This window comes from Aeromonas sp. 600948 (assembly GCF_049174875.1).
Classification (GTDB): domain Bacteria; phylum Pseudomonadota; class Gammaproteobacteria; order Enterobacterales; family Aeromonadaceae; genus Aeromonas; species Aeromonas veronii_A.
This window is the reverse complement of the sequence record NZ_JAAKTY010000017.1, coordinates 1-57,671: the sequence shown is the minus strand read 5'-3', so window position 1 is coordinate 57,671 and position 57,671 is coordinate 1. Positions and strand designations below refer to the sequence as shown.

Annotated in this window: 53 protein-coding genes (1 of these 53 running past the window's edge); 26 read left to right on the top strand and 27 right to left on the bottom strand. The window is 59.6% G+C overall.

Annotated elements, in window-relative coordinates:
• The 4 genes in view from glmM to rlmE are tightly spaced (at most 59 nt apart) and all read right to left on the bottom strand, a layout consistent with a single transcriptional unit that may run on beyond the window.
• Positions 1-1,083, bottom strand: partial view of a phosphoglucosamine mutase gene (gene glmM, locus G5182_RS14610; protein ID WP_139434790.1) — the 5' portion only. Its footprint begins 252 nt before the window's first position; only the first 1,083 of its 1,335 coding nucleotides appear in the window; it begins with the start codon at positions 1,081-1,083; its stop codon lies beyond the left edge, outside the window.
• Positions 1,084-1,098: 15 nt separating this feature from the next.
• Complete coding sequence (folP, locus tag G5182_RS14605) at positions 1,099-1,944, bottom strand: dihydropteroate synthase (RefSeq protein WP_421172950.1); 846 nt, start codon at positions 1,942-1,944, stop codon at positions 1,099-1,101.
• A gap of 59 nt (positions 1,945-2,003) precedes the next feature.
• Complete coding sequence (gene ftsH, locus G5182_RS14600; RefSeq protein WP_216951949.1) at positions 2,004-3,950, bottom strand: ATP-dependent zinc metalloprotease FtsH; 1,947 nt, start codon at positions 3,948-3,950, stop codon at positions 2,004-2,006.
• Positions 3,951-3,995: 45 nt separating this feature from the next.
• The gene (gene rlmE, locus G5182_RS14595) at positions 3,996-4,625 is read right to left on the bottom strand and encodes a 23S rRNA (uridine(2552)-2'-O)-methyltransferase RlmE (RefSeq protein ID WP_216951950.1); all 630 of its coding nucleotides are present in this window, start codon (positions 4,623-4,625) and stop codon (positions 3,996-3,998) included.
• 97 nt (positions 4,626-4,722) lie between these two features.
• On the opposite strand from rlmE, the gene yhbY reads away from it, so the two are divergent.
• A complete protein-coding gene (yhbY, locus tag G5182_RS14590) occupies positions 4,723-5,019 on the top strand; it encodes a ribosome assembly RNA-binding protein YhbY (protein WP_033114153.1) in 297 nt (98 codons plus the stop codon).
• A gap of 103 nt (positions 5,020-5,122) precedes the next feature.
• A complete protein-coding gene (locus G5182_RS14585; RefSeq protein WP_421172949.1) occupies positions 5,123-5,707 on the top strand; it encodes a PilZ domain-containing protein in 585 nt (194 codons plus the stop codon).
• 54 nt (positions 5,708-5,761) lie between these two features.
• Here G5182_RS14585 and greA read toward each other — a convergent pair whose 3' ends face one another.
• The 3 genes from greA to pomA form a co-directional block, all read right to left on the bottom strand.
• On the bottom strand, positions 5,762-6,238 hold the full coding sequence (gene greA / locus G5182_RS14580) for a transcription elongation factor GreA (RefSeq protein ID WP_216951952.1): 477 nt from the start codon (positions 6,236-6,238) through the stop codon (positions 5,762-5,764).
• A 155-nt stretch (positions 6,239-6,393) separates the two neighbouring features.
• Positions 6,394-7,287 carry a flagellar motor protein MotB gene (locus tag G5182_RS14575; RefSeq protein WP_216951953.1) on the bottom strand — a complete coding sequence of 298 codons (894 nt, stop codon included), beginning with the start codon at positions 7,285-7,287 and terminating at the stop codon, positions 6,394-6,396.
• 8 nt (positions 7,288-7,295) lie between these two features.
• A complete protein-coding gene (gene pomA, locus G5182_RS14570) occupies positions 7,296-8,054 on the bottom strand; it encodes a flagellar motor protein PomA (protein ID WP_216951954.1) in 759 nt (252 codons plus the stop codon).
• Between the two features lie 211 nt (positions 8,055-8,265).
• On the opposite strand from pomA, the gene xseB reads away from it, so the two are divergent.
• Genes xseB through dxs form a run of 3 tightly spaced genes read left to right on the top strand, consistent with a single transcriptional unit; the run spans position 8,266 to position 11,298 of the window.
• The gene (gene xseB, locus G5182_RS14565) at positions 8,266-8,517 is read left to right on the top strand and encodes an exodeoxyribonuclease VII small subunit (RefSeq protein ID WP_005338838.1); all 252 of its coding nucleotides are present in this window, start codon (positions 8,266-8,268) and stop codon (positions 8,515-8,517) included.
• Positions 8,518-9,408 (top strand): (2E,6E)-farnesyl diphosphate synthase, encoded by an 891-nt coding sequence (gene ispA / locus G5182_RS14560; RefSeq protein WP_421172947.1) that lies wholly within the window; start codon positions 8,518-8,520, stop codon positions 9,406-9,408.
• Between the two features lie 21 nt (positions 9,409-9,429).
• Positions 9,430-11,298 (top strand): 1-deoxy-D-xylulose-5-phosphate synthase, encoded by a 1,869-nt coding sequence (dxs, locus tag G5182_RS14555; RefSeq protein ID WP_421254463.1) that lies wholly within the window; start codon positions 9,430-9,432, stop codon positions 11,296-11,298.
• Positions 11,299-11,372: 74 nt separating this feature from the next.
• Here dxs and G5182_RS14550 read toward each other — a convergent pair whose 3' ends face one another.
• The 13 genes from G5182_RS14550 to glyA form a co-directional block, all read right to left on the bottom strand.
• Positions 11,373-12,314 carry an ABC transporter permease gene (locus tag G5182_RS14550; protein WP_040068611.1) on the bottom strand — a complete coding sequence of 314 codons (942 nt, stop codon included), beginning with the start codon at positions 12,312-12,314 and terminating at the stop codon, positions 11,373-11,375.
• A gap of 2 nt (positions 12,315-12,316) precedes the next feature.
• The gene (locus G5182_RS14545; protein WP_005349514.1) at positions 12,317-13,291 is read right to left on the bottom strand and encodes an ABC transporter permease; all 975 of its coding nucleotides are present in this window, start codon (positions 13,289-13,291) and stop codon (positions 12,317-12,319) included.
• A gap of 99 nt (positions 13,292-13,390) precedes the next feature.
• Complete coding sequence (locus G5182_RS14540) at positions 13,391-14,947, bottom strand: ABC transporter substrate-binding protein (RefSeq protein ID WP_164536188.1); 1,557 nt, start codon at positions 14,945-14,947, stop codon at positions 13,391-13,393.
• Between the two features lie 70 nt (positions 14,948-15,017).
• Positions 15,018-16,742, bottom strand: a complete 1,725-nt coding sequence (locus tag G5182_RS14535; protein WP_203119592.1) for a dipeptide ABC transporter ATP-binding protein — start codon at positions 16,740-16,742, stop codon at positions 15,018-15,020.
• A 487-nt stretch (positions 16,743-17,229) separates the two neighbouring features.
• On the bottom strand, positions 17,230-17,724 hold the full coding sequence (locus tag G5182_RS14530; protein WP_368226847.1) for a phosphatidylglycerophosphatase A: 495 nt from the start codon (positions 17,722-17,724) through the stop codon (positions 17,230-17,232).
• A complete protein-coding gene (gene thiL / locus G5182_RS14525; RefSeq protein WP_026034998.1) occupies positions 17,721-18,680 on the bottom strand; it encodes a thiamine-phosphate kinase in 960 nt (319 codons plus the stop codon). Before thiL ends, G5182_RS14530 begins: the two co-directional genes overlap by 4 nt.
• A gap of 57 nt (positions 18,681-18,737) precedes the next feature.
• Positions 18,738-19,151, bottom strand: coding sequence for a transcription antitermination factor NusB (gene nusB / locus G5182_RS14520; RefSeq protein ID WP_005343514.1), 414 nt, complete (start codon positions 19,149-19,151; stop codon positions 18,738-18,740).
• Positions 19,152-19,165: 14 nt separating this feature from the next.
• Positions 19,166-19,636: a 6,7-dimethyl-8-ribityllumazine synthase gene (ribE, locus tag G5182_RS14515; protein ID WP_005338866.1), complete on the bottom strand. Its 471-nt coding sequence runs from the start codon at positions 19,634-19,636 to the stop codon at positions 19,166-19,168.
• Positions 19,637-19,912: 276 nt separating this feature from the next.
• Positions 19,913-21,022, bottom strand: a complete 1,110-nt coding sequence (gene ribBA / locus G5182_RS14510; protein ID WP_108613925.1) for a bifunctional 3,4-dihydroxy-2-butanone-4-phosphate synthase/GTP cyclohydrolase II — start codon at positions 21,020-21,022, stop codon at positions 19,913-19,915.
• Between the two features lie 149 nt (positions 21,023-21,171).
• Positions 21,172-21,825 carry a riboflavin synthase gene (locus G5182_RS14505; protein ID WP_005349507.1) on the bottom strand — a complete coding sequence of 218 codons (654 nt, stop codon included), beginning with the start codon at positions 21,823-21,825 and terminating at the stop codon, positions 21,172-21,174.
• A gap of 55 nt (positions 21,826-21,880) precedes the next feature.
• Positions 21,881-22,990 carry a bifunctional diaminohydroxyphosphoribosylaminopyrimidine deaminase/5-amino-6-(5-phosphoribosylamino)uracil reductase RibD gene (gene ribD, locus G5182_RS14500; protein WP_421254462.1) on the bottom strand — a complete coding sequence of 370 codons (1,110 nt, stop codon included), beginning with the start codon at positions 22,988-22,990 and terminating at the stop codon, positions 21,881-21,883.
• A gap of 301 nt (positions 22,991-23,291) precedes the next feature.
• The gene (gene nrdR, locus G5182_RS14495; protein WP_005338880.1) at positions 23,292-23,741 is read right to left on the bottom strand and encodes a transcriptional regulator NrdR; all 450 of its coding nucleotides are present in this window, start codon (positions 23,739-23,741) and stop codon (positions 23,292-23,294) included.
• A gap of 150 nt (positions 23,742-23,891) precedes the next feature.
• Positions 23,892-25,145 carry a serine hydroxymethyltransferase gene (glyA, locus tag G5182_RS14490; RefSeq protein WP_005338884.1) on the bottom strand — a complete coding sequence of 418 codons (1,254 nt, stop codon included), beginning with the start codon at positions 25,143-25,145 and terminating at the stop codon, positions 23,892-23,894.
• A 324-nt stretch (positions 25,146-25,469) separates the two neighbouring features.
• Here glyA and G5182_RS14485 point away from each other — a divergent pair, with 324 nt between their 5' ends.
• Positions 25,470-25,754 carry a hypothetical protein gene (locus tag G5182_RS14485; protein ID WP_005358446.1) on the top strand — a complete coding sequence of 95 codons (285 nt, stop codon included), beginning with the start codon at positions 25,470-25,472 and terminating at the stop codon, positions 25,752-25,754.
• Between the two features lie 51 nt (positions 25,755-25,805).
• Here G5182_RS14485 and torS read toward each other — a convergent pair whose 3' ends face one another.
• Positions 25,806-28,631: a TMAO reductase system sensor histidine kinase/response regulator TorS gene (torS, locus tag G5182_RS14480; RefSeq protein WP_421254461.1), complete on the bottom strand. Its 2,826-nt coding sequence runs from the start codon at positions 28,629-28,631 to the stop codon at positions 25,806-25,808.
• Positions 28,632-28,701: 70 nt separating this feature from the next.
• Between torS and torT the strand changes: the two genes are divergently transcribed.
• A complete protein-coding gene (gene torT / locus G5182_RS14475) occupies positions 28,702-29,748 on the top strand; it encodes a TMAO reductase system periplasmic protein TorT (RefSeq protein ID WP_421254460.1) in 1,047 nt (348 codons plus the stop codon).
• 37 nt (positions 29,749-29,785) lie between these two features.
• Positions 29,786-30,190 carry a GFA family protein gene (locus G5182_RS14470; protein ID WP_005338893.1) on the top strand — a complete coding sequence of 135 codons (405 nt, stop codon included), beginning with the start codon at positions 29,786-29,788 and terminating at the stop codon, positions 30,188-30,190.
• A gap of 36 nt (positions 30,191-30,226) precedes the next feature.
• Here G5182_RS14470 and torR read toward each other — a convergent pair whose 3' ends face one another.
• Positions 30,227-30,940 (bottom strand): two-component system response regulator TorR, encoded by a 714-nt coding sequence (torR, locus tag G5182_RS14465; RefSeq protein WP_042080622.1) that lies wholly within the window; start codon positions 30,938-30,940, stop codon positions 30,227-30,229.
• 145 nt (positions 30,941-31,085) lie between these two features.
• Here torR and torC point away from each other — a divergent pair, with 145 nt between their 5' ends.
• The 6 genes from torC (at position 31,086) to G5182_RS14435 (ending at position 37,839) form a co-directional block, all read left to right on the top strand.
• The gene (torC, locus tag G5182_RS14460) at positions 31,086-32,252 is read left to right on the top strand and encodes a pentaheme c-type cytochrome TorC (protein WP_421252028.1); all 1,167 of its coding nucleotides are present in this window, start codon (positions 31,086-31,088) and stop codon (positions 32,250-32,252) included.
• A 27-nt stretch (positions 32,253-32,279) separates the two neighbouring features.
• Positions 32,280-34,772: a trimethylamine-N-oxide reductase TorA gene (gene torA, locus G5182_RS14455; protein WP_421231521.1), complete on the top strand. Its 2,493-nt coding sequence runs from the start codon at positions 32,280-32,282 to the stop codon at positions 34,770-34,772.
• Positions 34,773-34,871: 99 nt separating this feature from the next.
• On the top strand, positions 34,872-35,540 hold the full coding sequence (torD, locus tag G5182_RS14450) for a molecular chaperone TorD (RefSeq protein ID WP_201905699.1): 669 nt from the start codon (positions 34,872-34,874) through the stop codon (positions 35,538-35,540).
• Between the two features lie 7 nt (positions 35,541-35,547).
• Complete coding sequence (locus G5182_RS14445) at positions 35,548-35,916, top strand: hypothetical protein (RefSeq protein WP_227341296.1); 369 nt, start codon at positions 35,548-35,550, stop codon at positions 35,914-35,916.
• Positions 35,917-36,086: 170 nt separating this feature from the next.
• Complete coding sequence (locus tag G5182_RS14440) at positions 36,087-37,226, top strand: hypothetical protein (protein WP_421172940.1); 1,140 nt, start codon at positions 36,087-36,089, stop codon at positions 37,224-37,226.
• The gene (locus tag G5182_RS14435; RefSeq protein WP_421172939.1) at positions 37,216-37,839 is read left to right on the top strand and encodes a hypothetical protein; all 624 of its coding nucleotides are present in this window, start codon (positions 37,216-37,218) and stop codon (positions 37,837-37,839) included. Before G5182_RS14440 ends, G5182_RS14435 begins: the two co-directional genes overlap by 11 nt.
• On the opposite strand, the gene G5182_RS14430 is transcribed toward G5182_RS14435, so the two are convergent.
• Together G5182_RS14430 and G5182_RS14425 are read right to left on the bottom strand one after the other, a co-directional pair.
• Positions 37,829-38,062 carry a hypothetical protein gene (locus G5182_RS14430; protein ID WP_216951968.1) on the bottom strand — a complete coding sequence of 78 codons (234 nt, stop codon included), beginning with the start codon at positions 38,060-38,062 and terminating at the stop codon, positions 37,829-37,831. The genes G5182_RS14435 and G5182_RS14430 overlap by 11 nt on opposite strands.
• A gap of 277 nt (positions 38,063-38,339) precedes the next feature.
• Positions 38,340-38,618, bottom strand: a complete 279-nt coding sequence (locus G5182_RS14425) for a hypothetical protein (protein WP_266134183.1) — start codon at positions 38,616-38,618, stop codon at positions 38,340-38,342.
• Positions 38,619-38,787: 169 nt separating this feature from the next.
• Between G5182_RS14425 and acs the strand changes: the two genes are divergently transcribed.
• From acs to G5182_RS14390, 7 genes are all read left to right on the top strand, one after another.
• On the top strand, positions 38,788-40,734 hold the full coding sequence (gene acs, locus G5182_RS14420) for an acetate--CoA ligase (RefSeq protein WP_421172938.1): 1,947 nt from the start codon (positions 38,788-38,790) through the stop codon (positions 40,732-40,734).
• Positions 40,735-41,022: 288 nt separating this feature from the next.
• On the top strand, positions 41,023-41,472 hold the full coding sequence (aroQ, locus tag G5182_RS14415; protein WP_139743401.1) for a type II 3-dehydroquinate dehydratase: 450 nt from the start codon (positions 41,023-41,025) through the stop codon (positions 41,470-41,472).
• Between the two features lie 36 nt (positions 41,473-41,508).
• Entirely contained in the window at positions 41,509-41,964 is a 456-nt protein-coding gene (gene accB, locus G5182_RS14410; protein ID WP_216979391.1) for an acetyl-CoA carboxylase biotin carboxyl carrier protein, read from the top strand.
• A 15-nt stretch (positions 41,965-41,979) separates the two neighbouring features.
• On the top strand, positions 41,980-43,320 hold the full coding sequence (gene accC / locus G5182_RS14405) for an acetyl-CoA carboxylase biotin carboxylase subunit (protein WP_216951972.1): 1,341 nt from the start codon (positions 41,980-41,982) through the stop codon (positions 43,318-43,320).
• Positions 43,321-43,527: 207 nt separating this feature from the next.
• Positions 43,528-43,791, top strand: a complete 264-nt coding sequence (locus G5182_RS14400) for a DUF997 family protein (protein WP_254204220.1) — start codon at positions 43,528-43,530, stop codon at positions 43,789-43,791.
• On the top strand, positions 43,781-45,238 hold the full coding sequence (gene panF, locus G5182_RS14395) for a sodium/pantothenate symporter (protein ID WP_421172937.1): 1,458 nt from the start codon (positions 43,781-43,783) through the stop codon (positions 45,236-45,238). The genes G5182_RS14400 and panF overlap by 11 nt, the downstream gene beginning before the upstream one ends.
• A gap of 89 nt (positions 45,239-45,327) precedes the next feature.
• Complete coding sequence (locus G5182_RS14390; RefSeq protein ID WP_042080616.1) at positions 45,328-46,755, top strand: PTS transporter subunit EIIC; 1,428 nt, start codon at positions 45,328-45,330, stop codon at positions 46,753-46,755.
• A 1-nt stretch (position 46,756) separates the two neighbouring features.
• Here G5182_RS14390 and G5182_RS14385 read toward each other — a convergent pair whose 3' ends face one another.
• Complete coding sequence (locus G5182_RS14385; RefSeq protein ID WP_421172936.1) at positions 46,757-47,629, bottom strand: LysR family transcriptional regulator; 873 nt, start codon at positions 47,627-47,629, stop codon at positions 46,757-46,759.
• A 100-nt stretch (positions 47,630-47,729) separates the two neighbouring features.
• On the opposite strand from G5182_RS14385, the gene G5182_RS14380 reads away from it, so the two are divergent.
• The 4 genes from G5182_RS14380 (at position 47,730) to G5182_RS14365 (ending at position 51,962) form a co-directional block, all read left to right on the top strand.
• A complete protein-coding gene (locus G5182_RS14380) occupies positions 47,730-48,746 on the top strand; it encodes a zinc-binding alcohol dehydrogenase family protein (protein ID WP_421172935.1) in 1,017 nt (338 codons plus the stop codon).
• 537 nt (positions 48,747-49,283) lie between these two features.
• Entirely contained in the window at positions 49,284-50,162 is an 879-nt protein-coding gene (gene prmA / locus G5182_RS14375) for a 50S ribosomal protein L11 methyltransferase (RefSeq protein ID WP_042080614.1), read from the top strand.
• Positions 50,163-50,363: 201 nt separating this feature from the next.
• Positions 50,364-51,341, top strand: coding sequence for a D-2-hydroxyacid dehydrogenase family protein (locus G5182_RS14370; protein WP_421172934.1), 978 nt, complete (start codon positions 50,364-50,366; stop codon positions 51,339-51,341).
• 66 nt (positions 51,342-51,407) lie between these two features.
• Positions 51,408-51,962: a sugar O-acetyltransferase gene (locus G5182_RS14365; protein ID WP_421172933.1), complete on the top strand. Its 555-nt coding sequence runs from the start codon at positions 51,408-51,410 to the stop codon at positions 51,960-51,962.
• A gap of 382 nt (positions 51,963-52,344) precedes the next feature.
• On the opposite strand, the gene G5182_RS14360 is transcribed toward G5182_RS14365, so the two are convergent.
• Together G5182_RS14360 and G5182_RS14355 are read right to left on the bottom strand one after the other, a co-directional pair.
• A complete protein-coding gene (locus G5182_RS14360) occupies positions 52,345-52,893 on the bottom strand; it encodes an NAD(P)H nitroreductase (RefSeq protein ID WP_421172932.1) in 549 nt (182 codons plus the stop codon).
• Positions 52,894-53,008: 115 nt separating this feature from the next.
• Positions 53,009-55,048 carry an FAD-dependent oxidoreductase gene (locus tag G5182_RS14355; RefSeq protein WP_421254459.1) on the bottom strand — a complete coding sequence of 680 codons (2,040 nt, stop codon included), beginning with the start codon at positions 55,046-55,048 and terminating at the stop codon, positions 53,009-53,011.
• 318 nt (positions 55,049-55,366) lie between these two features.
• Here G5182_RS14355 and sppA point away from each other — a divergent pair, with 318 nt between their 5' ends.
• Positions 55,367-57,211 (top strand): signal peptide peptidase SppA, encoded by a 1,845-nt coding sequence (sppA, locus tag G5182_RS14350; protein WP_421172930.1) that lies wholly within the window; start codon positions 55,367-55,369, stop codon positions 57,209-57,211.
• Positions 57,212-57,671: the final 460 nt, after the last annotated feature.

Genomic DNA, 57,671 nt, shown 5'->3' with positions numbered 1-57,671 from the left:
CAGCTTGGCAAGCGGCATCTCGGCACTGCGCATGGCAGTGAGCACCTGCAAAGCGGCTACGATGCCATCACCCGTAGTGGTTTGATCAAGACAGATAATGTGGCCGGAGTTCTCGCCACCGATGCGCCAGCCCTTCTCTTCCATCATCTCCAGCACATAGCGGTCACCCACCTTGGCACGGGCAAACGGAATGCCCAGGGTTTGCAGCGCCAGCTCCAGACCCATGTTGGCCATCAGAGTGCCGACGACACCGCCTTTGAGGCGACCATTGCGCAGAGCATCGCGCGCGATGATATAGAGCACTTCATCACCGTCGATGAGATAGCCGGTATGGTCGACCATGATCAGACGGTCACCATCGCCATCAAAGGCAACCCCCAGATCGGCCTTGCACTCCAGCACCTTGGCAACCAGTGCGTCAGGCGCAGTCGAGCCGACACCATCGTTGATGTTGAGACCATCCGGGGCACAGCCCATTGTGATCACTTCAGCACCCAGCTCGCGGAAAACCGACGGCGCAATGTGGTAAGTAGCGCCGTGGCCACAGTCGACCACCATTTTCACCCCATCCAGATTCATGTGGGAGGGGAAGGTGCTCTTGCAAAATTCGATATAGCGACCGGCAGCATCATCAATGCGCACCGCTTTGCCAAGTTCGGCAGACTCGACACACTTGAGCTCGTGATCCAGCTCGGCTTCGATAGCCAGCTCGACATCATCGGGCAGCTTGGTGCCATCGGCGGAGAAGAACTTGATGCCGTTGTCGTAGAAGGGGTTGTGGGAAGCGCTGATGACGATGCCGGCCTCGGCACGGAAAGTGCGAGTCAGGTAGGCAACCGCCGGCGTGGGCATGGGCCCCATCAGAATGGCTTTAAGGCCTGCCGCGGAGAGCCCCGCTTCCAGCGCGGATTCCAGCATGTAACCGGAGATGCGGGTATCTTTGCCAATCAGCACCTTTTTGGTGCCCTTCTTGGAGAGCACTTTGCCGGCAGCCCAACCCAATTTCATTACAAAATCAGGGGTGATCGGGTATTCGCCAACCTTGCCGCGCACACCATCGGTACCGAAATACTTTCTTGCCATTGTCTGTTCTCTTTATTATTTGGAAATAAAATCTTGTCCCGTCATTGCCAGCCAACCGACGCGCAATGCGTCCATGGTCTCCCGTACATCGTGTACCCTGATGATGCGGGCCCCATGCTGCATGCCGATAAGGGCGCATGCCAGACTGCCCGCCAGACGCTCATCCACCGGACGGCCCAGCAGGTTGCCTATCATAGACTTTCGCGACATCCCCACCAATAGCGGCAAGCCATAATCAAGCAGTTCCTTTTGAGCCGCCAACAGCTGATAGTTGTGTGCAAGGGTCTTGCCAAAGCCATATCCAGGATCCAGCAACAGCTCTTCACGACGGATCCCGACCGCCAGACAAGCCGCAATACGCTCATCAAAGAAGGCGCGAACCTCCCCGATCAGGTCCTCATAGTGCGGCTCGACCTGCATGGTTCTCGGCTGCCCCTGCATATGCATCAGACAGACCGGAACCCGAGCTTCGGCCGCGGCTTGCAGTGCTCCAGGTTCTTGCAGTGCCCGCACATCGTTGATCAGATGGGCACCCACCTTGCAACCCTCCCGCATCACAGCCGCTTTGGAGGTATCGAGGGAGATCATCACATCCAGCTCACGGGCCATCTGCTCCACGACAGGAATGACCCTGTCCAGCTCCTCCTGCTCGCTCACATCGGGCGCACCAGGGCGGGTTGACTCGCCACCGATGTCGATGAGGGTCGCACCGTCAGAGACCATCTGGCGCGCATGGGCCATTGCCCGTTCAAACTGGTTGAAATTACCGCCATCGGAGAAGGAGTCGGGCGTCACATTGAGGATCCCCATCACATGGGGACGATCGAGGGAGAGGCTGAGCCCCTTGCTGGTTAACTGCATTTTCATGTCCATCTGATAAAGAAAAACCCCGGGCAAGCCCGGGGTTTGGAGAGTCACGATTATTTGGCCGGCGCGTCGTTGGCTTTGTCGATAGTGACATCCGCCACCGGTGCAGCCTCATCGGCCGGCTTGGCCTCGGCAGCCACGGTGGAACCGCCTTGCGGGGTATCACCGTGCTCGTCATGCCAGTTGCTCGGAGCACGAACCTCGCGACGCGCCATCAGATCATCGATCTGTTTGGCGTCGATGGTTTCATACTTCATCAACGCATCTTTCATGCTGTGCAGTACATCCATGTTATCCAGCAGGATCTGCTTGGCGCGGTCGTAGTTGCGATCAATGACCTGCTTCACCTCGGCATCGATGATGCGCGCAGTGTCGTCGGACATGTGCTTGGCCTTGGCCATGCTGCGGCCGAGGAACACTTCACCATCTTCTTCCGCATAAAGCATCGGGCCGAGACGCTCGGACATACCCCACTGGGTCACCATCTTGCGTGCGATATCGGTAGCTCGCTCGATGTCGTTGGACGCGCCGGTCGAGACCTTCTCGGCACCGTAGATCAACTCTTCCGCCAGACGACCGCCATACAGGCTGGAGATCATCGACTCCAGATGCTGCTTGGAGTGGCTCCAGCGATCCTGCTCAGGCAGGTACATGGTCACACCCAGCGCACGGCCACGCGGAATAATGGAGACCTTGTAAACGGGATCATGATCCGGAACCACGCGACCAATAATGGCGTGACCGGCTTCATGATACGCAGTCATCTCTTTTTCAGACTCTTTCATCACCATGGAGCGACGTTCCGCCCCCATCATGATCTTGTCCTTGGCCTTTTCGAACTCAGCCATGGAGACCACTCGGCGGCTTTCGCGAGCAGAGAAGAGGGCAGCTTCGTTGACCAGGTTGGCCAAATCCGCACCGGAGAAACCGGGTGTACCACGGGCAATCAGCGCCGGATTGACGTCATCCGCCAACGGAACTTTGCGCATGTGCACTTTCAGGATCTGCTCGCGACCACGGACATCCGGCAGACCGACCACAACCTGACGGTCGAAACGGCCCGGACGCAGTAGTGCCGGATCCAGTACATCAGGACGGTTGGTGGCAGCGATGACGATGATCCCTTCATTGCCTTCAAAGCCATCCATCTCGACCAGCATCTGGTTAAGGGTCTGCTCACGCTCATCGTGACCACCGCCCAGACCGGCGCCACGCTGGCGACCGACCGCATCAATTTCATCGATGAAGATGATGCAGGGGGAGGATTTCTTGGCCTGCTCGAACATGTCACGTACCCGGGAGGCACCGACACCCACGAACATCTCCACGAAATCAGAACCTGAGATGGTGAAGAAGGGCACCTTGGCCTCACCCGCAATGGCCTTGGCCAGCAGGGTTTTACCGGTACCGGGAGGACCTACCAGCAGTACGCCAGTCGGGATCTTGCCACCCAGTTTCTGGAATTTGCTCGGGTCGCGCAGATAGTCGACCAGCTCCTTCACCTCTTCCTTGGCTTCATCGCAACCAGCTACATCGGCAAAGGTAGTCTTGATCTGATCTTCACTCATCAGGCGAGCCTTGCTCTTGCCAAACGACATGGCGCCTTTGCCACCGCCGCCCTGCATCTGACGCATGAAGAAGACCCAGACACCGATCAGCAGCAACATCGGGAACCAGGAGATGAAGATAGAGGTCAGCAAAGACGGCTCTTCCGGCTTCTCGCCCATCACCTTGACGTTGTGATTGAGCATATCGTTGAGCAGCTGGGGATCCGGCGCCGGGATGATGGTGGTGAATCGTTCACCAGTACGCTTGACGCCATTAATGACCTTACCGTCCATCCGCACTTCACGGATCTGATCTTGGGTCACCTCTTTAACGAAGCTGGAATAGTCCAGCTGGCGACTGGTGGTATCGCTGGGGCTGAAGCTATTGAACACCGACATCAATACGACGGCGATGACCAGCCACAGGATTAAGTTTTTCGCCATGTCACTCAAATCAGTAACCTCGCAGACTGACAGTTAACGATGAAGGTTAGGGTACTACAGTTTAAAACCGGTAGCCACAATGTAGACTTCCCGTGATCTGGCGCGGGATGAGTCTGGTTTACGAATTTTAACGGCGGAGAAAAGTTTCCGAATTTCATTCAGATAGGCATCAAAGCCCTCCCCCTGAAACACCTTCACCACAAAACTGCCGTCACTGCGCAATACCTGATGACACATGTCCAGAGCCAACTCGACCAGATACATGGCACGAGCCTGATCCACCTGCTGGGTGCCGCTCATGTTGGGGGCCATGTCGGACATCACGACATCGACCTTGTCGGGTCCGACTCGCTCCAGCAAGGCACCGAGTACAGTTTCCTCCCGAAAGTCCCCCTGCAGGAAATCGACACCGGCAATGGGATCCATAGGCAGAATATCGCAGGCGATGACCCGACCCGATTCGCCAACCTGCTCGACCGCGAATTGGGACCAGCCGCCGGGGGCAGCCCCCAAATCCACTACCGTCATGCCATTTTTCAACAGGCGGTCTTTGCCCTGGATCTCGTCGATCTTGAAAACAGCACGGGAACGCAGCCCCAATTTCTGGGCTTTTTTGACGTATTGATCGTCGAAATGTTCTTTTAACCAGCGGGTGGAGCTGGCGGAACGTTTTTTCTGGGTCATGATAATCGGCTTTAAAAAACCACAAGGGTTATTAGTATTAAGGGCTAAGTGGGGGTAGAATACGCCCCTTTCAACCCTGACTTATGAAGAAATTGCGATGATTCTCAACAATAAACAGAAACAGTACCTCAAGGGCCTTGCCCACAGCCTCAAGCCTGTCGTCCTGCTGGGTCAGCACGGTCTGACCGAAGGTGTACTGGCGGAGATCGATCTGGCGCTGAACCATCACGAGCTGATCAAGGTTAAGGTTGCCTCTGAAGATCGCGAGATGAAACAACTGGTTATGGATGCCATCGTCCGTGAAACAGGCTCTGTAAAAGTACAGAGCATGGGTCATGTGCTGACCATCTATCGTCAGGCCAACGAACCCAAAATCCAGCTGCCTCGCAAGTAAAAGGAAAGAGCATTGCTCTTTCCTTATTTCACTTCTTCCCAAGTCGCTTGCCACAGTAGTCGCCAAGCCCTTAACCTGCGATGAATAGTTTCGGACACGCGCCATGGCTCACCATCCTATTCTGACCGACGATGAACTGACCATGTTGCGGGAGCTGGGATGCTCGGAGGCGACCCACCTTCTGAGCGGACATCTCGACAACCCCATGCTTGGCTTGCTGCAAAAAGCCGAACAGCTGGTATTGGAAGCCCGCTATGCAGGCCATCAGTTGCGATTCCCCCTCACCTTTATCCAGAGAGAAGATGGCTTTGTCGAGCCTCGGCTCGCTGCGCCAGTGATCCGGGAGCTGGGGTTTGCCCAGCCAAGAGCTTGGAGACTTGCCCAGAAAGCGACACTGCAAACAGCTCATGGAGTACTCCAAGTGCTGAGCCTTTCGCTCAATGGCCTCATCGTGGAAGATCTGCCCACAGATATGATGGCGGATACTACCTTGCAGGGAACTCTGCAGATCGCCCCAGAGGCGCCATTTCCCTTGCAGGCCAGGCTGGTGAGACGGGTCAAATCTAATGCAGACCGTGCAACCTGGGCACTCAGTTTCCAGATGAGCGAGGCAAACATAGAGCGACTTCGTCACTGGCTGTTTCAGCGCCATCAGGACACCTTCAACGACGCTTACCAACCAGCCTGAAGCGCAACAAACAGGGGAGCAAGTGCTCCCCCGTCTCATCCCGCATTAACTACATCAGATGTAGGCAACGTCCAAGATTTCGTACTCCACATCACCTGCGGGCGTCTTGACGAGCGCCACATCGTCCACTTCCTTGCCAATCAGAGCGCGGGCAATCGGAGAGTTGACAGAGATAAGGTTCTGCTTGATGTCAGCCTCATCGTCACCCACGATGCGGTAGATAACCTCTTCCTCTGTTTCGCTCTTGAGCAGGGTCACGGTGGCACCAAAGATGATGCGACCATTGTTGGTCATCTTGGTGACATCGATCACCTGGGCATTGGAGAGCTTGGCTTCAATTTCCTGAATGCGGCCTTCACAGAACCCCTGCTGCTCACGGGCGGCATGGTATTCGGCGTTTTCCTTCAGATCGCCGTGCTCACGGGCTTCAGCAATCGCTTCGATAATCTGGGGACGAAGCTCGGTCTTGAGATATTCGAGCTCTTCGCGCAGCTTCTCAGCGCCGCGAACAGTCATCGGAGTATGATTCATAGTCGAAACCTGGGTTGCTTGAAAATAGAAGCTGCGGCTATCTGTCAGGACGCCGCAGCACTCGGTTCGGATGGCGCATCTTAATATGAAGCCAACACAAAATCCATGTCGGCCCCCTGATGCAGATCCCGCTTTATCTGTTGCTCCAAGAAATATTACTTTCCTTCCGGTACCGAAATAGGAGAGGAAATGGTCGGTTTGCCCTGCATGATAGCGATCTCTACCCGTCGGTTCATCCGGCGATTCTCGGGAGTATTGTTGGGCACCAATGGTTGGGAATCGGCCATCCCCTGCACGATCAAGCGTCCCTGATCAAATCCTGGGACCTTGATCATCTGGTGTGCCACCGCCACCGCCCGTTGCGACGACAACTCCCAGTTGGACTGGAACAGTTCATCTTCGGTCGCCACGTTGTCGGTGTGACCGGATATGGTGATTTCACCCGGTACATCCTTGAGCAGGGTCGCGACCTTGCGAATAACCGGCCAGAACTGGGGTTGCAGAAACGCCGAGCCAGCCGGGAAGGAGGCTTTTTCCCTGATCCGGATGATGATCTGCTGTCCCAACGCCTCGATTTCGATGGCACCATCCTGGATCTGATCTTTCATCTGCTCGGCCAGCGCCTTTGCCAGGGTATTGGACTGCTGCTGCGCCTTCTGAGCATCCTGAGCTGTGTCCCCCCCCGTCTGCTTGCCATCACTCTTGTCCTGACCACCTGCCTGCTCGGCCTCACCGGGCAAAAAATCCAGCTCGGTCTGGGTCATGTCCATGGTCTGCTGCATCACGGTATCAATCGGGGTTGGCTCTGGGCGGCCAGGACGGAACTCCTGGGCAATGACAGAAGTTCCCTTCGGAATATCTTTCACCTCAAGGATATTCTGGACCCCGAATGCCTTCTCCATGGACCCCGCAATCTGCTTGAACTTCTGCACATCCATCTCGGCAAAGGAGAGCAACAACACGAAAAAGCACATCAGCAGAGACATGAGGTCGGCGAAGGTCCCCATATAACCGGGCAGGCCGGGAGGCGGGCATTTGCAATCAGACATAGGGCTCCCTACTCACTGCCGTTGTTGCGTTTGGACTGGTTCAGATAGTTCTGCAGCATGGACTGGATCACCCGCGGGTTTTGGCCATCCTGGATCCCCATGATGGCATCGAGGATCAGCGAACGGCTAAGGCGCTCTTCGCCGCTGCGCAGTTCCAGCTTGTCGGCTATCGGGATGGCCAGCATGTTGGCTTCGATCGCACCATACAGAGTGGTCAAGAGGGCTACAGCCATGGCAGGACCGATAGATTTGGGATCACTCATATTGGCCAACATGGCCACCAGACCCACCAGCGTACCGATCATCCCCATCGCCGGGCCAAGATCCCCAAGGGTACGGAACACCTTGATCGCAATGACGTGACGTTCGGCAGTCAACTCGATATCCTTTTCCATCACTGCGCGCACTACATCGGCATCATGGCCATCCACCAGCATATCGATCCCTTTTTTCATGAAGGGATTGGGAATCTCGGCCGCTTCAAGCGCCAGAAATCCGCCTTTACGGGCGGCATCGGCAAGCTCAACGGCTTTAACTATGAGGTCTTCCAGCTTGTCGCCCTTGTACATAAAAGCTTTACCAGCGACCTTAAATGCCATCAGAAACTGGCCTAGGTTGAACTTCATCATGGCGATGAAGATGGAGCCCAATACGGTGATGTAGACCGATGGCATGTCGACGTACATGCTCATGGGGCCCCCCAGCAGCATGCCGTACACCACCACCCCGAAACCCAGCACTATCCCTATCAGACTGCCTAGATCCACGTCCCTACTCCTGTCACCGGTTCTTATTCCCAATTATAGTTTGTTGAATTTTCTGCTATTGCGACCCAAGCGGCAAGCATGCATCCACTGAGAATCATGGTTCATTATCGGCCAGTTTATCGAGAGTTTGAGGAGGCAGCGTTTTTCTGCCTCCCCCCTGTGGACGGTCGATGTTAATATAAGCCGTTTTTTTCAATCCCCGAGGATGGACATGGCCAGTAAAAAAATCGACCGCCTGAGTTTTGATGCCACTCTCGAAGAGCTGGAAACCATCGTTCATCAGCTGGAACAAGGTTCCCTACCCCTGGAAGAGGCGCTCAAACAGTTCGAGCAAGGCGTTCATCTGGTACGGGCCGGTCAGCAGAAGCTGGAACTGGCCGAACAGAAGATCCAGATCCTGCTCAGTCAAGCCGATGGCAGCGACCAGCTCGCCCCCTTCCAGCCAGAACAAGGAGAGGAGTGAGTGGCGCTGGACCATTTTTCCCGTCTGCATCGTCAGCGAATTGACGACTGTCTGTCAGCACAACTTGAATCCTTGCCCGCCATGGCGCCACGCCTGCGCGATGCCATGAGTTACGGCCTGCTGCTGGGCGGCAAGCGGGTGCGCCCCTTCCTGGTCTACGCCGTCGGCGAGATGCTGGGCGTAAAGAGCGAGCTGCTGGATGGCCCAGCCGCAGCGGTGGAGTGCATCCACGCCTACTCCCTGCTGCACGATGACCTGCCAGCCATGGATGACGACGATCTGCGTCGCGGCCAACCAACCGTCCACAAGGCGTTTGATGAGGGCACCGCCATTCTGGCCGGTGATGCGCTGCAGACCCTGGCGTTCTCCATTCTGGCCGATCACCCCATGCCCGATACTTTGATGGCCAACCGGGTGCGGATGCTGAGTACCCTCGCCCGCGCCTCCGGCTATCTTGGTATGTGTGGCGGTCAAGCGCTGGATCTGCAGGCCGAAGGTCGCCAGATCTCACTGGCCGAGCTGGAACAGGTACACCGCCACAAGACCGGTGCACTGATTGAATGTGCCGTGGCGCTCGGCGCCCTGTGCAAAGCCGATGTCGATGACGCCACGCTGGCTGCCCTGCAAACCTATGCCGCCGCAATTGGCCTCGCCTTTCAGGTGCAGGATGACATCCTTGACATCACAGGTGATACCGCCACCTTGGGCAAGCCACAAGGTTCTGACCTGGCGCTGGAGAAGAGTACCTATCCGGCCCTGCTCGGACTCGAAAATGCCCGTGAGCTGGCTCGCGAACTGCATGGGAAAGCCTTAACAGCCCTGCAATCCTTGCCCTACAATACCGACATTCTGGAAGCGTTTGCCGATTACATCATCGAGCGAACCCACTAAACGCTGGATAACAGTAACAATATGAGCGTTGATATTAGCAATTTCCCCAACCTGGCCCTCGCGGACACTCCGGTCGAGCTGCGTTCCTTGCCCAAAGATCGGCTGCCGGTGCTGTGCAACGAGCTGCGCGAATATCTGCTGCGCTCTGTCAGCCGCTCCAGCGGACACTTTGCCTCCGGTCTCGGCACGGTCGAACTGACCGTGGCCCTGCACTACGTCTACAACACCCCGTTCGATCGGCTGATCTGGGATGTGGGCCATCAGGCCTATCCCCACAAGATCCTGACCGGGCGCCGTGACCAGATCCACACCATCCGGCAGAAAGATGGCCTGCACCCCTTCCCCTGGCGCGGCGAGAGCGAGTACGACGTGCTCTCCGTCGGCCACTCCAGCACCTCCATTGGTGCGGCGCTCGGTATGGCGGTCGCCGCCGAGAGTGAAGGGCTGGGTCGCAAGGTGGTAGCGGTAATTGGTGATGGTGCCATTACCGCAGGGATGGCCTTTGAAGCGCTCAACCACGCCGGCGATGTCCATAAAGACATGCTGGTGATCCTCAACGACAACGAGATGTCCATCTCCGAGAATGTCGGGGCGCTCAACAACCATCTGGCCCGGGTCATGTCCGGCAAGCTCTACACCACCATCCGCGAAGGTGGCAAGAAGGTGCTGGCCGGTCTGCCACCGGTCAAGGAGCTGGCCAAGCGGGCCGAAGAGCACCTCAAGGGGATGGTGGTGCCCGGCACCCTGTTCGAGGAGTTCGGCTTCAACTATATCGGCCCCATCGACGGTCACGATATCGAGGCGCTGGTCGAGACCCTGCGCAACATGCGCAATCTCAAGGGCCCACAGCTGCTGCATGTCAAGACCAAGAAGGGCAAGGGTTACGAGCCGGCGGAGAAAGACCCCATCGGTTATCACGCTGTGCCCAAGTTCAATCCTGACGAGTGTTCCCTGCCGAAAGCGAGCGCCGCCAAACCAACCTTCTCCGCCATCTTTGGCCAATGGCTGTGCGACATGGCCGCCAGAGACGAGAAGCTGGTCGGTATCACCCCCGCCATGCGTGAAGGCTCGGGGCTGGTGAAATTCAGCCAGCAATATCCTGATCGTTACTTCGACGTGGCGATTGCCGAGCAACATGCGGTCACGTTCGCCGCAGGTCTCGCCATCGCCGACAAGAAGCCGGTGGTCGCCATCTATTCGAGCTTCCTGCAGCGTGCCTACGATCAGGTGATCCACGATGTGGCGCTGCAAGATCTGCCGGTGCTGTTCGCCATCGACCGGGCCGGTCTGGTGGGGGCCGATGGTCCGACCCATCAGGGGGCGTTCGACATCAGCTTCCTGCGCACCGTGCCCAACATGGTGGTGATGACGCCATCTGACGAGAACGAGTGCCGCCAGATGCTCTATACCGGCTATCTCCATCAGAGCCCTGCCGCAGTGCGCTATCCGCGCGGCAGCAGCCTGAGCGACGCCCCCATCTCGTCAGAAATGCAGGCACTGGAGCTCGGCAAGGGACGAATCCTGCGAGAGGGCAAGGGCACTGCCATTCTGGCGTTTGGCACCTTGCTGCACCACGCGAAAGCGGCGGCCGAAGCGCTCGATGCCACCTTGGTGGACATGCGCTTCGTCAAACCGATGGATGAGGCGCTGGTGCTGTCGCTGGCGGCCAGCCACGATCACTTCGTCACCATCGAAGATAATGCCATCATGGGTGGCGCCGGTTCGGCGGTGAACGAGTTGCTGATGCGCAATAAACAGTGCAAGCCGGTGCTCAACCTCGGCCTGCCGGATCGCTTCGTCGAACAGGGCACCCAGCAGGAGATCTATGCCCTGCTCGGTCTGGACGATGCAGGCATCCAGCGCAGCATCGAAAGCTGGCTGCAAGCCTGATAACGCTTGAAGCTATCAAACAAAAGAAGGGCGCCTCATTGGCGCCCTTCTTATTTTTGCGTTTCTGACCCAGATTACCCTTTATAGATCTTGGGGTTAAACACATCCCGCAGCCAGTCACCCAGCAGGTTGATGACCAGCACCAGCACCACCAGACAGATACCCGGGAAGGCGGTGATCCACCAGGAGCCGGAGAAGATGTAGTTGAAGCCAACGCTGATAAGCGAACCGAGCGAGGGCTGATCAACCGGCATCCCCAGACCGAGGAAGGAGAGCGCCGCTTCACTCATGATGGCGTTGGCCACCTGCACGGTGGAGATGACCAGAATGGGCGACAGGCAGTTGGGCAGAATGTGGCGGAACATGATGCGCGGGGCGCGGAACCCCATCACCTTGGCCGCTTCCACATACTCCTTCTTCTTCTCCGCCAGCACAGAGGCGCGCACGGTACGGGCGTACTGCGGCCACTCGGCGATCCCGATGATCACCACCAGCATCATGATGGCAAACTTCGAGTAGAACTCGGAGCCAAAGGTTGCCTGAAAGATGGCGGAGATGATGATCGCCACCATCATGGTGGAGAACGACAGCTGCACATCGGCAAAGCGCATCAGCAGGTTGTCGATGCGGCCACCGAAATAACCGGCAATCAGACCGATGACGATACCGAGCACCAGCTGCAGCGCCACCGCAAACAGGCCGATGGTAAGGGAGATACGGGCGCCATAGAGGATGGTGCTCCAGATATCACGCCCCTGGTTGTCGGTGCCGAGCCAGAAGCGCTCCTCGCCACCTTCGAGCCAGGAGGGGGGCAACTCGGCATCCATCAGATCAAAACTGGTCTGGTCATAGACGTTGTGCGGGGCGAGCCAGGGCGCCAGCAGCGCCGCCAGCACGAACACCACAAACACCGCAAAGCTGAACATGGCTACCTTGTCCCGCAGGAAGTAGTAGACGATGTCAGAGTTCTTGAATCGTGCCCAACGGCTTGGGCTTGCAGTTACAGCGTTACTCATGCTTACCCCTTAGCAGTCAGGTTAACGGTCGGGTTAATCAACCCGTAGAGCAGGTCGACCAGGGTATTGGTCACCACGAAGATCAGTCCCACGAAGATGACGTAGGCGGTGATGAGGGGCGTATCGACCCGGTGGATCGCCTCAAGGAACAGGAAGCCGGTACCCGGCCACTGGAACACGCTCTCGGTCAGGATGGTGTAAGCCACCATGGTGCCGATCTGCACCCCACCGACGGTAATGACCGGCAGCATGGTGTTCTTCAGAGCGTGCTGATAGTAGACCTTGTTATTGTCCAGCCCCTTGGCGCGTGCGAACTTGACGTACTCGGAGGAGAGCTGCTCCAGCATCTCGGAGCGCACCAGCCGGATAAACAGCGGCAGCATGATGGAAGAGAGCGACACCGCGGGCAGGATCAGGTGCAGGATGCCATCCCAGGTAAAGAAGCCCGACTCCCAGCCCAGCAGGTTGCGGGTCTCGCCGCGGCCATAGGCCGGCAGCCAGCCCAGCTGGATGGAGAAGAGGTACATCAGCATGATGGCGGTCAAAAATACCGGGATCGAGATACCGATACTGCTCCCCGCCATGATGATCTTGGTGGGTATGCTGCGCGGGCGGATCGCCGAATAGACACCGAGTGGAATGGAGACCACCACGATGATGAGCGCGGCAGCAAACACCAGCTCAAGGGTAGCCACCAGCTTGTCGAGGATCACCTCGAGAGCGGGTCGCTTGAAGAAATAGGAGGTGCCCAAATCCCCATGCACCGCATTTTTCAGAAAGCGGCTGTATTTGATGAGGAAGGGATCGTTGAGGCCCATCTTCTCGCGCAACTCGTGACGCTGGGCTTCGGAGACGGATTGTCCCACCAGCTCGCGCAACGGATCACCCAGGTTATCCTGGATGGAGAAGGCGACCAGGCTGATGACGAACATCACTATCACGGCCTGATAGAACCGTTTCAGCAGGAATGTAAACATGCTTGTCCTTCTACGTGGCCTGTGTCGTGGCACAGGCTTCTGTTAGTGGGCGGAGTGGCCAACTGACCACCCCGCCCCGTCCTTCCTTGCGACGTTCGCTTACTTGCTGACCACCAGGTCACCCAGGTAAGGGAAGTTCATCACGTTGACTACCGGCTTGATATCGACGTTCTTCTTGGCGCCATAGGCCAGATCTTCCCAGTGCAACGGCACGTAGGCAGCATCTTCGATCACCATGGCCTCGACCTTCTTCAGCATCTCGGCACGCTTGGCCGGATCGGTCTCGGCGTTGGCATCCATCACCAGCTTGTCAGCTTCGGCGTTGGCATAACCGGCGCAGTTGTACTGGCCCATACCGGTCTTGGCATCCTTGGTGAAGGTCAGGAACTCGAAGAAGTTCGCGGTATCTTCGGTGTCGGAGTGCCAACCGATCATCTGCATGTCCGCGGCACACTTGTCAAACTCGGGCCAGTACTGGGCTACCGGCATGGTCTTCAGATCCACCTTGATGTTGATCTTGGCCAGCATGGCAGAGACCGCCTGGGCAATCTTGACGTCGTTGACGTAGCGGGCCGCGGGGGCAATGAAGGTCATCTTGAAGCCTTTCTCGTAACCGGCCTCTTTCATCAGCTCCTTGGCCTTGGCCAGATCATATTGGGGCACCAGCGCCTCGTTGTGACCGGCATAGCCTTTCGGGCTCAACTGGCCAGCAGGGGTACCGAAGCCCTTGTTGATCTTCTCGACGATACCCACCTGGTTGATGGCGTAGTTGATCGCCTGACGCACGCGCTTGTCTTTCAGTGCCGGGTTGGTGTTCTGGTTCAGCTCGATGATGATGGCACGGGTACCGGACAGGGTAACCAGCTGGGAGTCCTTGCCATTCTTCACGCGCTCCAGATCGTTCGGCGCAACCGGATAGATCATGTCCACGTCGCCACCCAGCAGGGCTGCAACACGGGTCGCATCTTCCTTGATCGGCACCACGGTCAGGTTCTCGACGTTACCCTTGGAGGCCTTGTCCCAGTAGTTGGCGTTGCGGGCATAATCGAGCTTCACACCCTGCTCGCGGAACTTGACGGTGAACGGGCCAGTACCGGAGACGTGGGTAGAGGCAAAGGAGTCGCCATTCTTGACGATCTCGGCCTTGTCTTTGCCCGCTTCGGTCTTGCCGGTGTAGAACTTGGAGTCCATCGGGAAGATGTAGGTGACAGTCTGCAGCACCAGCGGGAAGGGCTTCGCGGTAATCAGATCGACGGTGTAGTCATCGACCTTCTTCACTTCGCTGATGGGATCGAAGATCGCCTTGAAGTCGACGGAGGATTTCAGGCGGTTGACGGTCCACACCACGTCGTCAGCGGTGAAGTCGTTACCGGAGTGGAACTTGACCCCTTTGCGCAGGTGGAAGCGGACGGTCTTATCGTCAATACGCTCATACTTCTCGGCCAGACGGGGCTCGAACTGCAGGTCCTGGGTGTAACGCATCAGGGGATCGAATACCAGGTGCGACATCTCCAGGGTCTGACCGGAGAGCTGCTCCTGCGGATCCAGCGAAGTGGCGTCAGAGGCGACACCCACCTTGATATCAGCGGCTGAGACACTGAAGGCGAAACCGGCGGCAAACAGCGCCAGGGCAATCTTGGACAATCCTTTCTTCATCTTGTTCTCCATGCTTTTGGCTTTCTTATGACACTTTTTTTGACAAGCAGACCGGCGCACCGGCGCTCTCCTAGCTTGCGATTTCCAGCCCCTCGCGGGACATTCCCTTGAACTCCGGCATGAGGGAGATCAGCTTGCGGCTGTACTCATGCTCGGCATTGGTAAAGAGTTTCTCGGTCTCGGCCACCTCCACCAGATTACCGTGCTGCATCACCCCGATGCGGTCGCACATCTGGCGGATCACCGGCAGATCGTGGCTGATAAACAGCATGGTGAGCTTGAGCTCCTGCTGCAGATCCTTGAGCAGGTTGAGGATCTGGGCCTGCACCGACACATCCAGCGCCGAGGTCGGCTCGTCGCAGATGAGGAAGCGCGGGCGAGTGGCCAAGGCGCGGGCAATGGAGATACGCTGGCGCTGGCCGCCGGAGAACTCGTGGGGGTACTTGAGGCCAGCACCACGGCCAAGACCCACGTGATCCAGCAGATCGCCGACAATCCCCTCGATCTGGCTCTCGCTGCTCGCCAGCTGATGGAAGCGGATCGGCTCGGCAATGATGTCGCGCACCTTCATCCGCGGGTTCATCGAGGAATAGGGGTTCTGGAACACCATCTGCATCTGGCGACGCAACGGGCGACGCTCGCGCTCGCTCTTGAGGGCGGTAAGATCGATCCCCTCGAAGAAAATCTTACCGGTATCAGGCGGATAGAGACCGGTGATGGCGCGGGCAATGGTCGATTTGCCGGAGCCCGACTCCCCCACCAGACCGAAGGTCTCCCCTTCGAAGATCTCGAAGCTGATGTTGTTGCAGGCGCGCACATACTGGCGGCGGCTCGGGAAGATGGAGTCCTTGGTGACGAACTTCAGATCGACGTTCTCCACCCGCAGCAGCGCCCCTTCATAGGCACGCTCGTCCTGACTCTGGCCGAGCCAGTGGGTCTTGAGGTCGATATTGGTATCCGGCGCACTGGCATCCTCGATATAGGAGACCAGCGGGAAGCGCACCAGCTTCACATCGGAACGGGGGACCGCCGAGATGAGGCTGCGGGTATAGGGGTGATTGGGGCTGCCCAACACCTGTTCGGTCAGGCCGAACTCCACCAGATCGCCGCGATACATCACCGCCACCTTGTCGGTAACGTTGGAGACCACGCCCATGTCGTGAGTCACCAGCATGCAGCCCACCTGACGCTCTTTGCAGAGGGCGCGGATAAGCTGGAGGATCTGATCCTGAATGGAGACGTCAAGCGCCGTGGTCGGCTCATCGGCGATGATCAGCTCCGGATCGCAGGAGAGCGCGATGGCGATAACCACCCGCTGACGCATGCCACCGGAGAACTGGTGAGGATACTGTTTGATGCGCAGCTCCGGCTGCGGAATACCCACCGCCCCCATCAGCTCCAATGCCTTGGCAAAAGCAGCTTCGCGAGAGAGGTCGGTATTGGCCAGAATGGTCTCCACCAGCTGATGCTCAACGGTGAACAGCGGGTTGAGGGAGGTCATGGGGTCCTGGAAGATGAACCCGATACGGGAGCCACGGATGGCCCGCATCTCGTTCTGGCTCTTGCCGGAGATGAGCTCGCCATTGAGATAGATATCGCCACGGGCGATGCGACCCGGCGGGCTCAGGAGGTCGATAACGGCGTTGCCGATGGTGGACTTGCCGGCGCCGGATTCACCGACCACCCCGACAATCTCACCCTTTTCGATAGAGAAAGAGAGATCCTTCACCGCGGCCAGCACCCCGTAGCGGGAGGGGTACTCGATCCGCAAGTTCTTTACTTCGAGCAAGGACATGTTTACCTCTGCGGGGGACATCCGTCCCAAATAATTCGTCCGTAAATCAGCCGCAGATGCCGGTTGTTACCTTGGGCAATATTTGCTCAATCCATGAGGCAGCGAAACCAGCGATCCGGGCGGGTTTTTTGCATTTTTTTGGAATAACCCGCGAGTAACTTAGACGGTTTGACCACGGGTGTAAATGATTGAGTTATACAATTCCGCAATGTTTTGTGCAGATAACCACCAATTCGGCAGAGATAAATGATGATTTTCATCACACAAATGGCCGGCGCGTCCGTACTTCTATTGGTATCATTACTTTAATTTCAACAACAACGCAACAAGCAGCATTTATCACTATTTCCAAAACAATCACGAGCCCCGAATGAGTAGTGAATATTTATGTGAAATGGATGATAAACGGCAGCATATGCCGATGAATGAAAATTAAGCAGATATAAATCGGGGGATGCCAGAACGGTCATCCCCCGGAAGATGGCTCTCAACCGAGCCAGAATGCCAGTAATTGCATACAAAACAGAGCGAACAGGCCGGCGATCAGATCGTCCAGCATGATGCCCAGGCCACCGTGGATCCGGCGATCAAACCAGGAGATGGGCCAGGGCTTGAGCACATCAAACAACCGGAACAGCGCGAAGCCCGCCACCACCCACTCCCAACCGGCTGGCGCTGCGATCATGGTAACGCCAAAGCCGATCACCTCGTCCCAGACGATGGCGCCGTGATCCGGCACGCCGATGGCATCGGTGGCGCTCTGGCAGATACGGATCCCCACAACAAAACCCACCGCCAGCAAGGCGATAAACCAATAGGTCGGCAGCCCGCTCACCAGCAGGTAGAGCGGAATGGCCGCCAGGGTGCCCATGGTGCCCGGCGCCTTGGGGCTGAGGCCGGAACCAAACCCCACCGCCAAAAAATGAAGCGGATTTTTCAGATCCAGTCGTGTCAGCTCGGGCTTTATCCTGAACAAACTCATGCGAAGTGATCCCACCCTTTCAGTTGCAGCTCGACCGCTTGGTCGCCACGCAGGTAGTCGATGCCCGGCTCGCCCGCCACGATGCGGCCGATGCGGCTGAACTTGACCCCGCTGTGGGCCAGCGCCGTATCGAGCGCGCCGCGGTGCTCCTCGGGTACGGTAAAGCAGAGCTCGTAGTCATCGCCACCGGCCAGCGCCAGTTGCCACGCCTCCTGCTCGCTCACCGCATCCTGCAGCACCGGCGAGAGCGGCAGCAGATCGAGATCGATCTGGGCCCGTACGCCGGAGGCCTTGAGAATATGGCCGAGATCCGATGCCAGACCATCGGAGAGATCCAGCGCACTGCCCGCCAGCCCGCGCAGCGCCTGACCGGCCAGAATGCGGGGATGGGGGTGGTCGAGCCGTGGCAGCACCGCAGCCAGCTGGTTCTCGTTGAGGGTGCGTTTGCCCAGCAGGTGAGAGAGCGCCAGCGCGGCATCCCCCAGAGTGCCAGTCACATAGATGCCGTCACCGGCTTTGGCACCGCTGCGCATCAGGGCGCGCCCGGCAGGCACCGATCCCTTCACCGAGATGGTGATGGAGAGCGGCCCGCGGGTCATGTCTCCGCCCACCAGCGCCACATTGTAGTACTCGGCCAGCTCCAGAAACCCTTCGGCAAAACCGGCGACCCAGCCTTCGTTGATGGCAGGCAGGGTTAGCGCCAGCGACACCCAGCGCGGTTCGGCCCCCATGGCGGCGAGATCGGAGAGATTGACCGCCAGCGCCTTGTAGCCGAGATCGACCGGATCCATGTCGGGAAAGAAGTGTACGCCGCTCACCAGCGTGTCGGTGCTCACCGCCAGCTGGGTATCGGGGGGCAGGGTCAGCAGGGCACAGTCATCTCCAGGGCCCATCACCACGTCCTTGCGGGCGTGGGGAACCTTGAAGTACTTATCAATCAGCTCAAATTCACCCATACAGTAAAAAGCCAGCAATAAGCTGGCTCCTCTCTTAGATGCTGACGGACAGCAGGATCAACGCTTGTTCAGCGACTTGATCACCTTGTCCAGTACACCGTTGACAAACTTGTGGCTGTCATCGGCAGCAAAAGCTTTGGCCAGCTCGATCGCTTCGTTGATGACCACGCGCGGCGGTACATCATCACGACGGGTCAGCTCGTAGGTCGCCAGACGCAGGATCGCCTTGTCCACCATGTCCACTTCTTCCAGCGGACGGGAGAGGAAAGGTGCAAACACCTTGTCCAGCTCGCTGCAGTGGAGGGCTACCCCGAACAGCAGATCGCGGAAATAGTTCAGGTCTACACCCTTGGTGTCCTGATCGATCTTGAACTGCTCTTCGATGTCACCCACGTTAGCCTTGGTCATCTGCCACTGGTAGATGGCCTGGGTGGCGCAATGGCGGGCTTTACGGCGCTCAGACGGTTTCAATGTACTTCTCCTCGTTACACGTCCAGTTCTTTCAGGACGTTGATCATTTCGAGCGCTGCCAGTGCAGCCTCTGCACCCTTGTTACCCGCCTTGGTACCTGCACGCTCGATGGCTTGTTCAATGTTTTCAGTGGTCAGCACACCGAAGGCAACGGGAATTTCATATTCCATCATTACCTGGGCCATGCCCTTGCTGTTCTCGTTTGCCACCAGGTCGAAGTGATAGGTGCCGCCACGGATGACAGTACCGACCGCCACGATGGCGTCGTATTGACCACTCTTGGCCAGCTTCTTGATGACCAATGGCATTTCAACCGCGCCCGGCACTTTTACCAGTGTCAGGTTGCTGTCCTGCACTTGACCTTGACGCTTCAGTACGTCCACCGCGCCGTTCACCAGACTGTCGTTGATGAAGCTGTTGAAACGGGCAACAACAATAGCAACGCGCGCCTCAGGAGCGGCGATATTTCCTTCGATAACCTTCATTGGAAATCCTGTATCTGTGCAATCAAAAGGGCCGGAGTCAAAAGTGCGCATATTCTAGCACAACAGACCCACGACAAAAACCATGGCCGCAATAGACGGCCATGATCGCGATTTAACCAGTCCGGCGCGCTTACTCGCCGGTAAATTCCACGACTTCCAGACCGAAACCGCCCGGAAGGGGATGGTACTTCTCTGGTAGTACGTTATTCGCCGACGTACTCAACCACTTCCAAACCGAAACCACCCGGAAGGGGATGGTACTTCTCTGGTGGAGCTTTACTCGCCGACGTACTCAACCACTTCCAGACCGAAACCACCGAGGGCATGGTACTTCTTCGGCGAGCTCAGCAGGCGCATCTTGCTTACACCAAGGGCCTTGAGGATCTGGGAGCCCACGCCAACCCGGCGTGAGGTGCCCTGCCACTTGGCTCCTTCCGGTGCCAGTCCCTTGTCGGCGGCTTCAAAACCCTTGACCCGGGCCAGCAGCTCGGCGCCGTGGGATTCCGCCCCCAAAATCACCAGCACGCCGCCCTCGTCGGCGATGCGGGCCATGGATTTGGGCAGCGGCCAGCTGCGGGCGGCGTGGCGGTCGGTCAGCAGCAGATCGCTCAGCACATCGTGCAGATGGACGCGCACCAGGGTCGGCTGGTCGGCCTGCACCTCACCCTTTTTCAGGGCGAAGTGAACCTGATTGTCGATGGTGTCGCGGAAGGTGATGAGGTCGAACTCGCCAAATTCGGTGGGCAACTTGCACTCGGCCACCTTCTCGACCGTGGTCTCGTGCTGGTTGCGGTACTCGATAAGATCGGCGATGGTGCCGAGCTTGATGCCGTGCTCCTCGGCAAAGATCTCCAGGTCAGGACGGCGCGCCATGGTGCCATCTTCGTTGAGGATCTCGACGATGACGGCGGCAGGCTCGAAACCGGCCAGACGAGCCAGATCGCAACCGGCTTCGGTGTGGCCGGCGCGGGTCAGCACGCCGCCATCCTGCGCCATCAGCGGGAAGATGTGGCCTGGCTGCACCAGATCGGCCGCCTTGGCATTGGGCGCCACAGCGGCCTGCACGGTCACCGCACGATCGGCGGCGGAGATACCTGTGGTCACCCCTTCGGCCGCCTCGATGGAGACGGTGAAGGCGGTGGAGAACTGGGCATTGTTGCGATCCACCATCAGCGGCAGCGCCAATTGCTTGCAGCGATCCCGGGTCAGGGTCAGGCAGATGAGGCCACGGCCGTAGCGGGCCATGAAGTTGATATCCTCCGGACGGACGCAGGAGGCGGCCATGATGAGGTCCCCTTCGTTCTCCCTGTCTTCGTCATCCATCAGGATCACCATCTTGCCAGCCTTGATATCGGCAATGATTTCCTGGGTTGTGCTCAGCGCCATGGGCTACTCCATCAGTGTGCTTGGGGGTTGAGCCCGCAGGCTCAACGCAAATACGTGTGTATGTTGCTCTAGATTGGGGCTAGCGGCTCCATTTCAATCAGAGCGGGATCACAGAAAATCGTTTTGGTGGCCAGATTCAGCGCACACCGTCAGAGAAAACCGGCCTTGGCCAGCGTCTCCATGGTCAGGGTCGAGGCGCTGCTCTCCTGACTTTTTCCCATCATCAGCCGCTCCAGATAGCGGGCGATCTGATCCACCTCGAGGTTGACCTTGTGGCCCGGCTTCCAGCTGGCGATGGTGGTCTCCTGAGCGGTGTGGGGCACGATGGTCAGGCGGAACAGATCGCCCTGCACGGCGTTGACGGTGAGGCTGATGCCATCCACCGCAATGGAGCCCTTCTCGGCGATATAGCGGGAGAGTTCCCCCGGCGCCTTGATCCAGTACTCGATGGCGCGGCCGCTGCTGGAGACGCTTTTCACCTCCCCTACCCCGTCTACGTGGCCGGAGACCAGATGGCCGCCGAGGCGGGAGGTGGGCATCAGCGCCTTCTCGAGGTTGACCCGATCGCCCACTCTGGCGGCGGCAAAACCGGTACGGGAGAGGGTTTCCAGCGACACGTCGGCGGTATAACTCTTGTCGCCCAGCGCCACCACGGTGAGGCAGACGCCGTTGGTAGCGATGGAGTCGCCCAGTTTGACGTCGCTAAAATCCAGACCTGGTGCGTGGACGGTGAGGGCCATGTCATCGCCCTGACGGCGCAGCTCGGCCAGGGTTCCCACCGCTTCGATAATTCCGGTAAACATGCAGATCACCTTGCTGATGACGGGGGCTGCTTATGCCCCCTTGAACATTGATAAATCAGGCTATTTTGGCAGTAATGCGAATATCCTGGCCGACCATGCGCACATCCTTGATGGCGAGCTTGGGCGCCTGGAACAGCCGGGTCAGGCCCGGCAGATGGAACAGGCCGCGCCCTTCATCGCCCATCAGTTTGGGCGCCTGATAGAGCACCAGCTCATCCACCAGCCCTTTTTCCAGCAGAGCGCCGCAGAGCCGCGGGCCCGCCTCGACCAGTACCGAGTTGACGTTCTGCTTGGCCAGCAGCATGAAGAGGCTGACCAGATCCAGCTTGCCACCCAGCAGCGGCAGCTCCAGCTGCTGCACCCACTCGGGCCAATCGCCGGACGCCTTGTGGCGGGCCAGCAGCACCGGGCTCTCGCTCTGGAATAGCGGCAGATCTGGGGTAAGCCGGTTTTGCGAATCGACGATGACCCGCAGCGGCTGGCGCAGGGTCTCCTTGGGATAGCTCGCCTTCACCGAGGGGGGCAGCTCGTCCCAGCGCACGGTCAGGGAGGCACCATCGGCCAGCACGGTTTCAGCGCTGGAGAGCACCGCATCGTGACGGGCCCGCAGTCGTTGCACATCGCGGCGCGCATCCGGGGAGGAGATCCACTGGCTCTCACCGCTCGCCATGGCGGTGCGGCCATCGAGGCTGGCTCCCAACTTGACGGTCACCCGCGGGAAGGCGGTACGCATCCGCTTGAAAAAGCCCGGGTTGAGTGCTTCCGCTTCACTCGCCAGCAGGCCGAAATCTGTCTTGATGCCCGCTTCGGAGAGCATACGCAGGCCACGCCCACCCACCTGGGGATTGGGATCGACCATGGCCGCCACCACCCGGGCTACGCCAGCATTGATCAGCGCCTCGGCGCAGGGGGGAGTACGACCATGGTGGGAGCAGGGCTCGAGGGTTACATAAGCGGTGGCGCCACGGGCGTTGTCACCGGCGGCGCGCAGGGCGTAAACCTCGGCATGGGGCTCGCCCGCCTTCTGATGCCACCCTTCGCCAACCACCACACCATCTTTGACCAGCACGGCGCCGACGCAGGGGTTGGGGGCCGTGGTGTAGCGGCCGCGGCGGGCCAGTTCGAGGGCCCGACTCATCCATTGGTAATCATCTTGACTAAACATTCGGGCTCCTTTGACAACACATCTCGACTTTACGCAGTATCGTAGGTTCGATTAGCGCAGCGTAATCGGACGCGGCAACATGGGTGAGAATGGCGGTTTACTTCTCCAGCTTGGCAATCTCTTCGCCGAACTCGCGAATATCTTCGTGTCCTGAGGTAGAGAGGGGCGAAGCGGATATCCACTTGCCCATCCGATACCATCATTTCTCCAATTTGGCGATCTCTTCACCAAACTCGCGAATATCTTCGTGTCCTGAGGTAGAGAGGGGCGAAGCGGATATCCACTTGCCAATCCGATACCATCATTTCTCCAATTTGGCGATCTCTTCGCCGAACTCGCGAATATCTTCGAAGCTGCGATAGACGGAGGCAAAGCGGATATAGGCCACCTTGTCCAGACTCTTGAGCTCATCCATCACCAGATTGCCCACCAGCTCGGAGGCGACTTCGCGCTCGCCGGTGGCACGCAGGCGGGATTTGATATGGTTGACCGCCTTTTCGATGGCCTCCATGCTCACCGGGCGCTTCTCCAGCGCCCGCAGGATGCCGGCACGCAGCTTGTCTTCATTGAACGGCTCGCGGGAACCGTTGGACTTGATGACGCGGGGCATCACCAGCTCGGCCATCTCGAAGGTGGTAAAACGCTCGTGACAGAGCAGACACTCACGACGGCGGCGCACCTGATGGCCTTCTGCCACCAGACGGGAATCGATCACCTTGGTATCAACCGCACTACAGAATGGGCAATGCATCGGACCTCCGGCGTTAATGGAACAGGGACCGGCCCGGCGGGCCAGGATCTAGGTCGGCCAGTGTAGCACGGCCATCCAAAACCGGTAAAAGCCAGAAAAAACAATGCCACCCGCAGGTGGCATTGGTCTCAAACCGGATGGTCTGACTTATCAGCCATAAACCGGGAAGCGGCGGCAGATATCCAGCACCTTCTCGCGTACGGTGGCCAGCACAGCATCGTTGTCGTGGTTGTCCAGTACGTCGCAGATCCAGTGGGTCAGCTCGATGGACTCGGCTTCCTTGAAACCGCGGCGGGTGATGGCCGGGGTACCGATCCGCACACCGGAGGTGACGAACGGGGAGCGCGGGTCGTTGGGCACGGAGTTCTTGTTGACGGTGATGTTGGCTTTGCCCAGCGCAGCGTCAGCATCCTTACCGGTCAGCTCGCGGCCGATCAGGTCAACCAGCATCAGATGGTTGTCGGTACCGCCGGAGACGATCTTGTAACCGCGCTCGATAAAGGTGGCAGCCATCGCCTTGGCGTTTTTCACGACCTGAGCCTGATAGGTCTTGAACTCCGGCTCCAGCGCCTCTTTGAAGGCAACGGCTTTACCGGCGATGACGTGCATCAGCGGGCCACCCTGACCACCCGGGAAGACGGCGGAATTAAGCTTCTTGTAGAGCTCCTCGTCGTCAGCAGCGGAGAGGATCAGACCACCGCGCGGACCGGCCAGGGTCTTGTGAGTGGTGGAGGTGACCACGTGAGCGTGGGGAACCGGGTTCGGGTAGACGCCAGCGGCAATCAGACCAGCCACGTGGGCCATGTCGACGAACAGGTAGGCACCGACCTTGTCAGCGATTTCGCGCATGCGGGCCCAGTCAACGATACCGGAGTAGGCGGAGAAGCCACCGATCATCATCTTCGGCTTGTGCTCGACAGCCTGACGTTCCATGTCGTCGTAGTCGATCTTGCCGGACTCATCGATACCGTAAGGCACGATGTTGTAAAGCTTGCCGGAGAAGTTGACCGGAGAGCCGTGGGTCAGGTGACCGCCGTGTGCCAGGTTCATGCCCAGTACGGTGTCGCCCGGCTGCAGCAGAGCCATGTAAACAGCGCTGTTGGCCTGGGAGCCGGAGTGCGGCTGCACGTTGGCGTAGGTGGCACCGAACAGCTCTTTGGCGCGCTCGATAGCCAGGGTTTCGACCACATCCACATACTCGCAACCACCGTAGTAACGCTTGGAGGGGTAACCTTCGGCGTACTTGTTGGTCAGCTGGGAGCCCTGGGCTTCCATGACACGGGGGCTGGTGTAGTTCTCAGACGCAATCAGCTCGATATGCTCTTCCTGACGACGGGTTTCGTCTGTGATGGCCTGCCACAATTGCGGATCATAATTGGCGATGGTCATGTCACGTTTCAACATCCGTTTCTCTCCTGAAAATCGTTTGCGCGTTAGGTGAAGTGGGCGCGGGCATTGTAACGTGAGCTGGATCAAAGAGACAGTCCAACCACCTAAAAAAATGTTGAATTTATGTTGTAAAAAGCAAGATTCCCTCCCCGTTCAATACCCTGGCCGCTCCGCCAAACGGCACATTTTTCATCTCGCTGCGGGCGGGCAAAACCCGAAGGGGATCACAACGCCCTCTTTATCCATCCTGTAACATATTCATTCGAAACAAATTTAATGATGATGGAGCTGATTGCAGCCATGCATCCGAGGGGCTGCACCTAACCGGAGGAGTTCAAGATGGACCATCTGCTGACATTCGTGATCCTGGCTGTCTTTTTTCTGTTCTACTGGGTCTACTACACCAGCCAACGCAAGCATGTCCCCACCACCTCGTGGGATCAACTCCCCACCAAAGCCGACTATCTGGCGGCCCACCCTGAATCAGTCGATGGCGACATCATCTTCTGTTATCACTGCGGCCACCACGAGTTGCTGGAGGTGGGCATGGTGCACCTGACCGATTTTCGCCGGGAATGGGTCTGTGCCAAGTGCAAGCAGGTGCTGTTTCGCGAGATCGAATAACGGCGCAGGGGCTGGCCACCCTCCCTAAACGCCTTACATCGCCAGCAGGGATCAGAACGGCGCATCCCTGTTGGCCGCCAGCCACTGCTGCAACCCGCTCACCGCCGCGTCAAATTGCGCCCCGATTGCCGCAGGCTCCCCGCCTCCCGCCTCAAGAGCCGCACAGTGGCTGGCAAATTCGGTCAACCCCAGCGCCAGCGCACTCCCCTTGAGCTTGTGCGCCAGCTGACGTTGCTCACTTCCCTCCCCCTGAGCCAACTTATCCAGCAACACCCGCCCTTGCGACTCAAACAGCGCGACCAGCTGGCGGATCCGCGCCATGCCGAGCAGGGGCAGATCGGCATCCAGCACCGGATTGGCCCACTCGGGGTGGTTAGTTGGGGGCACGGCTACTGATAACTGCACCTGCGGCTCGATAGAGGCCCCTTCTTGCCGAAATAGTTGATCTATGGCGTTCGCCAGCACCGCCAGCCGTACCGGCTTGCCGACAAAATCGACAAACCCGGCGGCAAGGCAGTGGCGGATATCCTCCGGATACATCTGGGCCGAGATGGCGATGGCTGGCAGCGGCCGCTCATGCATCTCCTCACTGATGGCGGCCAGATCCTCGCGCAGGGTCATGCCGTCCATATCGGGCAGATTGATATCGAGCAGCGCCAACTCGAAGGGGCGCTCGGTCACCAGCGCCAGCGCGCTGCGGCCATCCTCCGCCAGGGTGACGCGATGGCCGAGGCGGGTCAGCATGCCGTGCGCCACCAACCGGTTGATCTCGTTATCCTCCACCAGCAGGATGTCGCGGGACTGGCCAAGGTGCAGCGGTTGCGCCTCGGCAGGCAGCTGGGCGCTCGAACGCTGCAACGGCAAACTGAAGCTGAATTCACACCCCTTGCCCGGTTCGCTGGCAAGGATAAGCTCGCCCCCCATGGCGGCCACTAGCTTGCGACTGATCGCCAACCCCAGCCCGGTGCCGCCCTGATGGCCTATATCGCGCTTGCGCTGGCGAAACGCCTCGAACACCGCCGCCTGCTCATCGGCCGGAATGCCGGGGCCGGTATCGCGCACCACAAACCGGATGCAGGGCTCGGCGCAAGGGCCTTGGCAGGCAAGAGGCGCCACCGTCAGGGTAATCTGGCCACGGGCGGTAAACTTGACCGCATTGCCGAGCAAGTTGCCGAGCACCTGGCGCAGCTTGCCCAGATCCCCCTCGACCACAGGCGCCAGCCCGGGCGCATATTCCAGCGCCAGAGTGACCCCCTTGGCCGCAGCCTTTGGCCGGAACAACGCGCTGAGCTCATCCACCAGCTGGAACAGGGGGAAGGGTTCGCGGCGCGCCTCCACATGGCCCGCCTCTATCTTGGAGTAGTCGAGAATGTCGTTGAGGATCTCCAGCAGGGATTCGCCGCTGTGCTCGATGGCGGCCAGATAGCGCTGCTGGGTCTCGCTGAGATGGGTATCTTCCAGCAGCGTCAGGCCCCCGAGAATGCCGTTCATGGGGGTGCGGATCTCGTGGCTCATGGTGGCGAGAAACACCGACTTGGCGCGGTTGGCCTGTTCTGCCTCGGCGCGGGCCTGCCGCTGCTTCTCCACCTCCTCATTGAGCCGCTCGTTGGCGTGGCTGAGCTGGCCGGTGCGCTCCTCGACCCGCGACTCCAGCTCTCGCTGATAGCGGCCCAGCTCCACCGCATTGTCACGAAACACCTGCAGGGCCCGCCCCAACTCCGCCAGCTCATCGCGCCCGGTGCTGGCGATCGGCTCAAGGGGAGCCAGATCTCCGCGTGCCAACCGGCTCATCCCCGCCACCGCCCGTTGCAGCGGCCAGACGATCCGGCCATAGACCATGCGCCACATCAGCAGCATCAGTAATAGCAGGGTGAGCAGGCCAATGGCCATCAGCGCCTGCTCCAGCAGCCTGAGGCGCTGGCTTAGCGCCTGCTGGCTCTGCCCCAGCGAATCGCGGGCACGGCTGACCAGCTCACCGACCTGCTGGTTGAGACTGCTCATCAGGGCTTCGTTGGCATTGGCCAGCACCCGCAGCGCCTCCCCCTTGCCGAGCCAGTCGCTGCGCAGTTGCACCAGCTTGTCGCTCTGCGCCAGCACGGTCAGCGCCTGCTCCACCGCCTGACGACGTGCCGGATCGGTCACAGCCCCGGCCCGCAGTTGCAAGATGGCCAGCTCCCGCAGCCCCTCTTGCAACAGCGTTTGCAACTGTTCCTGCCGTTCGCTGCGCCACATCTCTTCGATGCGCTGCTGCTGCATCAGGGTACGATGGCGCAGCTCGGTCATCTGCTCCAGCCAGTCGAGATCCTGCTCCAGCAGGCGGTCCAGCGTCCGGGTCGCCTGCGTACCTTGCTGTTGGTAGAGGGAACCCAATCCCGCCACCATCACGGTTTCGGCGTTCTCCATCTGGCTGCGCGCCAGCTCGGCGATCTGTCCGGCCGCCGCCACCAGACGGGCACGCTGCGCCTCACCCTGCGTCATCAGGGTCAACCGTTCCCCCACTAGCCAGCCCTGCTGACCCAGATTGCCGATGATGCTCTGACTGAGCTGATCGAGGCTTGTTGAACCCTGTCCACGGCCGAGTTGCTCCAGCACCTGTTGCAGCTGTTGTCCCTGCAGAGTGAGCAAGCGCCCCTGATGCTCCCGCTCCTGCTCGCTGGTTGCGGTGGCCAGCAGCCGTGACGCGCTCTGGATCTCGCCGCTGAGGCGAGAGAGCGTGCGGGCCAGCTCCTGATCGGCCAGAGTCTGCTGCACCCCTTGCTCCAACTGGCGCAGATGGCTAAGCCCCACCCAGCCCAGCAGTGAGGCACTCAGGGTCAGCAACGCCATCAGGGAGAAGGCCAGCATCAACTTGCCACCCAGGCCGGAAAAGATTCTCACGGGAAGTCCCTTGGTTGTGGTCGGCTTTGACCGGATAATATGGCCCAACACTTTAACAAAACCCCTGACCATGCGAAGCGTCTATCTCTCCCCGTTGTTGCTGATCTGGTTGCTAATGCTTCCCCGCGCCGCCCTCGCATTTGCGGTCGATATCTGGCCCGGCGGCGAATTCAGCGGCCAGCCGCTGCGCCAGCAGTGGCCGGAACCCGCTGCGGCAACCAAGCCGCTGACCCTCTGTGCCCTCTACCCCCATCTGCGCGACGCCTACTGGCTTTCGGTCAATCAGGGCATGGTGGACGAAGCGAAGCGGCTGGGAGTCAAGTTGCAGATCCACGAAGCAGGGGGTTACGGCGCCCTCGCCGAGCAGCGCCAGCAGTTGCAGCGCTGCGTGCAGGAAGGGAGCGACGCCATCTTGCTCGGCGCGGTGAGCTATCAGGGCTTGCGCGAGGCCATCAAGGCCACGCCGCTGCCGCTCTTTGGGTTGGTCAACGATCTACCCAGCGGTCTGGTGCAGGCGAAGGTGGGGGTCTCCTGGTACCAGATGGGCTGGCAGATTGGCCACTGGCTGGCGCAGCGTCACCCCGCCGGCAGCAAGCCGGTCTCGGTCGCCCTCTTCCCCGGCCCGCAGTCAAGCGGCGGCAACAACTTCGTCGAGCCGGGCTTTGCCGATGCCATCAAGGGGAGCGCCATCAAGCTGGTCACCACCGAGCGCGGCGACAACAGCCGGGAAATCCAGCGCACGCTGGTGCAGCAGACGCTAGCCCGCTATCCCGACCTCGACTATCTGGTGGGGGGCGCCATCGCCACCGAAGTGGCGGTCAACGAGCTTGCGCAGCGCCATCTCGACAGGCCCCAGGTGCTGAGCACCTACTTCAGCCACGGGGTACAGCGGGGCCTGCGCCGGGGCAAGATCCTCGCCGCCAACAGCGATCAGATGCGGCTGCAGGGGCGCCTTGCGGTCGCTCAGGCGGTCTGCCTGCTGCAACACCCTGATGCCAAGGCCGAGCAGTGCCCGCGGGTGATGGGGCCACCCATTCTGACGCTGTCTGCGCCGCTGGCCGACCCCGCCGATTCCCTCTCGGATGGCGCTTTTCGTCCCGTCTATCGGGTCGAATAGCCGTTCCAAATCCGATCAGCACACTCAAGGAGAAGAGATGAAAGAGTTACATGCCAGCTGCCTGTGCGGCGCCGTCGCCCTGACCCTGCCGGATCAGTTCGACTACATGGGTAACTGCCACTGCAGCGAATGCCGCAAGTTTTCAGGGGGAGATTACGCCTCGGTCGGCGGACTGGATGGCAACAAGGTCACCATAGTGAAGGGGGAAGAGGCCATCGGCCGCTACCGGAAATCGGCAGAGACCACCCTGGCATTCTGTCGTCACTGCGGCTCCAGCCTGTTCAGCCAGAAGAGCAGCAGCGGCAAGATCAATCTGCGGTTGGGGGTACTGGACGATGTGCCGAGCCAGCGACCCGCATTTCACATCTTCGTCGGCTCCAAGGCGCCCTGGCACCAGATTGGCGACGACTGCCCGCAATTTGATACCCGCCCGCCGGTCTGATACCCGGTCAAACAGGCCAGGGCCACCGCAACGGAGTCAGGAGGCTATCTCGCCGGCAAACAGATAGCCTTCACCATGGACGGTGACAAACAGCTGGGGATCCCGCGGATCCGCTTCCATCTTGCCGCGCAGCCGCCGGATCAACACATCTATGGTGCGATCGCTCGGGCCATCGCCGCGATGGCTGATAAGGGTCAGGATCCGCTCCCGACTGAGCACCCGCCCGGCATGGGCGACAAAGGCCACCAGCACTTCATATTCGGCCTTGGTCAGGCGCACCGGCACTCCGTCCTTGCTGAGCTGGCGACGGGGGATGTCAAAACGCCAGGGGCCAAAGCGCACCGCATCGTCAGCCACCGCAGGCTCGCTCGGCGCGGCGGCCGCCAGCGAGATCCGCCACAGCAGATTCTTGACCCGCACCAGCAGTTCCCTGAGCTCGAACGGCTTGGTGACATAGTCGTCGGCCCCCATCTCGAGGCCGACAATCCGGTCCACCGCATCGCTGCGGCCGGTGACCAGAATGATCCCCACCGTGCTGCGCGCCCGCAGTTCACGGGTCAGCAGCAGACCATCTTCCCCCGGCAGGTTGATATCCAGCATCACCAGATCGACTGTTTGTTCCGCCAGCACGGCGCGCATCTCCTGGCCGTTTTCGACCGCCGTCACCCGATAGCCCTCCCGCTCGAAATAGCCGGTCAGCTTCTCGCGGGTAACCGCATCATCTTCAACAACCAGAATGTGGTAGCTCATGGGCAGGGTTCACGATGGTCGACAAGGGAGGATTATTCTATTCACATTTTGTCATAAATACCCCTATTTCATTAATTTGTGGCGGCAGCCCTGTTCACAACGCATCCCTATCATGGCTCCCATCAAAAAAGTGATGTGAGAGAGCATGATGAAAAAACTGTGGCACTTCCTGCGCACCCCCAGCCGTCGCTGGTCGGTACTGGCGCTGCTTCTGGTGGGCGTCGGCGTCACCCTCGCGGGCACCGTCGGCCTGCACTACGGCTTTGAGAAAACCAGCAGCCTCGAATTCTGTATCTCCTGCCACTCCATGAAAGACACCGTCTATCCGGAGTACAAGGAGTCCATCCACTTCAAGAATGCCTCCGGGGTACAGGCGGTCTGTACCGACTGTCACCAGCCGAAGGACTTTGTCGGCAAGGTGGCCCGCAAGATGGAGGCGGCCAACGACCTCTATCAGGAGTACATAGGCCACAGCATCGACACCCAGGAGAAGTTCGAGGACCGGCGCCTGCATCTGGCCGAGAAGGTGTGGGCACGGATGAGCAGCCAGAACTCCAAGACCTGCAAGTCCTGCCACAGCTACGACAACATGGATCACGCCAAGCAGTCCCCGGCGGCAGCGCAGGCGATGAAAGATGCGGCGGCGAAGAACATGAACTGCATCGAGTGCCACAAGGGCATCGCCCACGAACTGCCCAACATGGCGGGGGGCTTCCGGGCCACTTACGCCACCCTGGTCAACGACGCGCAAGAGGCGCCAGCCGCCGAGACCCTCTACAACCTGGGTGAAAAAGATCTCTACGCCAGCGAACAGAGCACCGACCCGGTCGGCAAACTGCTGCCTGCCTCCCGCATCGATGTCGTAGACCGCAGCGGCGATCGCCTCAAGGTGACCATCGAAGGGTGGCGCGAGAGCGACGGCAAGGGCCGGGTGCTGAGCGAATACATGGGCAAGCGGGTCTTCGTCGCCACCATCCGTGACGAACTGAAAGCGAGCGAGAAAGTGCTCAAACAGGAGACCGACAGCGCCACTCATATCAAGTGGGAGCAGGTTCAGGTGCAGGCCTGGGTCGATGGCAAGGGCTTTGAGTCCTCGCTCAAGCCGATCTGGGATTACGCCGGCGAGATGTACAAATCCACCTGCAACTCCTGCCACGGCGCGCCGGATCCCGCTCACTTCACTGCCAACGGCTGGATCTCGGGGCTCAAGGCGATGTCTGCCTACTATCGCCTGAGCAAGGAAGAGGAGCGCACCCTGCTCAAATACCTGCAAAACCATGCCGCCGATACCGGTGGTCAGGGCAGCCACTAAGTCCGGATTCGAAAGAGGAATAACAAGATGATCAATATTTCCCGTCGTGGTTTTCTGGGTGGCTTGCTGGCCAGCGGTGCCTCTGCCCTGATCGGCCCCTCCCTGCTCGGTCGCGCCGTGATGGCCGCCGAGTCTGGCGACAAGCTGGTGCAGTCCGGCTCCCACTGGGGCGCCTTCCGTGCCCGGGTGGTCGATGGGCGCTGGGTCGAGACCCAGCCGTTCGAGCATGACAAGCACCCCACCGACATGCTCAAGGCCTTGAGTGAGGTGGTCTACAACCCCTCCCGCATCCGCTACCCCATGGTGCGGCTGGACTGGCTGCGCAAGGGGCACCAGTCCGACACCAGCGAACGTGGCCAGAACCGCTTCGTGCGGGTGACCTGGTCCCAGGCGCTGGACTTCTTCTATCACGAGCTGGAGCGGGTGCAGAAGATCTATGGCCCGAGCGCCCTCTATGCCGGCCACTCCGGCTGGCAGTCGGTGGGCAAGCTGCACTCCGCTGGTGCCATGCTGGGGCGCGCCATGAACCTGCACGGCACCTATCTGGCCAAGGCTGGTGACTACTCCACCGGTGCCGCCCAGGTGATCCTGCCCCACGTGGCGGGCGCCATGGAGGTATACGAGCAGCAGACCTCCTGGCCGCTGGTGCTGGAACACAGCAAGACCATCGTTATCTGGGGCTCCGATCCCATCAAGAACCTGCAGGTGGGCTGGCTGGTGCCGGATCACAGCGTCTACGACTACTGGGCGCAGTTGAAAGAGAAGGTGGCCAAAGGCGAGATCCGGGTGATCAGTGTCGATCCGGTCAAATCCAAGACCCAGAAGTACCTCAATTGCGATCAGGTGACCCTGAATCCGCAGACCGACGTACCGCTGATGCTGGGCATCGCCCACACCCTCTACAGCGAGAAGCGCCACGACGAGGCGTTCCTGAAGAACTACACCACCGGCTTTGACAAGTTCCTGCCCTACCTGCTGGGCACCAGCGATGGTCAGGTGAAGGATGCCGAGTGGGCCGCCGCCATCTGTGGCGTACCAGCCGAGACCATCCGCGAGCTGGCCCGCGCCATGAGCAGTGGTCGTACCCAGCTTATCGGCGGCTGGTGTGTGCAACGCATGCACCACGGCGAGCAGTACGCCTGGATGCTGGTGGTACTGGCCTCGATGATTGGCCAGATCGGCCTGCCGGGGGGCGGTTACGGCTTTGGCTGGCACTACAACGGAGCGGGCACCATCACCTCCAGCGGCCCCATCATGTCCGGTTTCAGCTCGGTAATTCCCGGGGTCAAGCCGCTCCATGACGGCGACTGGAAGGGCTACTCCAAGTACATTCCGGTAGCCCGTTTCGTCGACTGCATCCTCAATCCGGGCAAGCAGATCGCCTTCAACGGCCAGACCATCACCTACCCCCACATGAAGATGGCGGTGTTCTGCGGCAACAACCCGTTCCACCACCAGCAGGATCGCAACAAGATGGTCGCGGCCTGGCGCAAGCTGGAAACCGTGGTCAGCATCGATCACCAGTGGACCGCCAGCTGCCGCTTCGCCGATATCGTGCTGCCCGCCACCACCACCTATGAGCGCGATGACATCGAGCAGTGGGGCTCCCACTCCAACGCGGGCATTCTGGCCATGTACAAGGTGGTAGAGCCGCTGTTCGAGGCGCGCGATGACTACGACATCTTCGCCGATCTCTGCCGTCGCTTCGGTCGCGAGGCCGAGTTCACCGGCGGCAAGAGCAAGCTGGAGTGGATCCAGAGCATCTATGACGACGCCCGCCTGCAGGGCCGCGGCATCGGCATTCGTCTGCCCCGTTTCAGCCAGTTCTGGCACGGCGAGGGCTTCGTCACCTTCCCGGCGGGCCAGCCCTGGGTGCGCCACGAGTCGTTCCGTCAGGAGCCGGATCTGGAACCCCTCGGTACCCCGTCTGGCCTTATCGAGATCTACTCCAAGACCATCGCCGACTACGGCTATGGGGATTGCCCGGGCCATCCGGTCTGGATCGAGCCCTACGAGCGCTCCCACGGCGGACCGGGCAGCAAACAGTACCCGCTGCACCTGCAATCCTGCCACCCGGACAAGCGGCTGCACAGCCAGCTCTGCTCGTCCGACAACTACCGAGCCACCTACACGGTGCAGGGTCGCGAACCTGTCTATATGAATCCGCAGGATGCCAAATCCCGCGGCCTCAAGGACGGCGATCTGGTGCGGGTGTTCAACGGTCGCGGTCAGGTATTGGCTGGTCTGGTGGTGAGCGATGATTACGCCCCTGGCGTAGTCCGGATACAGGAAGGTGCCTGGTATGGCCCGCAAGAGGGCGGCAAGGTGGGTACGCTCTGTACCTACGGCGATCCCAACGTGCTGACCGCCGACATCGGCTCCTCCAGCCTGGCGCAGGCCACCACGGCCCATACCGCGCTGGTGGAGATCGAGAAGTTCCGCGGGCAGGCACCTGCCGTCACTGCCTTCGGCGCTCCGGAATCGGCCAAGGGCATCGACCCCATGTTCCCGGCACTCTGACCCCGGGGGGACGAAAGCGCCCCCTTGAGTTTCCTTTATTTTTAAAGTCGTTAGAATCGGGAGCCATCAAGGCTCCCGATTGCCATCCACGGAGGAAAAATGCAGGAATTTATGGCTACCAGCGAACGCCGGGCCGAACTCTACTGGTGGTTCTCCACCCTGTTCGCCGCCGAACTCAGTGATGAGCAGATCGCCGAATATGACACCTATGACGTGCGAAGCTTCCTGAAAAGCCTCTCCACCCTGGATCCGATGCGCGAAGCCGTGGCCGAGCTCAACGATGCCATCGCCCGCCTGCTGGTGCGCCCGGATCGCCAGCTGGAACTGGCCGCCGACTTCGCCGGCCTGTTTCTAGTGGATCCCAAACAGGGCGCCCTGCCCTACGAATCGCTCTACCGCGGCGAGGCCAAGCTGCTGATGCAGGCCCCGATGGCCGAGATGCAGGCCCGCCTCGATCGCCTCGGTATCAATGTCAGCGATAAATACAAAGAGCCTGCCGACCATCTGGCAATCGAGCTGGATCTGATGGGCAATCTCATCATCCGTGGGGCGGAAGCCAAGAGCGCGGCCGAGCGGGAACGCTGGCTCGACGAGCAGGAAGCGCTGCTGCACGGTCATCTGCTGGGCTGGTTTGACAAGTTCGAAAGCGCCTGTCGCGCCGCCGACCGGTTTGGCTTCTACGGCGCCAGTGCCCGTCTGCTGGGGGTCTTCCTCAAGATGGATGCCAACTACCTCTCTCTGGTCAAACCGGCACCGTCCGCCGACTGAGGCCGCGATGAAGACAGCCCTGCTTCTGATTGCATGCTGGCTGCTGGCCCTGATCCCGCTGGATCAGGGCATTACTCCGCTGATCGCGCTGCTGTTCAACCCGGATCGCGAGCTCTACGGCACCGCTCAGCTCACCGGCTTTGCTGGCATCCTGCTCACCCTCTACCTTGCCAATCTCGGCGTCGAGGTGGTGTTGCGCCGCCGCTTCCAGATTGCCGGCATGCTGGCGCTGCTGGCCGCCTGGATCGACTTCATCAACAGCAGCGGCAGCGAGTCGCACTTCCTGCTGCTCTACCTACTCGCCCTCCCGTTCCACCTGCTCGGCTGGCTGGTATTTGTGCGCGGTATTCAGGCATTTGGCCGAGAGAAAGGCTAAAAAATAGCCAACAATATTGCAAATCATGACAGCCAGGTCAGGCACTTCCCAGTCATTACAAGCACATCGGTACAGCTCCCCGTAATATTTGCTTACATTCAGCTCCCGTTCAGTTTTACAAAAGCCGATATAGTGCCGCTCCTTTCGCCACACTACACAGGAGCAATCATATGCCTCCACAGGATGCGCGCATCACAGGCCTCGATCTGTTGCGCGGGCTTGTCATCTTCATGGCCGTCTTCGAGCACTACACCGGTTACCTCAACTACTGGTACATCGATTTCTTCAATCGGGAACATGCCTTGTGGGACAGCTTCTATGTATCACACAAGGCAATGGCGGGACACCTGCTCCCCATGGATCAGCTGACAGCACACGCATCAGCCTGGTTAATCCCCTGGGTCAGCCAGATCTACCTGGCCTTGGCCGCATTCAACCTGAGCCGCCGCGATCAGGCCAGCTTCAAGCCGCAGCTGGGCAGCAAGCTGGCCCTGTTTGCCAGCATCATACTGATGCTCTATGTCGAAGGGTTGGTCATCGCCCCCAACTTCGGCGAGGCCATCTCGTTCTACCCGGTCATGCTCTGGATGTGCCTGCTGGCGCTCTTCTCCATGGTGTATGCCAGGTTCGGCATCCGCGGCATGCTCCTGCTGACCCTTCTAAGCCTGCTACTGGATCAACTCGGCGTACAGGATCTGCTCGGCCATATCGACAGCTGGATGAAGCTGCACGTTCACCCCGACTATGAGCTGGATGCCCGTCTCGACCTCTTCATGGCCAGTGGCTGTTTCGGCTTTCTCTATGGCTGGTGCTGGCATCAGCGCCCACAATGGCGAGATCGCCTCAACCGTCTGGTACTGACGCTGTCGCTGGTGGCGCTGGCCATCTATCTCATGTTCGGCGAGACAAGCACGGTCGAGCTCAACGACATCTACGCCAACGAACACGAACTGGCGCTGGACATGATCGGCCGAGCCGGGATCTGGGGTATGGAGTTTCTGGTGATCGGTACCGTGCTCTGGCTACACCAACACAATATCCGTCTCTGCTGGCGACCACTCAACTGGATCGGCATGTACTCGCTGACCGTCTTCATCTTCCACAAGAGCATCTTCGTGCACCTGTGGGGCCCCTTGCTACTGTGGTGGACCGCCCGTCAGGGCACCATACTGCCCAACAGTTTTGGCCTTATCATGTTGCTCTGCACCGCCAGCATACTGCTTATTTATGCTTTCCAGCGCTCCGGCATCATCTGTCATCTGATGGGAATGCATCAGGATCGGGACTGGGCGCGGCTATATGGCAAATAAGTATTGGCTGTCGCTGCTAATACTGGTGACGCTACCATTGCAAGCAAAGGAGTTGTTACTGGGCAGCAGCTGGCAACTGGATAGTAACCAGGCCAGTAGTAACGCAACCCAGCACAGCCAACTCTGGTGGGGTTATGAACGGGAGACCCAGGTTGGGCTCCTTTTCACTAACGGAAGCAGTGCCGGGCTGGCACTACCTCTCTATGAAAAGAGTTTTATCGCCTTGGGAGTTGGATCCATGCCAGTGGTTGATAGTACCCGTTTCAGTGCTATGTGGCGCCTGGGATGGCAGCTGGATGATGACCATCAATTGACGTTGTCCCAGCTCGTCGACCTCACTGGCCGTTATGGCCAGCTCTGGTACATGGAGCACAGCCTGCCGCTGCCGGCCGGGCTCTCCCTCAACCTCTGGCTGACCCGGGGCAGTCAGGCCCACATGGCTGCTTATGATGCTCATGAAGGTTGGCGAGACTGGGGGCTAACCCTGGAGCACAGCTGGGCTTGGCAAAAGTGGCAACTCGACGCAGAAGCGGGTGCCAAGCAGTGGCTCATCCAGGGTTGCGATTGGCAACCAGTCGTGAACCTGACCCTGAGCTATCGCTTCAGCTGGTAACACTCACACCACAGGCAACTTCCACGTTTACCAGCGCCCACCTATCTTGGGTCCAGCCAAATGAAAACGCACAGACAGTCAAACCCATCGCATCATTAGGCTCTACAATGCAACTGCTTCCTGCAATCAGGGGGATATCCTGTTGCTGCGCACTCCAGGTTTCCTGACCAAATGGCAACATGCCAACCATGTTGCCAAATTCCATTACAACAGAGTCAATCATCGTCAGCCCTCTTTGCCAGCAAGCCGCACAGCTCAAGCACTAACGCTCTGATCGCGCATGATAAACATCCTCTGTTAGCGACATAACGCTCTCTCGGGATGTCAAAAGGACCACGGTAGCAAGGGCTTGCAACTCAGGCTGAACATCTGTGCCCACAAGCCCTTAACAGGGGAAGAAGGGATTATCTATTGGTACGCAACGTCAGGTCGACTGCGTTCATCAAAGGATGATGATGTCATTGGTGCCGCAGGGGAAAATCCCCTGGCGATAGATATGACTATCTGCCAAACGTCAGGGTGGGAACACCACCATCATCCCGCTCATTGAGCATGCGTGTGAGCGGGGAGTCGCCCGAATAACGGGATCCAGGCTCACTGAGGGAAAATTTGGCCCCCGGTTTTTTTGCCTGCCATGCGTTGCCAAGCTCATCGGCAACCCGATCCCGCACTGTCTGTGACGGCTCCTGATGCGTAATCACAAACTCTTTGGGGGGCTTGTCTGCCAGAACAGGCACATCAAACTGCCAGAGGGATGCACAGAGCAATAGAGAGAACATAACTACCTCCATCCATCAAAGTCCTCCTTTTTACCCACTCACCACCTGAGTGTCACCCATTACCCTGTAACCAAATGTTGCTGTCTATCCAAAAGTCTAATTGCCCCCATCAGCCAAAGGTATAAGTTGTTACTTAATTATTAAAAGTATGTATTCAAAGGAGTGAGTGATGAGCGAGAGCAAGGTCTATCCGGTCAAACCCCATATCAGCAACAGCGCCCTGCTCGACAAGGGCGACTACGCCGCCATGTACCAGGCCTCCGTCGAGGATCCCGATACCTTCTGGGGTGAACAGGGCAAAATCCTCGACTGGATAAAGCCCTACACCAAGGTAAAAAACACCTCCTACGATCCGGGCCATGTCTACATCAAGTGGTTTGAAGATGGCCAGCTCAACGTCTCCGCCAACTGCCTCGATCGCCATCTCGCCGAACGGGGTGACAAGGTCGCCATCATCTGGGAAGGGGACAACCCCGCCGAAGATCGCAAACTCACCTACCGCGAGCTGCACAGCGAAGTGTGCAAGTTTGCCAACGTCTTGAAAGCTCAGGGGGTTCATCGCGGCGACGTGGTCTGCCTCTATATGCCCATGGTGCCCGAAGCCGCCATCGCCATGCTGGCCTGTACCCGCATCGGCGCGGTGCACAGCATCGTCTTTGGCGGCTTCTCGCCGGAAGCACTGGCCGGTCGCATCATCGACTCGGGCTCGCGCATCGTGATCACCGCCGACGAGGGACTGCGCGGTGGCCGTCCGGTGCCACTCAAGAAAAACGTGGATGAAGCGCTCACCAACCCGGATACCCAGGTTAACAAGGTGATCGTGCTCAAGCGCACCGGCGGCAATGTCGCCTGGCACAACCACCGCGACATCTGGTGGCATGAAGCGACCGCCACCGTCAGCAGCGACTGCCCGCCCGAGGCGATGAACGCCGAAGATCCGCTCTTTATCCTCTATACCTCCGGCTCCACCGGCAAACCCAAGGGGGTGCTGCACACCACCGGCGGCTATCTGGTCTATGCCACCCTCACCTTCAAATATGTGTTCGACTACCACGAAGAGGACATCTACTGGTGTACCGCCGATGTGGGCTGGGTCACTGGTCACTCCTATCTGGTCTACGGGCCGCTCGCCAACGGCGCCACCACCATCATGTTCGAAGGGGTGCCCAACTACCCGGCCACCAACCGCATGAGTCAGGTGGTGGACAAGCACCAGGTCACCATCCTCTATACCGCCCCCACTGCCATCCGCGCCCTGATGGCCAAGGGCAACGAAGCTGTCACCGGCACCTCGCGCCAGAGCCTGCGCATCATGGGCTCGGTGGGTGAACCGATCAACCCGGAAGCCTGGGAGTGGTACTACCGCACCATTGGCGATGAGCGCTGCCCCATTGTCGATACCTGGTGGCAGACCGAAACCGGCGGCATCCTGATTACGCCGCTGCCCGGCGTCACCGACCTGAAACCGGGCTCAGCCACCAAACCCTTCTTCGGGGTGCAACCTGCGCTGGTCGACAACATGGGCGAACCGCTGGAGGGGGCCACCGAGGGCAATCTGGTGATCACCGACTCCTGGCCGGGTCAGATGCGCACCGTATTCGGCGATCACGAGCGGTTCGAGCAGACCTACTTCTCCACCTTCCCCGGCCGCTACTTCACTGGCGACGGTGCCCGTCGCGATGCCGATGGCTACTACTGGATCACCGGACGGGTGGATGATGTACTGAACGTCTCCGGCCACCGCATGGGTACCGCCGAAATTGAATCGGCGCTGGTGGCCCATCCCAAGATCGCCGAAGCCGCGGTGGTGGGGGTTCCTCACGAGATCAAGGGTCAGGGCATCTATGCCTATGTCACCCTGATCGCCGGGGAAGAGCCGAGCCGTGAGCTGCACAAAGAGGTGAAGGAGTGGGTGCGCAAGGAGATCGGTGCCATCGCCACGCCAGATGTCATTCACTGGGCGGAGGGGCTGCCGAAGACCCGTTCCGGCAAGATCATGCGGCGAATTCTGCGCAAGATCGCCACCGGCGAGACCGACAGCCTGGGGGATATCTCCACCTTGGCGGATCCGGGCGTAGTAGACAAACTCATCCGCGAGAAGTCGGAAGCAGCCTGATCCCGCTTCGTTTGTTGCTCGACAAAGCCGGCCCTGTGCCGGCTTTGCTGTTTCTACAGCGGTACAAACGGCCTGAGCGGCTGAAACTGGGTGCACAGGGAGGTGACGCTCAATAAATAGCCAGATGTAGAGATTAGACCAGTAAAATGCTGCTAATTTTCACGAAATCAATATAATTGCGAAATCTGTGTGCCAGGGCACACCGATTTGCGCAGAAAATGGCTAGATTTCAGGTAGTCCACAAGATAGCTGACAGATAGCAGCATGATCATCGAGGATGCACTCAATATGTCGCAACATCGCCGAATTCTCCTGCTCAACGGTCCAAACCTGAATCTGCTGGGCAAACGGGAACCGGGTATCTACGGCAGCAAGACGCTCGATGAGATCGTCGCCGATCTGAAGCTCAACGCCAGCGAACTCGGTGTCACTCTGGAACATCTGCAATCCAACGCCGAACATGAGTTGGTCAGCCGCATCCATCAGGCCATGGGTCAGGTGGATTTCATCATCATCAATCCGGCCGCCTTCACCCACACCAGCGTCGCCATCCGCGATGCGCTGCTGGGTGTCGCCATACCCTTTATCGAGGTTCACCTGTCAAACGTTCATGCCAGGGAGCCGTTTCGTCATCACTCCTATCTGTCTGATGTCGCCAAAGGGGTCATTTGTGGTCTGGGGGCCGATGGCTATCAATTCGCTTTAACCGCGGCCGTGCGCCATCTGCACGCGGCTTGATAATCACTGATCAGATAAAGAAGAAAGAGAATGCTAATGGATATCCGCAAAATCAAGAAGCTGATTGAACTGGTTGAAGAGTCCGGCATCGCCGAACTGGAGATCTCCGAAGGTGAAGAGTCCGTTCGCATCAGCCGCAACTTCGCAGGCCAGGTCACTGCCGCACCGCAGATGATCATGCAGCAAGCAGCCGCTCCGGTTGCCGCTCCAGCCGCCGCCCCGGTTTCCGCTGCGCCGGCCGCAGATGCCGCACCGAGCGGTCACCTGATGCGCTCTCCCATGGTTGGCTCCTTCTACCGCTCCTCCAGCCCGGAAGCCAAGCCGTTCGTGGAAGTGGGTCAGCAAGTCAATGTCGGCGATACCCTGTGCATCGTCGAAGCCATGAAAATGATGAACCAAATCGAGTCTGACAAGGCCGGTGTGATCAAAGCGATCCTGGTTGAAAATGGTCAGGCCGTCGAATTTGACGAGCCGCTGTTCATCATCGAATAAGGGAAATCGCCACCCATGTTGGACAAAGTAGTCATCGCCAACCGCGGTGAAATTGCCCTGCGGATCCTGCGCGCCTGCAAAGAGCTCGGGATCAAGACAGTGGCCGTTCACTCCACCGCCGACCGGGAGCTCAAACATGTGCTGCTGGCCGACGAATCCATCTGTATCGGCAAACCAGCCAGTACCGACTCCTACCTCAACGTTCCGGCTATCATCGCCGCCGCCGAGGTGACCGGTGCCGTGGCCATCCACCCGGGTTACGGCTTCCTCTCCGAGAACGCCGATTTTGCCGAAGTGGTCGAAAAATCCGGCTTCATCTTCATCGGCCCGCGCGCCGAGACCATCCGCCTGATGGGTGACAAAGTCTCCGCCATCGAAGCGATGAAGAAGGCAGGCGTACCGTGTGTACCGGGCTCTGACGGTCCGGTGGACAACGACACCAAGCGCAATGCCGCTATTGCCAAGCGCATCGGCTATCCGGTGATCATCAAGGCTGCCGGTGGCGGCGGTGGTCGTGGCATGCGCGTGGTACGCAGCGAGGCCGAGCTAGCCTCCGCCATTGCCCTAACCAAATCCGAAGCAGGCCAGTTCTTCAAGAACGACATGGTCTACATGGAGAAGTACCTGGAAAACCCGCGCCACATCGAAATTCAGGTGTTGGCAGACGGCCAGGGCAACGCCCTCTATCTGGGCGAGCGCGACTGCTCCATGCAGCGTCGCCACCAGAAGGTGGTGGAAGAGGCGCCGGCACCCGGCATCACCGCCGAAATGCGCAAGTTCATCGGCGAGCGCTGTGTGCGCGCCTGTATCGAGATCGGCTACCGCGGTGCGGGTACTTTCGAGTTCCTGTACGAGAACGGCGAGTTCTATTTCATCGAAATGAACACCCGTATCCAGGTTGAGCATCCGGTCACCGAGATGGTCACCGGTATCGATCTGATCAAGGAGCAGCTGCGCATCGCCGCCGGTCAACCCCTGTCGATCACCCAGCAGGATATCCGCATCCGTGGTCATGCCATCGAGTGCCGGATCAACGCGGAAGATCCGGCCACCTTCATGCCCTCTCCGGGTCTGGTGCAGCGCTTCCACGCGCCGGGTGGTCTGGGCGTGCGTTGGGACTCCCACATCTATGCCGGTTACAAGGTACCGCCCCACTATGATTCGATGATCGGCAAGCTGATCTGCTACGGCGAGAATCGTGACATTGCCATCGCCCGCATGCGCCATGCGCTGGACGAGCTGGTAGTGGAAGGGATCAAGACCAACGTACCGCTGCAAAAAGAGATCATGAAAGACGAAAACTTCCAGCACGGTGGCACCAATATCCACTACCTGCACAAGAAGTTAGGTCTGTAAGGATCGCTGATAGAGACCCGATGACATTGCACGGTGGCAGTACCAACGCCCACTATCTGCACAAGAAGTTGGGTCTGTAAGGATCTCTGATAGAGACCGGACTTCCGGTGGAAGTCTGCTCCGCAAGGAGCCTCTGCTGAAAAAGGGCCATGGCGACATGGCCCTTTTTTGTTATCCTTGCGCCCCTCAAAATTGTCGGAGGCCAAGGTGAACCGTTTTGCTCTCGCCCGCCGGGAAGCAGCTTTCTGCCTGCTGCTGACCCTACTCTATTTTCTTGCCTGGTATGGCACGGCTTATCTGATCCCGGAAGAGATCGAATGCTGGGACATTCCCCTTTGGTTCCTGCTCAGTTGCGTGGCGATGCCACTGCTGTTCATCGCACTATGTGCCCTGATGGTGGATCGACTGTTTGTGGATATCCCCCTCGATACCCCAGCCCCTTCCGGCAAGGAGTCATCCCATGAATCTTGAGCTGATGCTGCCGCTCTTCATCTATCTGGTGCTGGTGCTGGGGGTGGGTTTCTGGGCCAGCCGTCATAGAGCTGAAGGCAACTTCGTGCAGGAGTACTTCATCGGCAACCGCAGCATGGGCGGGCTGGTGCTGGCGATGACGCTAGTGGCCACCTACACCTCGGCCTCCTCCTTTATCGGTGGGCCGGGCGCGGCCTACAAGATCGGTCTGGGCTGGGTGTTGCTGGCGATGATCCAGCTGCCCACCGTCTGGCTCACTCTGGGAGTACTGGGCAAGAAGTTCGCCATCATCGCCCGCCGGGTCAATGCGGTGACCATCAACGACATGCTGTGGGCCCGCTATCAGAGCAAGGCAGTGGTGATCCTCGGCTCCGTTACTATCATCCTCGCCTTTATCGCGACCATGGTGGTGCAGTTTATCGGCGGTGCCCGCCTGCTGGAGACCGCCACCGGGCTCTCCTACCAGCAGGGGTTGATGCTGTTTGCCAGCTGTGTGCTGCTCTACACCATCATCGGCGGCTTCCGCGCCGTGGTGATGACTGATGCCCTGCAGGGGATCATCATGCTGATCGGCACCGGCGCCCTGCTGGCAGGAATTCTGATTGCCGGTGACGGCCTGCCGAACCTCATCCACCAGCTCAGGGAGATCGACCCCAAGCTGGTAAGCCCGCAAGGGGCCGGCGACATGCTGACCCAGCCCTTTATGCTGAGCTTCTGGATCCTGGTCTGTGTCGGGGTGGTGGGGCTGCCCCACTCGGCATTGCGCTGTTTTGGCTATCGCGACAGCAAGGCGCTCCATCGCGGCATTCTGATCGGCACCGTTGTCAGCGCCCTGCTGATGTTCGGCATGCATCTGGCGGGCGCCCTTGGCCGCGCCATCCTGCCCGGCATGGACAGCCCGGACAAGATCATGCCCTCCCTGATGATGGAAGTGCTACCCCCCTGGCTGGCCGGAGTCTTTCTGGCGGCGCCGATGGCGGCCATCATGTCCACCATCGACTCCCAGCTGATCCAGGCTTCCGCCACTCTGGTGAAGGATCTCTACCTCAACTATCTGAGTCCAAAGCAGGAGAAGCTGGAAGTGCGCATCCCCCGCCTCTCCCTGCTCTGTACCCTGATCCTCGGCACTCTGGTGCTGCTGGCGGCGTTGCAACCGCCCGAGATGATCATCTGGCTCAACCTGCTCGCCTTTGGCGGATTGCAAGCGGTGTTCCTCTGGCCACTGGTGCTCGGCCTCTACTGGTCGCGGGCCAACGGCCCGGGCGCACTGGCCAGCATGGTCAGCGGCATCGTAAGCTATGGGGTACTCAGTCAGTGGGGGATCAAGCTGGCTGGTCTGCACGCCATCGTGCCAAGCCTCACGCTGGCGCTAGTGGTCTTTATCACGGTCAGCCTGCTGACGGCACCGCCCTCGCGGGAAGTGCGCGAGCTTTTCGGGCAGAAATAATAAAAATATAAATTAGGGGTTCCAAAACTATCCCCAAATAGGTGTTTTCCGGTTAAACTGTGCGCCAAGTCACAGAAAGTAGCCGCTGTATGCCCGTTAAAGCCACTCGACAAGTCGTTACTCAAGCCCTGCAGCGGCTCGGTTATGCCCTGCTGCTGCCCGTCTCCATCCTGCCGATGGCGGCGCTGATCTACCGGCTTGGGCAACCCGACGTGCTCGATTTGGCGGTGCTCTCCCTCACCGGTCAGGCGATCTTCAGCCAGATGCCGCTCATCTATGCGGTGGCGATCGCCTTTGGCCTGAGTCGGCAGGAGCTGGGCGGACAGACACTGGCGGGTGCGGTCAACTTCCTGCTGCTCAGCACCGCCTTCAATACGCTTGCCCCCAACCTGCACGCCGACATGATCTGCGGTCTGCTGGCGGGGCTCACCACTGCCATCATCTATCCCTGGGTTCACCAGCAAACCCTGCCCCGCTGGCTGCAGATCGCCAGGGGGGAGTTTCCCAGCCTGCTGGTGTCGGCCTTGGCCTGCCTGCTGATCGCCATCCCCCTCTCGCTGCTGTGGCCGCCACTGGAGCGCGGGCTGACCCTGCTCACCTCAGAGCTGCTTACCACGCCGTTTGGCGCCTTCTGCTACGGCACCCTCAACCGCTTGCTGATCCCGCTTGGGCTCCATCAGGTGCTGGGCAGCGTCATCGGCCTTGGCGAGAGCAACCTGCAGGCGCTGGCCACCGCCCAACCCCTTCATGAAGGGTATGTGGCCGGTCTCTACCCCATCATCATGTTCGGCCTGCCGGGCGCCTGTTTTGCCATCTGGCTGCACCGCCAGCGGATGCAGCGGCTGCCGCAGGGCGGGCTGCTGCTCACCCTGGCGCTCACCTCGGCACTGGTGGGTATCACAGAGCCTATCGAATTTCTGTTCGCCTTTACCGCCCCCTGGCTGTTTCTCGCCCACGCCCTACTGACCGGACTGTCACTGGCGGTCTGTAGCGGGCTGGGGATCAAGGTGGGCAGTTACTTCTCCGCCGGTCTGCTGGATCTGGTGCTGAGCTATCAGGCTGGGGAGCACAGCTTCTGGCTCATTCCGGTCGGTATCCTGTTTTTCGTCGCCTACACCCTGCTCTTTTACCAACTGCTGGAGCGTGCCCCCCTCAGCATGCCGAGCAAGCCCATCGCGGTGGAACATCCGCGCCTTGCCAGTGTTGCCCCCTCAGACCCGCAGATGCTGGCGATCCAGTATCTCAAGGTACTGGGCGGGATGGACAATCTGGTGGCGATGAGTGTCTGTATCACCCGCCTCAGCCTGCGGGTGCGCGATATTTCACTGGTGGATGAATCTCGCCTGCTGGGCCTGGGCTGCCTCTCCTGGATCCAGCTCAACGACCACCAGCTGGTGCTGGTGCTGGGCCCCAGCGCCAGCCTGATTGAAGGGCAGATCCGCATGCTGGCGGAGCGCCAGTCGGTCCCGCTCGGCCTCAAACCCAATCAGGAGTCGGCCAGCCAGAGCAGCTGGTAACTCAGGCAAACGGCAACCGCTCGGCCACGAAATCCATCAGGGTGCGCAGGGCGGGGGCCAGATGCTCCCGACTCGGATAGATTAGGTAGAACGGGTTGGCCGGAATGGGCTGATCCGGCAACACCTTCTGCAGCCGCCCCGCCGCCAAATCCCCTTCACAGACATGGTGGGGCAACAGGGCAATTCCCCCGTCATGAAGCGCCATCTCCCGCAGCGCCAGCAAGCTATTGCTGACACAGGCCCCCTGTGGCCGCCAGCCCCCCTCCTGCAATGGCCACACCGGCATGGCCGAGTGCACCAGACAGGCATAACGACCCAGCTCGCTCAGCTGTTGCGGCATGCCGTGGGCCGCCAGATAGGCGGGCGCTGCCACCAGATGACGCGCCACCTGACCGATACGCCGACAGATGAGGCTGGAGTCTTTCAGCGGCGCCGCCCGCAGCGCCAAATCATAACCTTCCCCCACCAGATCGAGCTGATCGTCACTCAGGGTCAGTTCCAGCACCACTTCGGGATAGAGGGCGCGAAACTCGGCGAGGATCCGGCCAAGCAGCAGAGTGCCGGTTGCCTCAGGGGCGGTGATCCGCACCCGCCCCGCCGGGGCCGAGCGCAGCCGTGCCATCGCCAGATTGGCACTGCGGGCCATTGCCAGCAGCCCCTGACAGTGCTCCACATAGAGCTCCCCCTGCGGGGTCAGGCTCAACCTGCGGGTGGTGCGCTGCAACAGCCGCACCCCGAGCTGGGATTCGAGCCGCGAGATCTTCTGGCTCACCGATGACTTGGGCATACCAAGCAGCTCGGCGGCTCGGGTAAAGCTTCCCTGCTCCACCACGGTGGCGAACAGTCCCATCAACTCCAGATCGACATTGTTCATATATTCAAACAGTCTTTACCGATTACCCATCTTAATCTTGATAATCAACCAGACTAGAGTGAGTGGCAATCCCGAACACAGCGATTTGAAAGGAAAAACCATGAAAGCCATTGCCCTGACTCACTATCTGCCAAGCGACCACCCCGACTGCTTCATCGCCGCCAACCTGCCCGATCCGGTTCCGGGCCCGCGGGATCTGCTGGTGCGGGTCACCGCCACCTCCGTCAATCCGGTGGATACCAAGGTGCGCTCCCCCAAGGCCAAAATTGAAAGCTCGCCCAGGGTACTGGGCTGGGATGCGGTGGGGGAAGTGATCGCCACCGGCAGCGAAGTGACCCTGTTCAAGGCGGGCGACCGGGTCTGGTATGCCGGCGACATCAGCCGTCCGGGCAGCAACAGCGCTCTGCAACTGGTGGATGAGCGTATCTCCGCAATCGCCCCCACCAGCTTGAGCGATGTGGAGGCCGCCGCCCTGCCGCTCACCGCCATCACCGCCTGGGAGACCCTGTTCGAGCGCTTCGCTCTCACCCGCGAGAGCCGTGGCAAACTGCTGATCATCGGCGGCGCCGGTGGCGTGGGCTCCATCGCCATCCAGCTGGCCCGTCAGCTCACCGGTATGGAGGTGATTGCTACCGCCTCCCGCCCCGAGAGCCGCGAGTGGTGCCTCGAGATGGGCGCCCATCAGGTCGTAAACCACCACAAGTTGCAGGAGGAGCTGACCGCCCTTGGCATCACCCAGGTCGATGCCATCTTCTGCACCAACGCCACCGCCGAGCACTGGGCCACCATGGCCGGGCTGATCCGCCCGTTTGGCCATATCTGCACCATCGCCGAATCGAGCGAACCGTGGGATCTCTCCCTGCTCAAGAGCAAGAGCGTCACCTTCAGCCAGGAGTTCATGTTCACCCGCTCCCTGTTCCAGACGCCGGACATGATCGAACAGCACCGCCTGCTCGGCCGGGTGGCGGCACTGGTCGATGAAGGGGTATTGCAGACCACCCTGACCAGAACCATCCCGTCGCTGACCCCGATCACGCTGGCTCAGGCCCATGCCGAGGTGGAAGCGGGCCGCATGGTTGGCAAGCTGGTGATCGACATGAGCGACTTTGCCAACTAAGCCCTCAAACGCACCATGATGGGATAAGTTCACCAAGGAGATGCCCCAAACGGGCACAACCAGCAGCGCTAATGCCAGCCAGCGGCAGGCCAACATCCAACAATCAGCCAAAAAAGAGGCCATTTCGCGAGAAATGGCCTGAATACCTGAACATTGGGGTAACAATCACACACATATCCTTATGCAGGACATATTAGTCTTTGCATCTGGCGTGCCAACTGCAGCATGAATGCGCCAAAACGGCGTCAGTCCATCCTTGAGCAAGGTGCCGACCTTGCTCTTTTTTTGTCTGGCAGACTGTTTACCAGGCAAAGGAGTGCAGATAAAAAAATGCCACCCGAGGGTGGCAGTGAAAGATGACGGAACTTGAGCAAAGCGTTCAGCGAAAACCGGTCGTCTTCGCCTGCATAGAGCAATACAGGAACCGTGCCAATCCGGCAAAAGCCCCCGTATCCCTCCACGTCATGGGCAAACCACGACAGCACTGCCCCATGATGGTAGAATCTCGCGGTTTCACATTTATGAAGAGTCGACGCCATGCCCTGGATACAAATTCGAATCAACGCCACTGCCAAGACCGCAGACAAGGTGAGCAACATGCTGCTGGGGCGTGGTGCCCAGGCGGTGACCTTTATGGATGCCAAGGATGTGCCCGTCTATGAACCCATGCCGGGCGAAACCCCGCTGTGGGGCGAGACCGAAGTGATGGGGCTGTTTGACGCCGAAACCGATCCGGCCCCCACCATCGCCTTCTTCCAGCAGATCTTCGGCGAAAATGTCGGCTACAAGGTCGAGCAGCTGGAAGACAAGGATTGGGTGCGCGAGTGGATGGATCACTTCCACCCCATGCAGTTTGGCGAGCGCCTCTGGATCTGCCCGAGCTGGCGCGATGTGCCGAACCCCGATGCAGTTAACGTGATGCTGGATCCGGGCCTGGCCTTCGGTACCGGTACCCACCCCACCACCGCCCTCTGCCTGCAGTGGCTGGACGGGCTGGATCTGAGCGGTAAAACCGTGGTCGATTTTGGCTGTGGCTCCGGCATTCTCGGCATCGCCGCCCTGAAACTGGGTGCTGCCCGCGTTATCGGCATCGACATCGACCCGCAGGCCATTCAGGCCAGCCGCGACAACGCCACGCGCAACGGTGTCGCCGACCAGATTGAGCTCTATCTGCCGGCCGACCAGCCACAAGATGTCGAAGCGGATGTGGTGGTCGCCAATATCCTGGCCGGCCCGCTGCGCGAACTGGCACCGCTGATCGCCGGTCACGGCAAAGCGGGCAGCCTGATGGCCCTCTCCGGCGTGCTGGAGAGCCAGGCTCCGGAGCTGGAAACCATCTACGGTCAGTGGTTCGAAATGGACCCGACCGCCGTCAAGGAGGAGTGGTGCCGCCTCTCCGGCCGCAAGCACGGCTAAGCGCGGGCAACATAGACGCCAACCTCATGCCATCAGGGCTCCCGTTCGGGGGCTCTGATTGTTTTGGCCTACCGAGCTCATCCAGGTCCGTGAGCATGGGCTTGATCGCCCTCCCTTCTGATTGTGTTCGTTTGAAAACAACAGACACCTTTATTCCGGTAAGATAGCGGTCCGAGCCAACGCAACCGAGAAGGATTTCTTATGCGGATTGCCATTCTGGATGACTATCAGGATCAGGTGCGCCACCTCCCCTGCTTTGCCCTGCTGGCGGGTCATGACGTCACCATCCTCAACCAGAGCGAACCCGATACAACGCGCCTTGCCGCCCTGCTGGAAGGAATGGAAGCACTGGTGCTGACCCGCGAGCGTACCCGCATCGACGAACAGCTGCTGATACAGCTTCCCACCCTTAAACTCATCAGCCAGACCGGCAAAATCAGCCAGCATATCGACCCGGCACTATGCCAACAGTACGACGTTGCCGTGGCAGAAGGAGTCGGCAGCCCTATTGCTCCCGCCGAGCTCTGCTGGGCGCTCATCATGGCAGCTTCCCGCCATATACCTGCTTACAGCCAGGCGTTAAGCCAAGGCCAATGGCAGCAATCTGGTGACCTCGGTTTGGGACGCACACTGCATGGGCTGACGCTCGGCATCTGGGGCTACGGCAAGATAGGCCAGCGGATCGCCCGCTATGGCAAGGCATTTGGCATGTCGGTACTGATATGGGGCAGTGAGGCTTCGCGCAGGCAGGCCGAGCAGGATGGCTATGCCTGCGCCTCCAGCAAGGAGGCTCTCTTCAGTCAAGCCGATATCCTCACGCTGCATCTGCGCCTGAGCGAGACAACCCGCGGCGCTGTTACCCGCGCAGATCTGGCCCGCATGAAAGTTGACTCTCTGCTGGTCAATACCAGCCGTGCCGAACTTATCGAGCCGGGCGCCCTCTATGCAGAGCTAAGTACCCATCCTGGAAAACGGGCCGCGCTCGATGTATTTGACATCGAGCCGGCGACACAGGAAAGCGAGCCCCTGCTGCGCCTGCCCAATGTATTGGCAACGCCTCATCTCGGCTATGTGGAGCAAAACAGCTACGAACTCTACTTTCGCGTGGCGTTCGAGAATGTGCTGGCCTTTGCCGAAGGCAAACCTGCCAACCTGGTTCTGCCCGTATCGGGTGGGTGATCACGTTACTTCTGTCGTATTGGCGCCAATATCCAAATCCCTAGCAGATAAAGGAAAGCAACCTTCATGAGCGAATACCAGAAGATGATTAGCAGCCAACCGTACAACTGCATGACACCCGAGCTGGCCCAGTTGCGCCGGGAGGCGGCACGGCGCTATCGCCGTTTCAATCTGGCGGAAGAGGAGACAGAGCAGCGGACACTACTGGCGGAGCTGATTGGCGAACTGGCAGAGAATGCCTTCATCTGCCCGCCCCTCTACTGCACCTATGGCCGCCACATCCACCTGGGCAAGGACTCCTACATCAATATGGGAGCGACCCTGCTGGACAATGCCCCCATTCGCATCGGCGCCCATGTGATGATTGGGCCAAACGTGCAGATCTATACCGCAGCCCATGCGCTGGAGGCCGACGAACGGATTCAGGGCACAGAGACGGCGCTGCCGGTCACCATTGAAGACAAGGTCTGGATTGGGGGCGGCGCCATCTTGCTGCCCGGCGTCACCATAGGGCGGGAGGCGATCGTCGGCGCGGGTGCCGTAGTCACCAAAGATGTACCGGCCGGTGCTCGGGTAGTCGGCAACCCGGCCCGGATCCTGCCAGCCAAAAACAGGGCATAAGGCTGCCAACCGGGCCGTATGACGATGCCGCCATCAGTTCACAACAGCCCCGACACCCCATAAAAAAATAAAGCCCAATGTCACGAAGACGTTGGGCTGTTAAAAGGTGCTACGGAATTGCGACTCTCATCGCAGAAAAATTAGAAGGAGTGCCCTTCTAAACTGGCAGGGAGATATTAGCGAATGCGCAAACGTTTTACATAGTGAAATACCACAGGATTGCGAGGTACATCGCACTATTTAAATAATTACCTGCTATGGCGCGCGCAGCCTCTTTGACCCATTTATTTTCCCCAATTTCTCTGGTTACTATTCACGGTTAAACAGAAAAGCCCCGATTTCTCGAGGCTTTGCATCTCTCAACCGCAACGTGGCCGAAAAGTCAGAAACGGCGGACAAACTCATCGAGCGGCAGTTCGCGCAGTTTGCGTGCTTCCAGCATGGGGGTACCGAGATAGAGGAAACCCACCAGCTGATCCTCTGCCGCCAGTCCCAATCCCTTGTTGATCTGCTCATCGAAGATAAACCAGCCGGAGCGCCAGATACCGTTGAAACCCTGCGCCTGCGCCGCCATCTGCATCGCCATCAGGGCGCAACCTGCGGAGAGCTCCTGCTCCAGTTTTGGCACCTTGGGGTGAGCCTGATAACGGGTTGCCACGGCGACGACCAAGGGCGCCCGCAGCGGCGCTTCGCTGCACTTCTTGATGCTCTCTTCATCTTCACCGCGAGCACGGGCCGCGTCCGCCAACAGCTTGCCCAGCCGCTCGCGCCCCTCCCCTTCGAACAGAATGAACTGCCAAGGGGTCAGGGTACCGTGATCCGGCGCGCGCAGGCCCGCCTTGAGGATATTGTCGAGCACCTCACCGCTCGGGGCGGGATCGGCGAGACGGCCACAGGAGTGGCGATTGAGCAACAGGGTGAGGGCATCCATGGGCAATTCCTTCTCTGGGGCAATGATGGCGCTACCTTAGCACAGCACCGAATGAAGAAAACCCCTGAGGCTCAGGGGTTTATCGCACTAAAAAGGGACAAGAGGGCACAGTTGGCTAGATGATCGCAGCCAGCTCGGCCCCTTGCCGGATAGCACGCTTGGCATCCAGTTCGGTAGCCACGTCGGCTCCGCCGATGATATGCACCGGCTTGCCTGCCGCCTGCAACCCGGCCTGCAGTTCTTTAAGGGGCTCCTGCCCGGCGCAGACGATAACCTGATCCACCGGCAGACACTGCTTGGTCTCGCCCACCTGAATGTGCAAGCCCTCGTCATCGATCCCCAGATATTGCACCCCGGAGAGCATCTGCACCTTGCGGTTCTTAAGTACGGTACGGTGGATCCAGCCAGTGGTCTTGCCAAGTCCATCACCCACCTTGCTCTCCTTGCGCTGGAGCAGCCAGATCTGGCGCTCGGGGGCGTCGATTTCAGGAGCCGTGAGGCCACCGCGCTCGCCAAGCTGTTTGTCGATGCCCCACTCCTTGAGCCAGTGATCACGGTGCCCATCGGCATCCATCTCCACCTTCTTCTCGACCCTTTTCTCCACAAGGAATTCGGCCACATCGAAGCCGATGCCGCCAGCGCCGATCACCGCCACCTTCTGGCCGACCGGTTTGTGATCCCGCAATACATCGAGATAACTCATCACCTTGGGATGCTCGATCCCCGGGATATTGGGGGTACGCGGACGGATACCGGTGGCGAGGATCACCTCGTCAAAACCGCCGCTGAGCAGGCTCTCGGCACTCTGGCGCTGGCCCAGATAGAGCTCGACGCCGCACTTCTCCAGCCGTTTGGCGAAATAGCGCAGAGTCTCGTGAAACTCCTCCTTGCCCGGGATCTGCTTGGCGAAGTTGAACTGGCCGCCGATTTCGCTGGCCTGATCGAACAGGCTCACCTGATGACCGCGCTCGGCAGCGTAGCAGGCAAACGCCAGCCCGGCCGGGCCAGCTCCCACCACCGCCAGCTTTTTGGGCTGGGGCACGCGGCCAAAGGTCAGCTCGGTCTCGAAACAGGCACGGGGATTGACCAGACAGGAGGCGCGCTTCTGCTTGAACACATGGTCAAGGCAAGCTTGATTGCAGGCGATGCAGGTGTTGATCTCGTCCGCCCGGTTCTCGGCAGCCTTGATGACAAATTCGGGATCCGCCAGGAAGGGGCGCGCCATGGAGACCATATCCGCCTCGCCACCCGCCAGAATGCGTTCGGCCACCTCGGGGGTGTTGATACGGTTGGTGGTAATGAGGGGCACCTTGAGGTGTTTTTTCAGCTCGGCGGTCACCCAGCTGAAGGCGCCGCGCGGCACACTGGTGGCGATGGTGGGAATGCGCGCCTCGTGCCAACCGATGCCAGTGTTGATCAGGGTCACCCCCACCGCTTCCAGCGCTTTGCCAAGGGCAATCACCTCTTCCAGGGTCGAACCCTGTTCCACCAGATCCAGCATGGAGAGGCGGAAGATAATGATGAAGTCGGTGCCGACCCGCTCGCGGATGGCGCGGACAATCTCCACCGGGAAGCGCATCCGGTTTTCACTGCTGCCGCCCCAACCATCGGTGCGCTTGTTGGTGCGCTCGCAAATGAACTGGTTGATGAGATAACCTTCCGAGCCCATCACCTCGACGCCGTCATAACCGGCCGCCTTGGCCAGCGCTGCTGTAGCCGCGAAGTCGCGAATAGTGCCGCGGATCTGCCGCTCGCTCATGGCGCGCGGTTTGAACGGAGAGATGGGGGCCTTGAGGGCGCTCGGCGCCAGACTGAACGGATGATAGGCGTAACGACCGGCATGGAGGATCTGCAGCGCTATCTTGCCCCCCTCCTGATGCACGGCGCTGGTCACCTTCTTGTGCTTGCTCACCTGCCAGGGGAAGCTCAGCTGGGAGCCGTGAGGTACCAGCCGACCGCGCAGATTGGGGGCAATGCCGCCGGTGACGATAAGACCGACGCCACCGCGGGCACGCTCGGCGTAAAAGGCGGCCAGCTTGTCAAAACCGCCCTTCTCCTCTTCGAGGCCGGTGTGCATGGAGCCCATCAACACACGGTTGCGCAGCTGGGTAAAACCGAGGTCAAGGGGCGTCAGCAGATGGGGATAGCGACTCATGATGCCTTCCTCTTTAAGGCCAGGGTGCATGGAACAACGCCCAACACCCGGTTGCGCAGCTGGGTAAAACCAAGATCGAGCGGGATCAGCAGGGTCGGATAGCGGCTCACGATGCCTCCAGTTAATTTTTTGTTATCAAACTGAGGCTAGAGTAAAGAATCGAAAATTCTTTTTCAAACAAATGTTTGGACAATTTTTCAGCGAACAGCCGTGCCCTGAACGAAGATAGGCGGGATCCGCCAGTCGGAAATGGCAATTTCGCCCGCAACTGGTTAATAATGGCTCTTCTCTACCCATTAACAGGGCGATAACGCGACTATGTCTATTTTCAAAGGTCTGGGTTGGTTGTTCCGCAGCCTGTGGCGCCTGCTCAATTTCACCCGGCTGATGCTGGTCAATCTGCTGTTTCTCATCGTAGTGCTGGTCATCGTCTTCAGCGTCAGCCAGAAAGAGGCCCCCAAGGCGCCCATCGAAGGGGCGCTGACCCTCAATCTCAACGGCGTGCTGGTGGAGCAACGCTCCCAGACAGATCCCACCGTACAACTGCTGCGCCAGATGGACAGCAGCGACGAGCAGCCGAGCGAGATCGTTCTCTCCGACCTGCTGTGGGCCATCAAGAGTGCCAAGGATGACGAGCGCATCAAGGCACTGGTGATCAAGCCACAAGGGCTGCAGGGAGCCAACTTCACCAAACTGCAGGAGGTGGCGAGTGCCATCGACTCCTTCCGGGAGAGCGGCAAACCGGTGATCGCCATGGCCGACTTCTACACTCAAGGCCAGTACCTGCTAGCGGCCCACGCCGATCACGTGCTGCTCAACCAGAGCGGCGCCGTGGTGATCGAGGGGCTTGGGGTCTACCAGACCTACTTCAAGTCGGCGCTGGAGAAGCTCAACATCACCCCGCACGTGTTCAAGGTCGGCACCTACAAATCCTTCGTCGAACCCTATACCCGCGACGAGATGTCCCCCGAGAGCAAAGAGGCGAACCAGCGCTGGCTGGATCAGCTGTGGCAATCCTATGTGGCTGACGTAGCCGAGCAGCGAGAGATCGAACCCGAGGCGGTCGCGCCGGGCAAGGATCGCTTCCTCGAGCTGCTGCGCAAGGCCGGTGGCAATGCCGCCAACTACGCCCTCGACAACGGGCTGGTGGATCAGCTGGCCACCCGCGATGAGATGACCCAGGCTGTTATTAAAGAGGTGGGTGAAGCGGACGATCACGGCTGGAAAGGGGTCGGCCTGAAAGAGTATCTGGCCGCAGTGCCCGAACAGTATCCCCAGAGTGGCAAGGATGAGGTGGGTCTGGTGGTCGCCAGCGGCGCCATCATGGATGGCGTCCAGCCTGCCGGTACCATCGGCGGCGACAGCCTCTCCGACCTGCTGGCCGATGCTCGCCGCGATGACAAGATCAAAGCCGTGGTCCTGCGAGTTGACAGCCCCGGCGGCAGCGCCTTCGCCGCCGAGCAGATCCGCGCCGAGCTGCTGGCCCTGAAACAGGCAGGCAAACCGGTAGTGGTCTCCATGGGCAGCTATGCCGCATCCGGTGGCTACTGGATCTCCGCCGATGCGGACAAGATCTTCGCCTCCCCAACTACTCTCACCGGTTCCATCGGGGTATTCGGCATGTTTGCCACCATCGACAAGGCGTTGGCCCAGTTCGGCGTGCATACCGACGGGGTTGGCACCACAGATTACGTCGGCGTAGGCCCGACCCGCGCCCTGCCGGATCACGTCGGTCAGGCCATCCAGCTGAGCGTGGAAGATACCTACCAGCGCTTCATCGGTCTGGTGAGCAAGGGCCGCGGTCTGAGCCCGGAAGAGGCCGAGAAAGCGGCCGAAGGCCGAGTCTGGACCGGCGAAGATGCCAAGGCCCTGGGTCTGGTGGACGAGTTCGGCAATCTGGATGACGCCATCAAGGCCGCCGCCGAGCTGGCCAACCTCAAAGAGTGGCAGGTGACCCCCATCGAGCAGGAGGAGTCCACCAAGGACAAGTTCCTGCGCCAGCTGTTTGACAGCAGTGCCCAAGTGCTGGCCCCCCAGTTGCAAAGCTGGCTGCCGGCAGGATTTGGCAAGGCATTGGTGGAAGTGAACCGCAGTCTCGACCCGCTCACCCGCTTCAACGATCCGCAAGGCACCTACGCCTTCTGCCCGGTCTGTGTGCAGTGATTCTGCCTGGGTAAAACGCTGACTCGAGCCCAGAAAAACGGCGACCATAATGGTCGCCGTTCAGCGTGATGAGAGCCCCTGGGCCCAAGCCAAGGGGTTGACCTCATATCGACATGGTCAATGCACGGACTGCGCCTTGCGCAAAGCCTCCAGCCGCTTGACGTCGAGATGACCCCCTTGACTCTTTCAGCCCCCAAGAGCACCGCCTGCTCAACATCGATAACTACTTCTCTTTTTACTTCAGCCGCGACAAGGTTCACTCCTGCTGTTAGCCCGAGAATGGTCGAACAGCCATTGACTCATCGGCATTAACCCCATGGGCGGCCCTCTTTTTTCTCCTGTGTCCCGTCCTGAATATGGTTTACACCTTTCCCCCCCAATACATGGAGAACCCGATGGGACAAGGTGTGAAACGGACACAGCGCGATTACTCACTGACTTTTAAACTGGCACTGGTCGA

Excerpts from the sequence above, each read along its gene's own strand:
- folP (WP_421172950.1), bottom strand. The coding sequence starts at position 1,944 with ATGCAGTTAACCAGCAAGGGGCTCAGCCTCTCCCTCGATCGTCCCCAT.
- rlmE (WP_216951950.1), bottom strand. The coding sequence starts at position 4,625 with ATGACCCAGAAAAAACGTTCCGCCAGCTCCACCCGCTGGTTAAAAGAA.
- yhbY (WP_033114153.1), top strand. The coding sequence starts at position 4,723 with ATGATTCTCAACAATAAACAGAAACAGTACCTCAAGGGCCTTGCCCAC.
- G5182_RS14585 (WP_421172949.1), top strand. The coding sequence starts at position 5,123 with ATGGCTCACCATCCTATTCTGACCGACGATGAACTGACCATGTTGCGG.
- greA (WP_216951952.1), bottom strand. The coding sequence starts at position 6,238 with ATGAATCATACTCCGATGACTGTTCGCGGCGCTGAGAAGCTGCGCGAA.
- G5182_RS14575 (WP_216951953.1), bottom strand. The coding sequence starts at position 7,287 with ATGTCTGATTGCAAATGCCCGCCTCCCGGCCTGCCCGGTTATATGGGG.
- xseB (WP_005338838.1), top strand. The coding sequence starts at position 8,266 with ATGGCCAGTAAAAAAATCGACCGCCTGAGTTTTGATGCCACTCTCGAA.
- dxs (WP_421254463.1), top strand. The coding sequence starts at position 9,430 with ATGAGCGTTGATATTAGCAATTTCCCCAACCTGGCCCTCGCGGACACT.
- G5182_RS14550 (WP_040068611.1), bottom strand. The coding sequence starts at position 12,314 with ATGAGTAACGCTGTAACTGCAAGCCCAAGCCGTTGGGCACGATTCAAG.
- G5182_RS14545 (WP_005349514.1), bottom strand. The coding sequence starts at position 13,291 with ATGTTTACATTCCTGCTGAAACGGTTCTATCAGGCCGTGATAGTGATG.
- G5182_RS14540 (WP_164536188.1), bottom strand. The coding sequence starts at position 14,947 with ATGAAGAAAGGATTGTCCAAGATTGCCCTGGCGCTGTTTGCCGCCGGT.
- G5182_RS14535 (WP_203119592.1), bottom strand. The coding sequence starts at position 16,742 with ATGTCCTTGCTCGAAGTAAAGAACTTGCGGATCGAGTACCCCTCCCGC.
- G5182_RS14530 (WP_368226847.1), bottom strand. The coding sequence starts at position 17,724 with ATGAGTTTGTTCAGGATAAAGCCCGAGCTGACACGACTGGATCTGAAA.
- thiL (WP_026034998.1), bottom strand. The coding sequence starts at position 18,680 with ATGGGTGAATTTGAGCTGATTGATAAGTACTTCAAGGTTCCCCACGCC.
- ribE (WP_005338866.1), bottom strand. The coding sequence starts at position 19,636 with ATGAAGGTTATCGAAGGAAATATCGCCGCTCCTGAGGCGCGCGTTGCT.
- ribBA (WP_108613925.1), bottom strand. The coding sequence starts at position 21,022 with ATGGCGCTGAGCACAACCCAGGAAATCATTGCCGATATCAAGGCTGGC.
- G5182_RS14505 (WP_005349507.1), bottom strand. The coding sequence starts at position 21,825 with ATGTTTACCGGAATTATCGAAGCGGTGGGAACCCTGGCCGAGCTGCGC.
- ribD (WP_421254462.1), bottom strand. The coding sequence starts at position 22,990 with ATGTTTAGTCAAGATGATTACCAATGGATGAGTCGGGCCCTCGAACTG.
- nrdR (WP_005338880.1), bottom strand. The coding sequence starts at position 23,741 with ATGCATTGCCCATTCTGTAGTGCGGTTGATACCAAGGTGATCGATTCC.
- glyA (WP_005338884.1), bottom strand. The coding sequence starts at position 25,145 with ATGTTGAAACGTGACATGACCATCGCCAATTATGATCCGCAATTGTGG.
- G5182_RS14485 (WP_005358446.1), top strand. The coding sequence starts at position 25,470 with ATGGACCATCTGCTGACATTCGTGATCCTGGCTGTCTTTTTTCTGTTC.
- torT (WP_421254460.1), top strand. The coding sequence starts at position 28,702 with ATGCGAAGCGTCTATCTCTCCCCGTTGTTGCTGATCTGGTTGCTAATG.
- G5182_RS14470 (WP_005338893.1), top strand. The coding sequence starts at position 29,786 with ATGAAAGAGTTACATGCCAGCTGCCTGTGCGGCGCCGTCGCCCTGACC.
- torR (WP_042080622.1), bottom strand. The coding sequence starts at position 30,940 with ATGAGCTACCACATTCTGGTTGTTGAAGATGATGCGGTTACCCGCGAG.
- torC (WP_421252028.1), top strand. The coding sequence starts at position 31,086 with ATGATGAAAAAACTGTGGCACTTCCTGCGCACCCCCAGCCGTCGCTGG.
- torA (WP_421231521.1), top strand. The coding sequence starts at position 32,280 with ATGATCAATATTTCCCGTCGTGGTTTTCTGGGTGGCTTGCTGGCCAGC.
- torD (WP_201905699.1), top strand. The coding sequence starts at position 34,872 with ATGCAGGAATTTATGGCTACCAGCGAACGCCGGGCCGAACTCTACTGG.
- G5182_RS14445 (WP_227341296.1), top strand. The coding sequence starts at position 35,548 with ATGAAGACAGCCCTGCTTCTGATTGCATGCTGGCTGCTGGCCCTGATC.
- G5182_RS14440 (WP_421172940.1), top strand. The coding sequence starts at position 36,087 with ATGCCTCCACAGGATGCGCGCATCACAGGCCTCGATCTGTTGCGCGGG.
- G5182_RS14435 (WP_421172939.1), top strand. The coding sequence starts at position 37,216 with ATGGCAAATAAGTATTGGCTGTCGCTGCTAATACTGGTGACGCTACCA.
- G5182_RS14430 (WP_216951968.1), bottom strand. The coding sequence starts at position 38,062 with ATGATTGACTCTGTTGTAATGGAATTTGGCAACATGGTTGGCATGTTG.
- G5182_RS14425 (WP_266134183.1), bottom strand. The coding sequence starts at position 38,618 with ATGTTCTCTCTATTGCTCTGTGCATCCCTCTGGCAGTTTGATGTGCCT.
- acs (WP_421172938.1), top strand. The coding sequence starts at position 38,788 with ATGAGCGAGAGCAAGGTCTATCCGGTCAAACCCCATATCAGCAACAGC.
- aroQ (WP_139743401.1), top strand. The coding sequence starts at position 41,023 with ATGTCGCAACATCGCCGAATTCTCCTGCTCAACGGTCCAAACCTGAAT.
- accB (WP_216979391.1), top strand. The coding sequence starts at position 41,509 with ATGGATATCCGCAAAATCAAGAAGCTGATTGAACTGGTTGAAGAGTCC.
- accC (WP_216951972.1), top strand. The coding sequence starts at position 41,980 with ATGTTGGACAAAGTAGTCATCGCCAACCGCGGTGAAATTGCCCTGCGG.
- panF (WP_421172937.1), top strand. The coding sequence starts at position 43,781 with ATGAATCTTGAGCTGATGCTGCCGCTCTTCATCTATCTGGTGCTGGTG.
- G5182_RS14390 (WP_042080616.1), top strand. The coding sequence starts at position 45,328 with ATGCCCGTTAAAGCCACTCGACAAGTCGTTACTCAAGCCCTGCAGCGG.
- G5182_RS14385 (WP_421172936.1), bottom strand. The coding sequence starts at position 47,629 with ATGAACAATGTCGATCTGGAGTTGATGGGACTGTTCGCCACCGTGGTG.
- G5182_RS14380 (WP_421172935.1), top strand. The coding sequence starts at position 47,730 with ATGAAAGCCATTGCCCTGACTCACTATCTGCCAAGCGACCACCCCGAC.
- prmA (WP_042080614.1), top strand. The coding sequence starts at position 49,284 with ATGCCCTGGATACAAATTCGAATCAACGCCACTGCCAAGACCGCAGAC.
- G5182_RS14370 (WP_421172934.1), top strand. The coding sequence starts at position 50,364 with ATGCGGATTGCCATTCTGGATGACTATCAGGATCAGGTGCGCCACCTC.
- G5182_RS14365 (WP_421172933.1), top strand. The coding sequence starts at position 51,408 with ATGAGCGAATACCAGAAGATGATTAGCAGCCAACCGTACAACTGCATG.
- G5182_RS14360 (WP_421172932.1), bottom strand. The coding sequence starts at position 52,893 with ATGGATGCCCTCACCCTGTTGCTCAATCGCCACTCCTGTGGCCGTCTC.
- G5182_RS14355 (WP_421254459.1), bottom strand. The coding sequence starts at position 55,048 with ATGAGTCGCTATCCCCATCTGCTGACGCCCCTTGACCTCGGTTTTACC.
- sppA (WP_421172930.1), top strand. The coding sequence starts at position 55,367 with ATGTCTATTTTCAAAGGTCTGGGTTGGTTGTTCCGCAGCCTGTGGCGC.